Source organism: Bradyrhizobium sp. AT1, assembly GCF_001590795.1.
Taxonomy (GTDB): Bacteria; Pseudomonadota; Alphaproteobacteria; order Rhizobiales; family Xanthobacteraceae; genus Bradyrhizobium.
This window is the reverse complement of record NZ_JXDL01000001.1, coordinates 2,755,937-2,813,607: the sequence shown is the minus strand read 5'-3', so window position 1 is coordinate 2,813,607 and position 57,671 is coordinate 2,755,937. Positions and strand designations below refer to the sequence as shown.

Here is a 57,671-nt window from a genome sequence, read left to right as displayed (position 1 = left end):
GCGGCCTTGGCCATGAAGCGATAGGCCTGGCCCGTGTCGATGCATTCGAGCACCGCGATGTCGTCGGCATTGTCCTCGATGGCATCGGCGACACGATGCAGCAGCTTCTTGCGCATCGCCGGCCCCATGTCGCGCCAGGACTTGAAGGCCAGCGCGGCCGACGTCGCGGCGCTGTCGATGTCCTCGGCGGTGCCGCGCGCGACGCTCGCGAGCGTCGTGCCGTCGACCGGTGATTTCGTCTCGAACGTCTCGCCCGAGATCGAGGCGACGGTCTTGCCGTCGATGAAATGGCCGATGCCGTCGGCGCGCAGCTTCTTCAGGAGCGGCGCGACGCGGTCGCGATTGGCCTGGAACACATCGGCTTTGGGCGTGGGCTTATCCATGGGTGGCTTCCGCTTTGAGGGCGTCGTGGATGTTGTTGCGCTTCCAGCTGGTGTCCTTGTCGTTGATCTGCATGTCGAACGACAAGGCGAACTTGCTGGCGGCGAAGACGGGATCGAGATGCTTCGAGAGTGCCTGGAAGACGTACTCGCCGGCTTTTTGGCGGGTGGGCAGATCGCGGCCTTCGCCGATGCGTAGCACCATGTCGAGGAAGCCGTAGTCGTTGCGTGCGTCCGCGATCGCATAGTCCTCGCAGCGGATGGCGCGCACGCGGATGCCGCCGAGCGGGAAGATGCCGGTCTCGACCGCCGCCTTGCGCACGACCTCGCACACCAGCTTCATGTCGAGACGGCTGTCGAGATTGGCCGAATATTCGATCGTGAAATGCGGCATCGCGGTTTCACTCCCTGTGTCGTCTTGTTGCTTTACGCGAAGTAGCAGCTCACCGAGCCGTAGGCGCCATAGTCGGCCTGAATTGTGTCGCCCTTGCGGGTCTCGATCGGACGGATGAAAGAGCCCGCGAGCACGACCTGTCCCGGTTCGAGCGCAAGGCCGAGCGGTGCGATCTTGTTGGCGAGCCAGGCAACGGCAGTGGCGGGATGATTGAGCACGCCGGCGGCGAGGCCGGTCTCTTCGAGCTGACCGTTCTTGAAGCACAGCGCGCCGATCCAGCGCAGATCTGCATCGAGCGGACGGATCGGCCGGCCGCCGAGCACGATGCCGGCATTGGCGGCGTTGTCGGCGATGGTGTCGAAAATCTTGCGGGTCGCCTTGGTCGTGGCATCGACGCGCTCGATCCGCGTATCCAAAATCTCCAGCGCCGGCACCACGAAGTCGGTGGCGTTGAGGACGTCGAACAGCGTGCAGTCGGGCCCTGAAAGGCGCTTGCTCATGACGAAGGCAAGCTCGGCCTCGACACGCGTCGCGATGAAACGCTCGGTCGGCACCAGCCCGCCATCGGCGAAGAACATGTCGTCGAGCAGCACGCCGGAATCCGGCTCATTGATATCGAGCGCGCTCTGCATCGCCTTCGAGGTCAGGCCGATCTTGTGGCCCCTAACGATGCGTCCCTCGGCGATCTTGACGTCGACCCAGGCCTTCTGAATCGCGTAGGCATCGGCAATGGTGATGCCGGGGAAATCCTGCGAGAGCTGCCGGATCTGCGTGCGGGTCTTCTCCGCCTGGTGCAGACGCCGCGCGCAAGCTTGGATATCGTCGTTGGAAAGCGCCATTTGTGATCTTACAAACTGGGGTGCCGGGAGATATTTAACATGTTAAGTGAATGCGTCAAACACAATTTCGGCTTGCTGCACTGCAAACGTTTTGCGGCTTGAAAGGGCGTCATGACGAAGAAACCCGCTGATGCCGCCAACGCAACCGCGCCGGCCGCAGGATCTGCCGCAAGGCAGGTACCGATGCGCGATTTCTCGCGCTCGCTGCCGATGTCGCTGCTGCGGGCCCGCGAAGCGGTGATGCGGCAGTTTCGTCCCTCGCTGCGCGAGCACGGCTTGACCGAGCAGCAATGGCGCATCCTGCGCGCGCTGGCAGCGATCGAGGCGATCGAGGTCACGGAACTGGCGCGCACCGCGTTCCTGCTTGGACCGAGCCTGTCGCGCATCCTGCGCGATCTCGAGGCGCGCAACCTGATCGAGCGCAGGACAGCGAAAGCGGACCAGCGCCGCAGCATGGTCTCGATCTCGAAAGAGGGGGTGAAGCTGATGGCCTCGGTGGCGCCGAATTCCGAGGCGATCTATGCCGAGATCACGCGGCGCTTTGGCGCACGCAAGCTCGCCGAATTGCAGGAGATGCTGGGTGAGCTCGAACAGAGCCTCGCCGGGCTCGGAAACGTGGATGACACCCTCGCGGAGGGATGAACCCAGATATGCGTGCGCGCGCGGCGAGAGCCATGGACATTCACGCTTTTTTTCGCTCAAAGTGCGGCCCAACCCGATCCGCGGCGAGTGAGAGCAACAGGGAAGGAAAGGCAACGTGGCGAACAAAGTCAAAGAGATCTGGAAGTCGGGCAAGGCCGTGGTCAATGCGTGGCTCGCGATACCCTCCGGCTTCTCGGCCGAGATGATCGCGCAATGCGGCTTCGACAGCGTCACCGTCGACATGCAGCACGGCGTGCAGGACTATCTGTCGATGGTCCAATGCTTCCAGGCCATGGACAAGCATCCGGTCACCCCGATGGTCCGCGTGCCCTGGAACGAGCCCGGCATCATCGGCAAGGTGCTCGACGGCGGCGCCTATGGCGTGATCTGCCCGATGGTCAACACGCCGCAGGAAGCCAGGAACCTGGTCTCCTATTCGAAGTATCCGCCGCAGGGCGTCCGCTCCAACGGCCCGATCCGCGCCGGCATGTACGGCACCGCCGGCTCCTATCAGAAGACCGCGAATGCCGACACCATCCTGCTGCCGATGATGGAGACCAAGACCGCGGTCGAGAACATGGAAGCGATCCTCGATGTCGAGGGCATCGACGGCGTCTATATCGGCCCGTCCGATCTCGGCTTCTCCTACGGCCTCGAACCCAAGCTCGACCGCAGCGAGCCCGAGATCCTCGCGATCTACGAGAAGATCATCAAGGAGTGCGGCAAGCGCGGCCTCAACCCGGGCATCCATTGCAGCGGCGCCGAGGGCGCGGCGCGCGCCATCAACATGGGCTTCAAGCTGGTGACGCTGTCGAACGAGGTCGGCCTCATGACGACCTACGCCAAGATGCAGGTCAACGCGACCCGCAAGGATTCCGGCGGCAAGGCTTGAGCCCTCTCTTTTCCCTCTCCCCGTTCTAACGGGGAGAGGGTTAGGGTGAGGGGCCTCTCTCAACACGCACTACATTAACGATCGAACGCGCGGCTTGCCCCTCACCCGGATCGCTGCGCGATCCGACCTCTCCCCGTAAGAACGGGGAGAGGTGAAGCAAGACCCAAGGAGACCTCCCATGACCATCAGCCCCGTCATCCGCCTGCATCCCGATGATGGCGTGCTGATCGCGCGCGCCAGCCTGCCGCCGGGGACATTGGTGGCCGAGGGCGTGACCACGGTCGAGCGCATTCCCTCCGGCCACAAGGTCGCGATCAAGCCGATCGCGGTGGGCGAGCCCGTGATCCGCTATGGCCAGATCATCGGCTTTGCGACGATCCCGATCGCGCCGGGCCAGCACGTGCACGTGCAGAACATCGGCATGGGCGATTTTTCCAAGGACTACGCCTATTGCGCCGACGTCAAGCCGACGCCGAATTTCGACCTGCCGGCGACCTTCGAAGGCATTCGCCGCCCGGACGGCCGCGTCGCCACGCGCAACTATATCGGCATCCTCACCTCGGTAAATTGCAGCGCCCATGTCGCAAGCCTCGTCGCCGACGTCTTCAAGAAGAATCCTTTCACCGGCGATAATCCACTCGCCGATTTCCCCAATGTCGACGGCGTGGTCGCGCTGACCCACAAGACCGGCTGCGGCATGACGCAGAACGAGCCGCTGGCGCTGCTTCGCCGCACGCTCGGCGGCTATGCGCGGCACGTCAATTTCTCGCACGTCATCGTGCTCGGCCTCGGCTGCGAGGTGAACCAGATCGGCGGGCTGATGGAGGAGCAGAAGCTCGCCGGCCGCCTGCGCGCGATGGACATCCAGGAGGTCGGCGGCACCCGCAAGACCGTCGAAGCCGGCATCGCCTTCGTGCGCGAGGCGCTGGCAGATTCCAACAAGGTCAGGCGCGAAACCGTGCCGGCGAGCGAGCTCACGGTCGCCCTGCAATGCGGCGGCTCCGACGGCTATTCCGGCGTGTCCGCCAACCCCGCGCTTGGTGCCGCCAGCGATCTCATCGTGCGCCACGGCGGCACCGTCATTCTCTCCGAGACCCCGGAAACCTACGGCGCCGAGCATCTGCTCACACGCCGCGCCGTCAGCCGCGAGGTCGGCGAGAAGCTGGTCGACCTGATGCGCTGGTGGGACGAATACACCGCGCGTGAAGGCGCCGAGATGAACGCCAATCCGAGCCCTGGCAACAAGGCAGGCGGCCTCACCACCATTCTGGAGAAGTCGCTCGGCGCGATGGCGAAGGCCGGCACCACCAATCTCGTCGAGGTGCTGCGTTACGCCGAGCCCGTCACCAAGAAGGGGTTCGTGTTCATGGACACGCCCGGCTACGACCCAGTCGCCGCGACCGGCCAGGTGGCGGGCGGTGCCAATCTCGTCTGCTTCACCACGGGCCGCGGCAGCGTGTTCGGCTGCAAGCCCGCGCCCTCGATCAAGCTCGCCACCAACACGGCCATGTACAAGCGCATGGAAGAGGACATGGACGTCAATTGCGGCACCATCCTCGAAGGCGAGGAGAGCGTCGAAGAGTGCGGTCAGCGCATCTTCGATCTGATCCTGAAGACCGCTTCGGGCCAGCCGACCAAGAGCGAGAGTTTCGATTTCGGCGGCGCCGAATTCGCGCCCTGGGTGCTCGGCGCGACGATGTAGTGGCGCGGGGGACGGTGCAATCGCAACGCAGTCGCAATTGAATCAAGTGATAGACGATGCGTGTGGTTGCGCCGGCTGCAACGGTCTCTCGCTAAGTAATGATACGGAGGCACGTATCTCGCCCCGAGGTTCCCAAACTTACACCTGATTAACTACTGTTGCCGTAGACAAGGGGGTGATGCGGCTCCACGGCGTGGTGGCGCCGGCCTTTGTTTAGGGATCAGACGATGCAAGCGATACGTCCCACTGGGGTGGAAAATCTCCTCGGTGAGGAGGAGCTGATCGTATCGAAGACCGATCTCAAAGGCCGCATCACTTACGCCAACGACGTCTTTCTCCGCATGGCGAAATATCCCTGGAAGCAGCTGATGGGCGCGCCCCACAGCCTGATCCGCCATCCCGACATGCCACGCTGCGTCTTCAAGCTGCTGTGGGACACGCTCCAGGCCAAGCAGGAGATCTTCGCCTACGTCGTCAACCTCGCCGGCGACGGCAGCCATTATTGGGTGTTCGCCCATGTCACCCCGACGCTGGACGATCGCGGCAACATCATCGGCTATCATTCCAATCGACGCAGGCCCGATCCGGCGCCGGTCGAGAAAATCAAGCCGATCTACAAGGCGCTCTGCGCGGAAGAGGCGCGGCACGCCAATGCCAAGGAGGGCATGCGTGCGAGCTTCGACGTGATGGTCGCACTGCTCAAGCAAAACGGTGTCGGTTACGATGAATTTGTGCTCTCTCTCTAAGGCGCAGGGAGCGACCGCGCTCGCGTGTGTTGTTGCCACCGTTGCTTTCGTTCTCTCAGCTTTCGGTGTGACCGGCATCGCCGGCACGGCTTTGCTCGGTGCGACGATCGTGCTGCTCGGCTACGGCCTCTGGAGCCAGCATCGCACGGCGGTGGCCGTCGATGAGGTTGCCGATGTCTGCCGCAAGGCGGCGCGCGGCGATCTCGAAGCGCGGATCCTGAGCGAGCGGCAGGCCGGGCGGATCGGCGCCATCCAGAAGTCGGTCAACGACATGCTCGACATCACCGATGCATTCGTTCGCGAAGCTTCGGCGTCGATGGACTATGCCAGCCGCGGCAAGTATTTCCGCAAGATCCTCGCGCGCGGATTGCCGGGCTCGTTCCGCCGCTCGGCAACCGTCATCAATGCCGGCACCGACAGCCTCGGCCGCCGCGTGGTCGAGATCGCGGGCCTCGCACAGCAATTCGGCACGCATCTCGACGAAGTCGCGGGCAGTCTCATGAACGCCGCCACGGATCTCGAATCCGACGCCGGCCAGATGGCGGCGGCGGCGGAGATGACCAACCGCCAGACCTCCGGCATGCGCAGCGCGTCCGATCAGGCCTCGAGCAACGTCGCGACGGTGGCGAGCGCGGCGGAGCAGCTCGCATCCTCGATCGCGGAGATCAGCCGCCAGGTGGCGGGCTCGACCACGAGTACCGGGCGCGCCGTCAACGAGGCCAATCGTGCCGGCAGCGAGATTCGCAGCCTTGCCGAGGCGGCGTTGCGGATCGGCGACGTCGTCAAGCTGATCAGCGAGATCGCTTCGCAGACCAACCTCTTGGCGCTCAACGCCACGATCGAGGCGGCGCGGGCCGGCGATGCCGGCCGCGGCTTCGCGGTGGTGGCCTCCGAGGTCAAGAGCCTCGCCAACCAGACCGCGAAGGCGACCGAGGAGATCAGCGCCAAGGTCGGCGAGATGCAGCAATCGACGACCAATTCGGTCGCGGCGGTCGAGGCCATCGCACAGACCATCGCCGAGATCGACGGCATCACCGCGAGCATTGCAGCCTCGATCGAGCAGCAGGGCTCCGCGACACGCGAGATCGCCCGCAACGTTCACGAAGCCTCCGCCGGCACCTCGCAGGTCTCCTCCAACGTGTCAGGCATCAGCGAAGCCGCCGCCGACACCGGCCGCGTCGCGAGCCGCGTCAACAGCGCCTCCGAACGCGTCCACGGCGAAGTCGAGACACTCCGCCGCGAGGTGACGCAGTTCCTGCAGCGGCTGACCTCGGCGGCGTAGGCCCTTTCGTCGATCGCACGCTGCCTTTCCTTCTCCCCTTGTGGGAGAAGGTGGCGCGAAGCGCCGGATGAGGGGTATCTCTCCGCGCGTCCAATTCCAGTTGAGTTCGCCGAGAGAACCCTCACCCGTCTCGCCGCTGTGCGGCGAGCCACAAGGGGAGAGGGGAGACAGCGCTGCACGCGCAAAACTCGCCACAAACACTCGCCCGCACCTTCCCTAGGCACCCTCTGCCCGTTGTTAGTGCTTGATTGCACCCACATCAGGTGTTCTGCTCAAAAAAGCTGCTGGAGCACCGCACCCCGTGTCGATCTACGTCGCATTGCATCACGTTACGCACTACAAATACGACCGTCCGATCGACCTGGGCCCGCAGACCATCCGGCTGCGGCCGGCGCCGCATACGCGCACGCCGATCCTGAGCTATTCGCTCAAGGTCACGCCATCCAACCATTTCGTGAACTGGCAGCAGGATCCGCAAGGCAACTGGCTCGCCCGCTACGTCTTCCCGGAGAAGACGACCGAATTGAAGATCGAGGTCGACTTCACCGCGCAGATGACGGTGGTCAATCCGTTCGACTTCTTCGTCGAGCCCTATGCCGACAGCTTCCCATTCGAGTACCCGAAGGACCTGAAGACGGAACTCGCGCCGTATCTCGAGACCGTCAAGCCCGATCGTCTGTTCGCGAAATTTCTCGACACGATCCCGCATGAAGCGCCGAACACCGTCAACTTCCTGGTCGACCTCAATCGCGAGCTTCAGAAGCACGTCCGTTACATCATCCGCATGGAGCCGGGCGTGCAGACTCCGGAGGAGACGCTCTCCTCCGGCGCCGGATCGTGCCGCGACTCCGCCTGGCTGCTGATCCAGACGCTGCGTCATCTCGGGCTCGCCGCGCGTTTCGTGTCCGGCTACCTGATCCAGATCCGTCCCGATATCGATCCGATCGAGGGACCACCTGAGGTCGAGAACGACTTCACCGATTTGCACGCCTGGGCCGAGGTCTATCTGCCCGGCGCGGGATGGATCGGGTTCGATGCGACCTCCGGCATGCTGGCGGGCGAGGGGCACATCCCGGTCGCCGCCACGCCGCATTATCGCTCGGCGGCGCCGATCTCCGGCGGCGCCGGCTTTGCAGAGGTCGAGTTCTCTTTCGACATGAGCGTCAAGCGCATCCGCGAGGCGCCGCGCATCACAAAACCGTTCTCGGACGAATCCTGGGCGCGGCTCAACGATCTCGGCGAGCAGGTCGATGGCGATCTCGCGAGCGCCGACGTGCGGCTCACCATGGGCGGCGAGCCGACCTTCGTCTCGGTCGACGATCTCGAAGCGGCGGAGTGGAATACCGAAGCCGTCGGCCCGACCAAGCGCGCGCTTGGCGACGATCTGATCCGCCGCCTGCGCGATCGCTTCGCGCCCGGCGGCCTGCTGCATTACGGCCAGGGCAAATGGTATCCCGGCGAGAGCCTGCCGCGCTGGGCCTTCGGCCTGTACTGGCGCAAGGACGGCGTGCCGATCTGGAAGAACGCCGATCTCATCGCCAGGATCGAGAATCCGCGGCGCGCCGAGACTAGGGATGCCGAGGCCTTCATGGAGGGCACGGTGGCACGGCTCGGGCTCGATCCCGGCTACATCATCCCGGCTTACGAGGACACTGCCTACTGGCTCCAGAAGGAAGCCGAGCTTCCCGTCAACGTCGATCCCACCGATTCCAAATTGGCCGATCCGGAAGCGCGCGCGCGCATGGCGCGCGTGTTCGACGAGGGCCTCAATACGCCGCGCGGCTTCGTGCTGCCGGTGCAGCGCTGGAACGCGCCGCCGCGCTGGCGCAGCGAGCGCTGGGCTCTTCGGCGCAATCATCTGTTCCTGATGCCCGGCGATTCACCGCTCGGTTTGCGTTTGCCGCTCGGCTCGCTCGGCCACGTCCCGCCGAACCAATATCCCTACATCGTCGAACAGGACCCGATGGAGGCGCGCGGCAAGCTGCCGGTGTTCACGCTTCCCGCGCGCCCGGAATCGCCGCCCCGGGCCGCCCCTGAAAATCTCAACACCTCCGTCCCGGTGCGTACTGCGCTGTCGATCGAGGTCCGTGACGACGTGCTCTGCGCCTTCATGCCGCCGGTCGAGCGCATCGAGGATTATCTCGAGCTGGTCACGGTGCTCGAAGCCACCGCCGAGGAGATGCAGCTCCCCGTCCATGTCGAGGGCTATCCGCCGCCGTTCGATCCGCGCATCGACGTCATCAAGGTGACGCCCGACCCTGGGGTCATCGAGATCAACATTCAGCCGGCCAGGAGCTGGCGCGAGGCGGTCGACATCACCACCGGCCTCTATGAGGACGCCGGCAAGGTTCGCCTCGGCGCCAACCGTTTCCTGGTCGACGGCCGCCACACCGGCACCGGCGGCGGCAATCACGTCGTGATCGGCGGCTCGAGCCCGCAGGATTCGCCGTTCCTGCGCCGGCCGGATCTGCTCAAGAGCCTCGTGCTGTATTGGCAGCGGCATCCCTCGCTGTCCTATTTCTTCTCCGGCCTGTTCATCGGCCCGACCAGCCAGGCGCCGCGCATCGACGAAGCCCGCCACGACAGCATCTACGAGCTCGAGATCGCGCTCTCGCACGTGCCGCCGCCGGGCTACCAGACGCCGCTGTGGCTTGTGGACCGGCTGTTCCGGCATCTGCTCGTCGACATCACCGGCAACACCCATCGCGCCGAGATCTGCATCGACAAGCTCTATTCGCCGGAGGGGCCGACGGGCCGGCTCGGCCTCGTCGAATTCCGCGCGCTCGAAATGCCGCCGGACCCGCGCATGTCGCTGGCGCAACAGCTGTTGATCCGGGCGCTGATCGCGAAGATGTGGCGCGAGCCGCAGGCCGGCAAGTTCGTGCGCTGGGGCACTGCGCTGCACGACCGCTTCATGCTGCCGCATTTCATCTGGGAAGATTTTCTGGACGTGCTCGGCGAGCTCAAGGCGTTCGGTTACCCCTTCGAACCGGAATGGTATCTGGCCCAACTCGAATTCCGCTTTCCCGCCTTCGGCCGCGTCCACCATGGCGGCGTCACGCTGGAGCTGCGTCAGGCGCTGGAGCCCTGGCACGTGCTGGGCGAGGAGGGCTCGGCCGGCGGCACGGTGCGCTATGTCGACTCCTCGGTCGAACGGCTCCAGGTCAAGGCCGAGGGCTTCGTCGAGGGCCGCCACATCGTCACCTGCAACGGCCGCCGCCTGCCGATGACTTCCACTGGCCGCTCGGCCGAAGCCGTGGCCGGCGTCCGCTTCAAGGCCTGGCAACCGGCCTCCGGCCTGCACCCGAGCATCCCGGTCCATGCGCCGCTGACCTTTGACCTCATCGATACCTGGAACGGCCGCTCGCTCGGCGGCTGCGTCTATCACGTCGCCCATCCGGGCGGGCGAAGCTACGACACCAAGCCGGTCAACACCTACGAGGCCGAGGCGCGGCGGCTGGCGCGCTTCCAGGACCACGGCCATACGCCGGGGCCGGTCCAGCCGCCGCCCGAGGAACGCACAAATGAGTTCCCGCTGACCCTCGACTTGCGGACCCCGCTCCTGCAATGAGTATGATGGTGGGGCAGGGAGAGGCGCATGGGCGCGGCCGAACAGGACGACAAGGCGGGCAGAACGCAAGGCCAACGTGAAGGCCAGCGTGAAGGCCAGCGCCGCCTCGCGCAATGGGTCCGCGACTATCGCCGCCTGCCCGGCATTCCCGACGAGTTCCTGGGGTCCGACGGCGCCCCGCGCGGGGTCTGGCGCCGCTTCTTCGACGCCTTCGGCGCGCTCGCGCCCGACGAGGTCGAGCGCCGGTTCGGCATGGCCGATCGCCACCTCCGCGAGGCCGGCGTCACCTACCGTGCCCCCGGCGACAGCGCCGACCGGCCGTGGTCAATCAGCCATTTGCCGCTTCTGATCGACGAGGCCGACTGGCAGCAGCTTTGCGCCGGCATCACCCAGCGCGCCGAGCTGCTCGAACGCGTGCTGGCCGATATCTATGGTGAGGGTCGGCTGGTCACCGAGGGCGCGTTGCCCGCGGCCGCGATCGCCGGCAGCCCCGAATATCTTCGCCCCGTCTGCGGCGTGCCGCCGCCAGGCGGGCGTTATCTCTCGCTCTATGCCGCCGATGTCGGCCGCGGTCCCGACGGCCGCTGGTGGGTGCTGGGCGACCGTACCCAGGCGCCGTCAGGCGCCGGCTATGCGCTGGAGAACCGCCTGGTGCTCTCGCGCGCCTTCTCCGATCTCTACAAGTCGATGAACGTGCCCCGCGTCGCGCCGTTCTTCGAGGCCTTCCGCGACAGTCTTCGCGCACGGGCCGATCGCGACGAGCCGCGCATCGGCGTGCTCACCCCCGGCAGCTTCAGCGAGACCTATTTCGAGCACGCCACGCTGGCGCGTTATCTCGGCTTCCTCCTGGTCGAGGGCGACGATCTCGCCGTCAGCGACAACCGCATTCACATCCGCACCGTCGCGGGGTTGAAGCGGCTCGACGTGCTCTTGCGCCGGGTCGATTCCAACTCGCTCGATCCGCTCGAGCTCGATGCCTCCTCGCATCTCGGGGTTCCCGGCCTGATCGACGTGCTGCGCAAGGACGGCGTCGTCGTCGCCAACATGCCGGGCTCGGGCGTGCTGGAGGCGCGGGCGCTGCTCGGCTTCCTGCCGGCGCTCAGCCGCCGCCTGCTCGGCGAAGAGCTGAAGATGCCGCATATCGCGACCTGGTGGTGCGGCCAGCGCAGCGCGCGCGAGGAGGTGCTGGCGCGGCTCGACGAGGTCGCGATCGAAGGCGCCTACCGGCGCGGCGTGCCCGGCTTCGACTCGAGCGGCCCGGTGCTCGCGAGCGAGCTGGCTGCGAGCGACCGCCAGCGACTGGTCGAGGCCATCAATGCGCGCGGCATGGATTATGTCGGCCAGGAGGTGGTGCGGCTTTCGACCATGCCGGTGTGGGAGCAAGGCCAGATCACGCCGCGCCCCTTCGTGCTGCGCGTGTTCGCCGCGGCGACGCCCGACGGCTGGGCGATCATGCCCGGCGGCTTCTGCCGCATCGCCGAACAGCCGGACGCGCGCGCGGTGTCGATGGGCGACGGCGCGCGCGCCGCCGACGTCTGGGTCGTCTCCGACAAGCAGGTCGCGACCGCGACCTTGTTGCCGGCGACCGACAAGGTGCGCATCCGCCGCATCGCCGGCGTGCTGCCGAGCCGCGCCGCCGACAATCTGTTCTGGCTCGGCCGCTATCTCGAACGCGCCGAGGCGACGCTGCGCCTCGTGCGTGCGCTGGGCTCGCCGAGCGGCCCCAACAAGGGCACCGCGGCCTCGCTGCAATCGGCCGAACGGATCCAGCGCCTGCTGGTGGCCTGGGGCGCGATCTCGCAAACCTCGCGCACGGCCGCGGGGCGCATCGTGGCTGAAGCCCTGCAAAGCCCGGAGCGTTTCGGCTCGGCGCTGTCGCTGGTCCGCGCCGCGCAGCGCACCGCGACCTCCTTGCGCGAACGGCTGTCGCCCGATGCCTGGCAGGTCATCACCGAGATGGCCGAGCGTCTCGCCTTCGAGGTCGAGGACGACGACAGCGTGGTGAGCGCGGCCGAGCTCACCCTGCAGGAGCTGGCGAGCCTGGCCGGCCTCGCGCAGGAGAACATGAACCGCGCCGCCGGCTGGCGCTTCCTCGACATCGGACGCCGCACCGAGCGCGCCATCAACACCACGCGCTTCACGCGCCAATTCGCCTATGACGAGGCCGGCGACGAAGATCTCGACATCCTGCTGACGCTGGTGGATTGCCAGATCACCTACCGCTCGCGTTATCTCTTGGCGCCGATCCTGGCGCCGGTGCGCGACCTCGCGGTGCTCGATCCCTACAATCCGCGTTCGGTCGCGTTCCAGGTGGCGACGCTGAACGAGCACATCGCCGCGCTGCCGAGCCTGAAGGAGCACGGCCTGATCGAGAAGCCGCAGCGGCTCGCAGTGGCGACCCAGGCGATGCTCGCAACCGCAGAGGCCGAGAAGCTCGAGGTCAAGACTCTGTTCGCGCTGGAGCAGGACCTGCTCAGCCTTGCCGAGGCGATCGGGCAGCACTACTTCCCGCACGGTCCCAATGCCAGCCGGCCGGAAAAGCTGACGGGGCTGGCGTGATCTACGACATCCGTCACGTCACGACTTACGAATACGAGAGTCCGGTCAGCTTCGCCCGCTGCACGCTGCGGCTGGAGCCGCGCAGCGGCGGTGGCCAGGAGTTGATCTCGCACCGTGTCGAGATCCGTCCGCGTCCCGCCGAGCGGACCGTGCGGCGCGATTTCTTCGGCGCGCTCACCGAGAGCGTGGTGATCGAGGCCGCGCATCGCAATTTGCGCATCGACTCGCGCTCGCGTGTGTCGGTGTCGCGCCAGCCGCCGGCACGCGATGCCGCGAGCCCGCCCTGGGAGAGCGTGCGCGATATCGCCTTCGAGGCGACCAGCCTCGGACCGTCCTCGCCGGTCGGCTATGTCTTCGCGAGCCCGCTGGTGCCGGTGCTGCGTCCGGTCAGCGCCTATGCCGCCGAGAGCTTTCCGCCCGGCGCCGGCATCATCGCAGGCGCGGTCGATCTGATGCATCGGATCCGCGACCAGTTTCGCTACGATCCCAAGGCGACGGTGATCTCGACGCCGCTCGGCGAAGTCTTCGACAAGCGCCACGGCGTCTGCCAGGACTTTGCCCATGTGATGATCGCGGGTCTGCGCGGGCTCGGTCTGCCGGCGGCCTATGTCAGCGGCTATTTGCGCACCATTCCGCCGCCGGGTCAGCCGCGCCTGCAAGGCGCCGACGCCACCCATGCCTGGGTGTCGCTGTGGTGCGGGGCCGAGCTTGGCTGGGTCGATTTCGACCCGACCAACGATCTCCTGATCGGCAACGACCATATCGTGCTGGCGGTCGGGCGCGATTTCTCCGACGTCTCGCCGGTCGACGGCATCATCGTCGGCTCGCCGAAGCAGAAGCTTGGCGTCGCCGTCGATGTGCTGCTGGTGGAGTAGGGCATGTCCTCATAAGGCGTTGGCTTATCAACGCTCAGCGGAGGTCCGCCATTCCAAATATGATCGGCCGGTTGTGACGCGAAGCTCAAGTCGCGCGGCCGCCCTGTTCACGCAGAGCGGCCGCACTATTCGCATCTTTAAGTCGATCTGACTCCATTCAACGCGATGCCCCTTTTGCGGACAGGTATCCCGCCATGTTGTTAGCTGAAAATGGCAGGTGGTCGCCCATCAATTGGGCGTGCGCCCCGCCGGTCGGCGACGCCCAGGAGCCCAGGAGTTCGGCGCCGACCGCGACCCAGGTGATCGGCACGATCCCGGCCTGCACCATGCGGGCGACTGCAGCGTCCTCGACGAGCTTGCTCCAGGTGCCGGAGGCGTCGATCACGGCGTAGACGTCGTAACCGAGTTGCTTCGCAGACAGGGCGGCGAAGGCGACGCAGACCTCCGTCGAGATGCCGGCGATCAGAAGTTTCTTGCGCCCCGTCTTCTTGACGGCCGCTGCGAAGTCATCGTTGTCGAAAGCGTTGATTTGGCCGGGACGGTGTACAATCGCTGCATCCGGAAGGCCCTGTTGGACGACCGGCATGATAGGGCCGTTCGGACCGTCGTGGGCGCTGGTGGTAACGACCGTCGGCAACTTGTAGATCTGTGCGATGGTGACGAGCGCCTTCACATTGTTGATGAACTCGGGCGGGCTCTGGGTCTGTACGCCGTTCGCGAGGCCGGTCTGGTGGTCGACGAAGAGGACGGCGGTGTTGTCTGCGGTCAAGCGATCGTAAGACATGGTCTATTCCTTTCGGGGTTGGGTCGATTGCTTTCAACACATCCAACATGCCGTTGCGGATGTCGGCTCACTAGCCAGCAGGTTCGACACCCCGCGTCTCGAAATGAGGAACGCCAGGTGGGCTGTATGGGCGCAAACGGCGGAAGCCGGAGCGTCCCTATGGAAGCCCCGGCCCTTTGTCTTGAATGTAATTGGTTCAGGCGTGGACGCGTAGGTTTCCGCTGAACATACCGCCCTTGAACACAGGTGCGCTCGAGTCGGTCGCGACCAGCACCAGATCGCTATCGGACCTCGCCTCGACCGAGGTCTCGTCATTGGCGAGGAACGCACCTTCACCTGTTTGCAGGGTTAGGCCGCCGACGCGGGCTTCACCGGAGAAGACGTAGAGCAGCCGGACAGGAGCGTGTGCCGGGAAATTCGGAAGCGCCAGTGTCGTGCCGGCGGTGAGACGGGTATCGTGCACCCAGGCTTGCGACCGGACTTCGAATGGAGCGCCTTCGGGAGCTGAGAGGAGCCGCCAGGCATCGCGGCTCTCGGCCTCGCCGAAGTCGTGGAATTGCACTCTCGGATCCAACGAGGGTGCGCGCGGGCGCAGGAAGATCTGCAAAGCTTCCTGCGGTTCGCTGCCGAGGATCGTCTCTTCATGTTGGAAGGTGTGCCCGGCGTTCATCATCATCAGGCGAGCCGGCCGGATCTCCTCTCGGTGGCCGACAGTGTCCTTGTGGAACATCGATCCGACTCGAACGTATGTCAGGATCTCATCGTCGCGATGGGGATGCATTGCGATGGTGTCGCCGGGATGAATGCGCGCGCGGTCGAGGCGGCCGATCGCGCCGATCCCGCTGTCGTCCTCACCGAAGGTCAGGCCAGGGTACAGGATCTCCAGGGAGAAACCTCGGCTCGGGTCGCCGCGCCTGATCCCGCGTTTCATCTTGATCGTCTTCATGGTCTTGATCCCTTCCTGCTTTGGCGGCGGCATCGCCGCGTTAACCAGAACCAGGCTATCGTTGTGGAATCGGGCACAGTAGTCGCGCCATGTGGTATGCCGTGTAACGTTAACCGGAACGCCGTCATGGAATTGGAAGACCTTCGGACCTTCGTGGAAGTCGCGGATGCCGGCGGCGTCTCGTCCGCCGCGCGTCGGCTCGGCTTGGCCAAGTCGATCATCAGCCGCCGGCTATTCCGCCTTGAGGACGAACTCGGCAGCCAGCTTCTGTCCCGAAATACGCGGGGCGCCGTTCTGACCGAAGCCGGCGTATCGTTCCGCGAGCATGCGGTTCGGATCTGCGGCGAAATCGACGCGGCACGCGAGGAACTCTCGCCGGACGGCGACCTCAGGGGGCTCTTGCGCGTGGCGGGACCGGCATCGTTCGGCCAGCACTTCGCTCCTGCGATAGCAGCGTTCGCCGCGCAACATCCGCTCTTGCAGGTCCACACCCGCTACAGCGACCGCTACGTCGACCTGGTAGCCGAGGGCTTCGATTGCGGGATCCGCGTTGGCTACCTTCCGGATTCCAACCTGGTTGCACGCCGCATCGGCTCTTTCTCCGTCAGTCTGTACGCGAGTCCGCACTACCTCGCGGCGCACGGCGCTCCGGAGAAGCCGGAAGACGTGGTCGGCCACCAGGCCGTCATGATCGGCACCGAGAGCTGGAAGTTCTCCGAAGGCAGGAAGACGATCACGGTCAACCCGCAAGGCCGATTCAAGTCGGACAGCGCGCTAGCCATCGCGGAAGCAATTGCGGCCGGCGTAGGGATCGGCGCGCTTCCGGATGTTATCGCCGCCACCTATGCCGAGGCAGGCAGAATCACGCCAATCATGACCCGGTACCAACTGCCCAAGGTGGGCATCTTCCTTGTACGTTCGCCCGGACAACATCTCGCGCGCAAGGTCAGGGCTTTCATCGAGTTGCTCGTCAACCGGTTCGCTAGAGCGGCGTAGCTTCGATCTCCTCTTTGCACAACCCTCGCAGAGTTTGCCTTCTGGCCCGCGGTTGATGTTCACGAAAATGCCGACTCAGGGCCGCTTGTGGCCCATCTCCGACCTAAGGTGAGGGACGCCAACGCGCCGGAGCGGACCCTGCAAGAAGTGCAGCGCGGGTTTATGAGGAGACGCCCTGCGAACGGCGGGCGCTCGCCGGTCACCGCACCATGGTCTCGCGATCCCAGGCCTGATAGTCGGGCGAACCTTCGATGCGGATCGGACCGTCGTAGCCGTATTCCACCATATGCACGGTCACATAGTCGTCTCCGAAGAACACGACGCCATAGGATTGCGGCAGGTCGGACGCGCTCAGTAGCCTGGTCTCTGAGAACAGCGGATAGCTCGCATGGTTGGTGCCGCGCAGCGAGGAGACGGGAACGCCCGCGACCGATCCGGCCAGCGGCAAGTGACAATGCCCGAAGAAGACGTGGCGGATCTTCGATCGGTTGCGGCCAACGAGCTGCCGGAACGGCGCCTCGTCGAGCAGGCGGATCTGGTCGAGCGGGGCGAGGTGCACCGGCATGGGGTTATGATGCATGAACAGCAAGAACGGCCCGTCATGCTCGGCAAGCCGTGCCTCGAGCCAGCCGAGACGATCGTCGCAATAGCGGCCGGCATGGGTTTCCGGATGGGCGGTGTCGAGGAACAGGCAGCGGCCTGCGGCGGTATCGTGCATGCCCTGGACGAAGCCGTTCTCGTCGGCGAGGTCGGGGAAGACGCTCAGGAAGGCGGCGCGCCGGTCGTGGTTGCCGATGCACAGCCGGACCGGTAGCGGATATTCGTCGATGCGCTGCTTGAGCCATTGATAGTCGGCGGCGTCGCCCCAGTCCGAGAGATCGCCCGTGATCACCATCAGCTCGGCGTCGTGATGATCCTTCAGGGCATGCGCCAGCGCGCGCTCGAAATTGGCGCGCGGATCGCGGCCGCCGATCGTGGAGCCGGCCGCCGTCAGGTGAATGTCGCTCAGATGCAGCAGCTTCATAGTTCCCTCCGTTCGTACGGCACGGGGCGCCGGTGGCGCCCCGTGTTTGGCGAATGTGTCGCGATGATCAGCGCGCGGCGCCGGTCGTCTTCGGCAGCAGCTTCTGCACGTCCGCCGTCATGTCGGCGAGGACGGCTTCGGGTTCTTTGGCGCGGGCCCCCGAGATGATCGAGTTGAGATGATCCTTGATCACGTCGGTGATCTTCAGGCCGTTGTCGCCGGGGAAGGCGTACCATTTGGTGAGCAGCGGGAGCTGGCCGACCGCGGTGTAGTTGTTGGGGTTCTTGACGTAGAAGTCCTTCAGGTAGACGTCGTTCGCGACCTTGTTGGGCGGCATGTAGCCGGTGGTCTCCGCCATGATGGCGGCGCCCTTGGGGCCGGTCCAGAACTTCACCGCTTCCCAGGCGGCGTCGCGCTTGGCCTTGTCCTTGGCGAGGATCAGGACGACGTTGCCGCCAGCCGGCAGCCGGCCGTTCGGGGTGGCGACGTCCGGGAACGGGATCGTTTTCAACGCGAACTTGCCGCCGGTCATCTGCGTGACCTTGTTGAGGTCCGAGGTCGAGGTGACGTGGAAGCCGGTCTTGCCGGCGGCGAACGCCGCGCGCATCGAGGGCTGGTCGAGATTCGGCATGCCGCCCTCGTTGACGAGCCGCGCGATCACGTTGATGGCGAATTTGCCTTCCGCACCGTCAAAGGCGACCTTGGTCTCGTCGGCATTGAGCATGGTGCCGCCGCGCGCGAACACCGGGGCTTGCCACAGCCAGTTGCCGGTGATGTCCCACGCATAGGTGATGCCGTTGGTGTCGTTGCCGAGCGCCTTGATCTTCCTGGCGAGCGCGATCAGCTCGTCCCAGCTCTTCGGCAGGTTGTTCACGTCGCCACCGGCCTGCTTCACGAGGTCGAGATTGACGTAGACGATGGGCAGGGAGATCGCGAAGGGAAGGGCGTAGACTTTGCCGCCGGCGGTCCCGATGTCGTACATCGCCTGGTGAAAGCCCTGCTTGTCGAAGTCCTTTTCGGCGGCGATGTAGCCGCCGAGCTCGGCCGGGATGTTCTTGTCGACCAGGACGCGGATGCGGTTCAAGCCCTGGAACGACACGTCCGGCATCTGATTGGTAACGGCCTCGCGCAGCACTTTCTGGGTGGCGTCCTCGTAGGATTCGTAAGGCGCCCGCATCGTGACCTTGATCTCCGGGTGCACCTTGGCGAACTCGTCGGCGATGCGCTTGTGCGTTTCGGTGAACAGCTCCGGATAGGGATACTGCATCACGATCTCGGTCTTGGTCTGCGCGAGCGCAGAGCCGGCCGCAAGCGACAGAGCCGCCGCGGCGATGATGGACTTCAGCATGGATAGACTCCTGTTTGAGGTGACGTGGTTACTTGATCCCGGTGAGGGTGATGCCCTCGATGAAGCGGCGTTGGGCAAAGAGGAAAGCGATGACGAGCGGGGCGATGATCACCATCGCCGCGGCCATCAGCGGGCCGTAGCTGGTGCCGGCCTCGTTGTTGCGGAAATGCGCGACCGCAAGCGGCGGCGTACGCAGTTGCTCGCTGTTGAGCACGATCAGCGGCCAGAAATAGTCGTTCCAATGCGCGACCACGGAGAAGATGCCGAAAGCCGTGACCGCCGGGATCGCGGCCGGCAGCATCACCCGCCAGACGATGCCGAATTCGGAGATGCCGTCCATGCGCGCGGCATCGACGAGATCGTCCGGCACGGTTTTGAAGAACTGCCGCATCAGGAAGATGCCGAACACCGAGATCGTGAAGGGCAGGACGAGCGCGGCATAGCTGTCGAGCAGGCCGACCTTGTGCAGCAGGAGGAAGACCGGGATCGCGGTCGCCTGCGGCGGGATCAGGATCCCGAACAGGACCAGTGCGAACAGCGTCTGGCGGCCGACGAAGCGAAGCTTTGCCAGCGCGTAGGCCGCCGGCAGCGCCACCATGATTTGCAGCACGAAGATCGAGATCGTGACGATGACGCCGTTGAGCAGGAAGCGCAGCAGATTGGCCTTGGCGAAGGCCTCGCGCAAATTCTCCGCCAGCGCGAAATGGTGCGGGATCAAATGCAGCTCGCTGGAGAAGACCTCGGTCTGCGGCTTGGACGCGGTCGAGATCATCCAGATGAAAGGCGCCAGCATGATCGCGGCGCCCGCGATCAGGAGCACATGGCGGAGGATCGCCCGGAGCGTGAGGGAGTGTGTGCGGCTCATGTGTAGTGCACGCCGCGATCGGCGAGCCTCGATTTGATCAGCGTGAGCGCGAGAACGAACACCAGGAAGACGACGGTGATGGCCGCGGCGTAGCCCGAGCGGAAGAACTCGAACCCTTCCGTGTACATGGTGTGGATCAGGACCTCGGTGGATTTCGACGGGCCGCCCTTGGTCAGCACGTGCACCGTGTCGAACACCTGGAAGGAACGGATGCCGGAGATGACGACGACGAAGGTCGTCACCGGCCCGAGCATCGGCCAGGTGACGAGGCGGAAGCGTGCCCAGCCGCTCGACGCGCCGTCGATTTCGGCCGCTTCGTAAAGCTGCTTGGGGATGGAGACGAGGCCGGCGAGAAACAGCACCATGTTGAAGCCGACCGCCTGCCAGATGCCGATCGCGCACAGCGCGTACAGCGCCGTGTTGCGGTCCTGCAGCCAGGCGAAGGCCGGCAGGCCCGCGCCGCGCAACAGCCCGTTCACCAGGCCGAATTGCGGATGCAGCATGAATTCCCACACCACCGCCATGGCGATCAGGGTCGCCATCACAGGGAGGAAATAGATCGTCCGATAAAGGCTGCGCAGGCTGGTGCCGCTCTGGATCAGCAGCGCGATTGCAAGGCCCGCGATCACGGCGCCGGGCACCACGACCACGACATAGGTCAGCGTGTTGCGCAGCGCGGTCCAGAACACCTTGTCGGCGAAGAGGTCCTGGTAGTTGGCGAGCCCGATCCAGGAGAAATGCGGCGCGCCGAGCTGATAATCGGTGAAGGAGAGGGCGATTACGCCGGCGAGCGGGCCGAGCAGCATGACCAGCATGAGCGCGGCGGCCGGCGTCACCAGCGCATAGGCGGCGTATGCGCGTCGGCTGCCATGCGCCGGCAACGGCCGCCGCGCGGCAGCGGCCGGGACGATCGCGGCGTCAATGGTCATCGAGCCGTCAGACATGGGCGGGCTCGCGGATGCGCTCGGCCTGCTCGGCTCTCAGCTCGATCCGTTTCCCGGCCGGATCGAACACCCGCACGGCGTCGGACGCGAAGCCGAACGCGAGTGTGCTTCCCATCGCGGGCAGGTGCCTGACGTCGGCGAGCCGCGCGATCAGGCGCAAGCCGGCGCCTTCGATCGCAAGATGCACGAAGGCCTCGGCGCCGAGGTTCTCCAGATGGACGACGCTTCCGGAGAACGGCCCGGCGCCCAGCTCGATCCGCTCCGGGCGCACGCCGACACGACAGTCGCCGGCGGTAGCGTTGCACGCGAGCCTCAAGGCGGTCCCCAGCACGTCGATGCCGCCGTCCTTCCGGATCCGGCCGGGCAGGATGTTGATCTTCGGGCTGCCGATGAATTCGGCGACACGGATGTCGCCGGGATCGTTGTAGATCTGCGCGGGCGTGCCGGCCTGAATCAGTTCGCCGCCCATCATCACGGCGATCCGGCTCGACATGGTCATCGCCTCGGCCTGGTCGTGCGTGACGTAGACGAACGTCGCCTCGAGGCGGCGATGCAGCTCGGCGAGCTCGGCGCGCATGTGGACGCGCAGCTTGGCGTCGAGATTGGAGAGCGGCTCGTCGAACAGGAAGGCGCGGGGCTCGCGCACCATGGCGCGTCCGACTGCGACGCGTTGCCGCTGTCCGCCGGACAATTGCCCGGGCTTGCGCCGCAGCAATGGCGCGATGTCGAGCTGCTCGGCGATGGCCGTGATGTCGGCGCGGATGGCCCGTTCCTTGGCGCGCCGGCCCGGCAGCAACGGGCCGAGCAGCGGCAGCCGCTCGATCGCGGAGAGGCGCCGCATCCGCAGCGGCACGGCGATGTTGTCGAAGGTACTCAAATGCGGATAGAGCGCATAGGATTGGAAAACCATCGCCAGGTTGCGCGCGCTCGGACGAACGGCGTCCACGGAGTGGCCGTCGATGCGGACCTCGCCGGAATTCTGCGGCTCGAGCCCGGCGATGATGCGGAGCAGGGTCGACTTGCCGCAGCCGGAAGGACCGACCAGCGAGATGAACTCGCCGTCCTCGATCCGGAAATCGATGCCTTTGAGGACGTCGGTCCCGTCGAAGGATTTGCGGATTGCGGAAAGCTCGATTTGCGCCATTCGCGCTGGTCCCCTGCTGCCTGTTGCGGCGCATGAGGAGTAGGGACGGCATCTGACAGTCACATAACGGTCAATGGCATTGCTTATGCTGATCCCAGGTTTTGCTTTTGCCGGCCCCTGAGGCCGAGATATCGGTCGTGGAGTCGTTGTCGTGGCGTTGACGTCGTCGCGTATTCGGGCGGTCAATGCGGTGTTCGATACCGGCAGCTTCGCCGCCGCAGCGAGGAAACTGGGTGTGTCGCAGCCGGCGGTCGCGCAGCTGGTGCGAGATCTGGAGGCCGAGTTTGCCGTTGCGCTGTTCGACCGGCACGGACAGAGCCTGATCGCGACGCCGCTCTGCCGGCGCCTCTATGCGGCGACGAACCGGATGCAGGCGCTCGAGACGGATGCGCTCTCCATTCTGGAGCAGCGCGACGAGCTGGCCGGAGGCGAGATTCGCATCGGGCTCGGCAACGCGATGCCGGGCATGGCTCTGATCGCGGCCTTTCGCAATCTGTATCCGAAGATCCAGATCAACATCGAGATCGGGAGCTGGTCCACGATCATGGCGGCCGTGGTCGACCAGCGCGTGGACGTCGCCGTGCTGCCGGAAGTGCCGCAGGACAATCGCTTCCGCCGCGAGCCCTGCGTGCAGCAGCGTGTCGTCGCGATCTGCCATCCCGTTCACGACCTCAGCCGGGAATCGCGCGTGTCGGCCGTCAGCCTGACGCAATATCCGCTGGTATTTCGGACCCGGGATTCCGCGACCCAGCGCGCCGTGGACAGGGCGTTTCGCGCCGTCAATCTGCGCGCAAGTCCGGCGATCGTCGTCAACACGCGCGAGGGAATGCTGGAGGCGGTCGCCAATCGGCTCGGTGTCGGCTTCGTCTGGGAGCACGGCTCGAGCCGTATCGATCGCATCGCCAAGGTGGCGATCGCGGAAATCGAGGCGGAATCGCCCGAATATATCTTCTCGCTGGCCGGCAAACGCGGCAAGCTGGTCGAGCTGTTCTATCTGGCCAGAAGCCTTTCGCGCGCGGCTGATGGCGCCGACATCCTGTCCGCCCCCTAACGCGAAGGGGGTGCGGGCACCTTCCGCCAAATCTCCTTCAGGATGTAGCGAAGCGCAACCACAACTGAAATGTTGCGCAGCGGCAATGTAACATATTTGCGAATTTTTGCTGCGGAATTTGGTCAGGCGGCCAAAGATGGGCTATGCTGGTCCTTGCGTCGAGACCAAGAGAGACGTCGGGAGAGAGCGTGGGACACCAGCGGCGGACGGGGCTGCATCCATGATAACCTTACCGAGACTGGCGGCTGAATCCCTCGAGGACTTCCTCGGTAAGTTCATGCGTCGGCGGTACGATGAGGCGTCTGCCGGCATTATCGCGAGCGCCACCCGCACCGCGATGGAATGCATCGGCAACAGCGATGCGCTCTATCACAATATCGAGCATACGATGCTGGTGACGTTGGCGGCCCAGGCCATCCTGCGCGGCCGAAGCCTTCATACCCATCTATCGGGTGACGACTACGTCCATATCCTGATCGCCTGCCTGGCGCATGACATCGGCTATGTGCGCGGACTGTTCGAGGAGGACGATGCCGACGGCTTCGTGATCGACGCGGCCAACAACAAGATCTCGTTGCCGCGCGGCGCGTCGGACGCGAGCCTGATGATGTATCACGTCGATCGCTCGAAGCTCTACGTGACGCGGCGGCTGCGGCATATTCCGGGCGTCGATCCCGAGCGCGTGGCCCGCGCCATCGAGGGTACGCGCTTTCCGGCCCGCCAGGGCCAGGAATACGACGACGAGGCCTCGATCCTGCGCGCCGCCGACTTCATCGGTCAGCTCGGCGACCCCAATTATCTGCGCAAGGCCAACGCGCTGTATTACGAGTTCGAAGAGGTCGGCATGAATCGCCAGCTCGGCTACGATTCGCCGGCCGACATCGTGAACCGCTATCCACAATTCTATTGGAACAGCGTCGCGCCCCACATCCAGACCGAGATCGGCTATCTCAACAAGACCGAGATCGGCCGGCAATGGATCGCCAATCTCTACAGCAACGTGTTCCGCGCCGAGCGCGACATCTCACTGTCCGGGCCGCAGAAGTAAGTCGGCTCTCGTAGCCCGGATGGAGCGAAGCGGAATGCGGGGCCTCTGCATCCGCAAATCCCGGATTACGCTTCCGCTCCATCCGGGCTACGGCTGCCCAACTCCGTGAGAAGACCATGCAACAAAAAACCGTCACCACGGATATCCTCGACATCGCCTATCGCGAATACGGCGCGCCCGACGGCTGGCCCTGCATCATGGGCCACGGCTTTCCCTACGACGTGAACGCCTATGCCGAGACCGCGCCTGTTATCGCCGAGGCCGGCGCACGCGTGCTGGTGCCCTGGCTGCGCGGCTACGGGCCGACGCGTTTCCGCATCGCGTCGACCTTGCGCTCCGGCGAGCAGGCTGCGCTCGGCGCCGACCTCCTGGCCTTCATGGATGCGCTTCATATCGAGCGTGCGGTCGTCGGCGGTTATGACTGGGGCGGACGCGCGGCCTGCGTGGTCGCGGCGCTCCATCCCGAGCGCGTGATCGGCCTCGTCTCCGGCAATTCCTACAACATCCAGAATATCGCGAAATCCATGGAGCCGGCCTCGCCGCCGGAGGAAGCCGCGCTGTGGTATCAATATCTCTTCCACAACGAGCGTGGCCGCCGCGCGCTGGAGCGCGACCGCCGCGGCTTTGCCCGCCAGCTCTGGGCGATGTGGTCGCCGAAATGGAAATTCGACGACGCGACGTTCGAAACAAGCGCGGTGTCGTTCGACAATCCGGACTTCGTCGATGTCGTGATCCATTCCTATCGCCACCGTTATGCGCTGGTCGCGGGCGATCCCGCCTATGCGGGAATCGAGGCCAAGCTCGCCGAGCAGCCTCCGATCCGTGTCCCCACCATCGCGATCGACGGCGACAGCGACGGCGTCAATCCCGGCACCGCCCATCATGCGCGCAAGTTCGAGAGTGCCTTCGAGCGGCGCGTCTTCATCGATGCCGGTCACAATCTGCCGCAGGAGCGGCCGGCCGAATGGGCGCAGGCCGTGATCGACGTGCACGAGGCGGTGCGGCGATCGGGCTGAACGGCCGCAACGCCATCAGCAACTCGACGCAAGACCATCTTGCGGAACTCCGCTGATCTGACGCGCTGACAAAAAGCAGCGCGCCGCGCGACACCTCGCGCGGTGATGATCCCCAGGGAGAAACCATGAAAGCCGCTTTGGTCCTGGCCGCAGCACTGGCTGCCGCCTGCCTGCCGACGTCAGTCTCCGCGCAAAAATCCTACGGTCCTGGCGTCACCGACACCGAGATCAAGATCGGCAACACCATGCCCTATAGCGGGCCGGCCTCGCCGCTCAGCATCACCGGCAAGGTGATCTCCGCTTATTTCGACGATGTGAACGAGAAGGGCGGCGTCAACGGCCGCAAGCTCAACCTGATTTCCCTGGACGATGCGTTCTCGCCGCCGAAGACCATGGAGGCGGCGCGACGCCTCGTCGAAGGCGACGGCGTCGCCTTCATCTTCGCGACCATGGGCACCGCGCCGAGCTCGGCGATCGCAAAATATCTCAACAGCAACAAGGTGCCGCAGCTGTTCCTGATCAGCTCGGCCTCCAAGTGGAACGATCCCGTCAACATGCCCTGGTCGATGGCGCTGCCCTGGGCGCCGAACTACACCAGCGAGGCCGCGATCGACGTCGCCTATGCCCGCGCCAAGAACCCGAATGCGCGCTTTGCGGTGCTCTACCAGAACGACGACGCCGGCAAGGAATACTTACGCGGCGTCAAGGAAGCGCTCGGCGCCGATGCCGACAAGGCGATCGCGATGGCCTCGAGCTTCGAGGTCGCTGACCCCACCGTCGATTCCCAGGTGCTGACGCTGGCCAACACCAAGGCGGATGTCTTCATGATCTATTCGGTGACGCCGCGCGCCTGCGCGCAGGCGATCCGGAAAGCGCACGAGGTCGGCTGGCAGCCGATGCGGTTCCTCGCCAGCGGCTGCGCCAACAAGGCGACCGTGATGGTGCCGGCGGGCCTCGACGCCGGCAAGGGCGTGCTGTCGCTCGGCTCGCTGAAACCCTTCGTCGAGCAGCCGAAGAACGATCCGGCGATGGCGGCCTATATCGACTTGATGAAGAAGCGCCTGCCCAACGCCGACATCAACAACGTCGCCGGCCTCTACGGCTACACCGTTGCCGAGGCGCTGGTGGTGCTGCTGAAGCAGTGCAAGGACAATCTGACGCGCGAGAACATCATGGCGCAGGCCGCGAATTTGAAGAACGTGCCGCTCTCGCTGCTGATGCCCGGCATCACGCTGAACACCACGCCGCAGGATTTCCGCCCGATCAAGGACGGCTATATGCTGCAGTTCGACGGCAACGACTGGGTGGTGGCGAGCGAGCTCTTGAAGGGGACGTGAGGGATCTCTCTCCGCGAATTCGGATTCGTAGGGTGGGCAAAGGCGCCCTTGCGCCGTGCCCACCATCTCTCTCGGTCGCATAGAAATGCGTGGGCACGCTCCGCTTTGCCCACCCTACGACAGCGGCGCACGGCGTAGCGAACAGGAGACACCCATGGACTTTCACCACTCCGCCCGTTCGCTGGAGCTGCAGGACCGCGTCCGGCAATTCATGCGCACCCATGTCGAGCCGGTCGAGGAGCTCTATTACGAGCAGGTGAAGCCGGAAGCCGCGCGCTACAGGACGCCGCCGATACTGCAGGATCTGAAGAAGATGGCGCGCGAGCAGGGGCTGTGGAACCTGTTCCTGTCAGGCGAGCACGGACCGGGCCTCACCAATCTCGACTATGCGCCCGTGAAGGAGATCATGGGCCGCATTCTCTGGGCGCCCGAAATCTTCAACTGCTCGGCCCCCGATGTCGGCAACATGGAGGTGCTCGCGAATTACGGCACCAAGGCGCAGCAGGAGCGCTGGCTGAAGCCGCTGCTGGAAGGGCGCATCCGCTCCGGCTTCTCGATGACGGAGCCGCAGGTCGCCTCCAGCGACGCCACCAATATCCAGTGCGCCATCACGCGTGACGGCAACGACTATGTCATCAACGGCCGCAAATGGTTCACCTCGGGCGCGATGAACGAGGATTGCGAGATCCTGATCGTGATGGGGAAGACCGCCCCTGATGATCCCGACCGCCACCGGCAGCAATCCATGATTCTGGTACCCAGGAACACGCCCGGCGTCCGCATCGTCCGCGACATGCTGACCTACGGCTACGACGATGCCCCGGCCGGCCACCCCGAGATCGTCTACGACAACGTCCGTGTGCCCGCCGAGAACATTTTGCTCGGCGAAGGGCGCGGCTTCGAGATCGCGCAGGGGCGGCTCGGCCCCGGTCGCATCCATCATTGCATGCGCCTGATCGGCTGCGCCCAGCGCGCGCTGGAATTGATGTGTCAGCGCGCGGTGTCCCGTACGGCCTTCGGCAAGCCGCTGGCCGAGCAGGGCTCGGTGCGCGAGGACATCGCGCATTCCTTCTGCGAGATCGCGCAGGCGCGGCTGCTGACGCTGCAAGCCGCCGACAAGATGGACCGCGAGGGCAACAAGGCCGCGCGCGACCTGATCGCCGCGGCCAAGATCGTAGTGCCCGGCATGGCCGCCCGCGTCATCGACCGCGCCATCCAGATCCACGGCGCCGCCGGCGTCTCGCAAGACACCTTCCTCGCGCGCGCCTATGTCTACGCCCGCTTCATCCGCATCGGCGATGGGCCCGATCAGGTGCACCTCGCCGCGGTCGGGAAAGAGCTGATCAAGCGCGGCGGGGTGATGGGATAGGCGGATGGCTGCTTCACGAATGGCCCGAATGCGCGGACGTATCTGGCCATAAGGTAGTATGGTGTGCTTTGATGGATTGCACTACTTGATGAGTGCACTGCCGACGTTGTTGCGCTCGGCACATCAGCGAGCAGGTCAACAATGCGCAGTTTCGCCCCGAGCAGCCGGACCTCCGGCGCGCGATCGATCGCGGCTATTTTCGCCTTCCTCCTGGCGATCCTGACCATCTGTGGCAGTCCATCGGCTGTTGCAGCGGTCGAACCCTTTCCCGCTTCTTTCAAAATCGAACGAATTTCGATCAACGGCGTCACGCTGCATGTCCGCGTGGGTGGGCACGGACCGGCGGTCGTGCTCTTGCACGGCTTCGCCGACACCGGCGACATGTGGGCGCCGCTCGCCAAGGCGCTCTACAAGGACCACACCGTGATCGTTCCGGACCTGCGCGGGATGGGGCTGTCGTCCCAGGCCGCCGGCGGCTACGACAAGAAGAACCAGGGCGTCGACATCGCCATGCTCATGGACAAGCTCAACGTCCAGAAAGCCGATCTGGTGACGCACGACATCGGCAACATGGTAGGCTATGCACTCGCGGCGCAATACCCTGACCGCATCACCAAATGGGTCGTCATCGACGCGCCGCTGCCCGGCATCGGGCCCTGGGACGAAATCCTCAAGAGCCCCATGCTGTGGCATTTCAATTTCCGCGGTCCCGATGTCGATCGCCTGGTCAAGGGCCGCGAGCGCATCTATCTCGACCGCTTCTACAACGAGCTGTCGGCCGATCCCAAGGCCATCGACGAGGCGACGCGCAACCATTATGCGAAACTGTACGCCCGGCCCGGCAACATGCATTACGCCTTCGAGCAGTTCGCGGCGTTCGGCAAGGACGCCACGGACAACAAGGCCTTTGCCGCGACCAAGCTGAACATGCCGATCCTCGCCCTTGGCGCCGAAAAGTCTTTTGGCAATCAGCAGGCCGCGATCATGCGCGAGGTCGGCACCAAGGTCGAGGGCGGCATCATCACCGGCTCCGGACATTGGATCATGGAAGAGCAGCCGGCGCAGACCGTGAGCAAGGTGCGCGCCTTCCTCGACGGGAAATGAGGGGCATGGTGATGGGCGTGGGTCGACGCCTCACGCCTGGCCGCGTCGTCTTCGCGCCTCGTGATGACGTAGCGCCTCGACGATCACCTTGAACGCCGCCGAATTCTGCCGGGACGTCGGGTAATAGAGGTAGTAGCCGTCGAATTTCGGCGACCAGTCGTCGAGCACGACGACGAGCTCGCCGGAGCGGACCTGCCGCGCCACCATGTCTTCGGGGAGATAGGCGATGCCGAAGCCTTTCACGGCGGCGTCGATCATCGCGTGCGAGTCGTTGAAGGCCAGTTGCCCCTCGACGCGCACCCTGAGGTCAGAACCGCCCTTGGCGAACTCCCAGACGTAATGGCCGCCGGCCGCCGCGCGGCGCTTGATGCAGACGTGCTTCAGCAGGTCTTGCGGGTGCTTCGGTTTCGGATGCTCCCTAAGATAGGCCGGCGAGGCGACCGCCACGAGCCGCCAGTCCGGGCCGACGCGCACCGCGATCATGTCCTTCTCGACGCTCTCGCCGAGGCGCACGCCTGCATCGAAGCCGTCCTCGACGATGTTGCGGAAGGCCGTGTCGAGGCTGAATTCGACCTTGATGTCGGGATAGGTCTTCAGGACCGGCGCGAGCTTCGGCCAGACGGCTGTGTTCAGGGCATGGTCCGAAAGCGTGATCCGGATGGTGCCGGACGGCTTGTCGCGCAGCGACATCAGCGCGGCGATGTCGCGCTCGATCTCCTCGATGCGGGGGGCAACGGATTGCAGCAGCCGCTCGCCGGCCTCGGTCAGCCCGACGCTGCGCGTCGTGCGCGTCAGCAGGCGCAGGCCCATCTGCGATTCCAGGCGCTTGATCGTATGGCTGAGCGTCGACTGCACGATGCCGAGTTTCGCGGCGGCCCTGGTGAAGCTGCGCTCGCGGGCGACCGCCACGAACGCCAGCAGGTCGTTGAAATCCTGGTTTGCCATGGCCTCGATTATTCATGGCCCAGGTCGATCAATGCAAGCGAATTGCCGTGGCTAATCGAATGCCGCCGGCGGGCCTATGTGTGGCCGCGGACGGCGCTGGCCATCGCTGCAGACAACATCAAGGAGGCTCAGATGCAAATTCGGCAAGCAGGCTCTCAACCGTCGGCCAAGGCGCCCGCGGAGTATTTCACCGGCACGGTCCGTATCGACCCGCTGTTTCCGGCCATCGAGCCTTCGCGCGTCGCCGGCAATCACGTCACTTTCGAGCCCGGCGCGCGCACGGCCTGGCACACGCATCCGTTCGGCCAGACGCTCGTCGTCACCTCCGGCCTCGGCCTCGTGCAGCGTTGGGGCGGTCCGATCGAGGAGATCCGTCCCGGCGACGTGGTCTCGTTCGAACCCGGTGAGAAGCACTGGCACGGCGCGTCGCCAAAGGCGGCCATGAGCCATATCGCGATCCAGGAGGCGCTCAACGGCAATCCGGTCGAATGGCTGGAGAAGGTGACGGATCAGCAGTACGACGATCGCGCCGGCAAAGGAGAATGACCATGAAAGCAACTGTGCTCCATGGACCCGGCGATGTCCGCTATGAAGCCGTCGACGATCCCAAGATCGTCAAGCCGACCGACGCCATCATCAAGCTGTCGGCGACCTGCATCTGCGGCTCCGATCTCTGGCCCTATCGCGGTCTCCAGCCGAACGAAGGCCCCGCGCATATGGGCCACGAATATTGCGGCGTCGTCGTCGAAATCGGCAGCGCGGTGCGGACGATCAAGCCCGGCCAGTTCGTGGTTGGCTCGTTCTGCCTGTCGGACAACACCTGTCCGCATTGCAAGTTCGGTTTCCAGTCCTCGTGCGAGCAGCGCGAGTTCATGTCGGGCGCGCAGGCGCCCTACGCGCGCGTCCCCCTAGCGGACGGCACGCTGGTCGCGACCCGCGAGATGCCGGGACGCGATCTCATCCCGCATCTGCTCGCAACCTCCGACGTGCTCGGCACCGGCTGGTACGCGGCCGACGCCGCCAACGTGAAGCAAGGCTCGGTGGTCGCGGTGGTCGGCGATGGCGCGGTCGGCCTGATGGGCGTGCTCGCGGCGAAGGAGATGGGTGCGGAGCGCATCATTGCCATGAGCCGCCACGCGACGCGGCAGGCGCTCGCCAAAGAGTTCGGCGCGACCGATATCGTGGTCGAGCGCGGCGCGGAAGGCATCGCGCGCGTCAAGGAGCTGACGCGCGGCGTCGGCGCGGACTCGGTGCTCGAATGCGTCGGAACGCAGGAGGCGATGTCGCAGGCGCTCGAATGCGCACGCCCAGGCGGCACGATCGGCTATGTCGGCGTTCCCCATGGCGTGACCTTCGACGGCCAGGCCTTGTTCTTCGGCCAGCGGCGTATGATGGGCGGTCCTGCCCCGGTGCGCCGCTTCCTGCCTGACCTGATGGACCGGGTGCTTCAGGGCCGGATCCAGCCGGGCAAGGTGTTCGATCTCACGCTGCCGATCGACCAGGTCTCCGAAGGCTACAAGGCGATGGATGAGCGCCGCGCGATCAAGACGCTGTTGACGGTGTGACGACAGGGGAGGGCATCGATCTCCTCTGAAGCGACATCTTGTCGATGCCATCCCGTCATCATCCGTTCAAAATCCATCGCTATGGTGCCACTCGACGATTGGCTTGCCGGATGTACGCGAGCTGTGTCGCAAACCTCGGCCGTCGTGCCGAGGTTTTTCGCTTTGCGCGGTGTCCAAGAACCCATGCCAAGATGGACCGCGACAGCAACAAGGCCGGCGATTTGGTCGCCGCAGCCAAGATCGTGGTGTCCAGCATGGCGCCGTGCCATCCAAATCCATGGCGCGGCCGGCATCTCCCAGGGCACCTTCCTTGCCCGTGCCTACGTCTACGCGCGCTCCCGCGCCGCGCATCATCGCGCCAAATCGATGAGTGGCTTACAGGCAATCCAAGCTTCAGCTATCAAGTCGAGAGCATCGGCCTCCCGCAATTGAGGGCAGCGGTCATAGCGGAATAGCACCCCCATTTGCATCTGATAGTTAGAACCAGCCTTGTGTACAAACGAGTTATAAGCGGCGGATAACCATCTAGGCTGCACCTTTGGAGTACCGCTCCGAGGAACAGCAGTTCGCAAGTCAAAATCTATTCGGGCATCGATATACGGCGTAGCTCTCTGAGAGGGGTAACGCCGTTGTACACCGCGCCCCCACGGGGCCGCACCCGGGCATTTGCGCAAAATTGGCTTCAGATTCTTGACGACGCCACTTGTTAGCGATTGAAAGCCTGCCTCACCTAGCTCGATCAAATTGCGCCGCATGGTGCTGTTGACCGAATTGGGCACCGTTACCATCGCCTCAACGGCTTGTGCCACAATACCAAGGGTTAGGTGGGGATAGTTGGTGAAGGTCTCAGCTTCCCCCGCCCGGGTGAGCGACAGGAAATCCCACACTGCATCGCTGCGGCGTCCGGTGATCGCGGAACGGCCTGGTGCTTTAGGATTCATTCGGAGCTTTTCGCGGAGATCACTGCGATGTCTCAAATCCTCCATCGATAGCTTAAGCACGCGCTTACCCTCAAGGTAGGTGAAGGGACGATCGTGTCCAAACGGGAAACCGGAAAACATCGTCAACGTGCCCTCCACAAACCGTTCGCTGTCAATCAGCTTTGCCTCAGCGATTTCCAAATAGTCCGCCGTGCTTGCAGCCCATTCGCTACTGGGGGCGTGTCGACGTAACCAAGCGTAGATGTCACGCCATTCCAGCAGTATGGTATCAGCGGGTAAGATAGACGGCAGCCGTGCGGCAATAGCAACTGCAGTGATCTGATTGAAGCCCCGACGCTCGGCAGTGCTGCGGTGACGCTTGATCTGATCGATGCCCAGCTTGGCGGTCACCTTGCTTTCGATGAAAACGCACCAGCCTGTATCATCAAAGATCCATCCGTCAGGAATGCCGCGCCTCTCCAACTCTTCCTCGCTGGGCTCCTCTTCGTCTGGGTATTGCTGTTCAAGGACAGTGAGTTTGTCGGGACGACATGGCGGTGTTACTCCCAGAAGCTCACGCAAAAATAGTCTGAGGAGCCTCCTATCTCGTTGAAGGGAGGTCATCAATGCGTGGGTGACGCGATTCTCAGGTTGTGTGTACTGATCGAAGATGTTGCGCACAACCGCCCCTCGCGTTTGGTCCGCTGCCTACAATTCATTCTGGCGCGTTTGCTCGACAACCAGCTCGCAGTCCATTTATCTATAGACAAGTTGTCAAGTCGAAACGAGGCGGACTGCTGCTTGCGCGCCTCGCGCAAGAGTCCGCGCGTCGCGTCACGGGACGAGCCGAACCACCAATCGAAGCGCGGCCGATAGGCTCAACCCGGCACGATCTCGTCGAGCGGCCAGATCGGACGGCGGACCTTTCGGTACGTGAGCTTGCTGTGATCGAAGGTGGCAAGGCCGCCGCTGTCGGCCAGGATCACCTGCTTGGCCATCGGCCCGAAGGCGGCCCGGAAGTGGTGCGCTGACTTGACGGCAACGATGCGGAATCGAGCCGGTTCTGCGCCGAGAATTCGGAACATCTCCTGATCGTAGGTCTGCAGCGTGTTGGTCGAGATCGCGATCGAGATGCCGTTGACCTCGAGCAGGGCGCTCTCGCCCAGCGTCATGGGCTGACCGGCATTCATCGGCCCCTCGCAGACAAAGGCACCGTCCGACAGGCCGGTCACCCGCCCGGTCAGCGTCAGCGGAGGTCCGTAGCTTTCGGGATGGCGCTTGGCGCCGAGAACGACATCCAGGCTCGCTCCAAGGCCCGCTTCATGGCAGCGGGAAGCGGCATCGGGATCGCCGAGGACGCCGAACAGCACGCCGCGGATTTCGGCCTGCAGGAGCGCCTCGAGCAGGCGGATGCCATCGCCGTAGGCGCCCGAGCCCGGATTGTCGCTGAAGTCGGCGATCACGAGGGGGCGGGTGTCGGCGACATCGGCCGCGGCTTCGGCGGCAAGCTTGGTCGCGGCCGGCAGGTCGAGCGCCGTGACAGTGACTTCGGCGCGGCGGCGGACCATCTCGTCCTCGAGCGCGGCCGCGGCCTGCCGCGCGGCGGTCTCGGCGGCGTTGTGGGAGGCATCGTAGGTGACCTGAACGCTGGGGCCGACCTCGGCGATATCCGAGCGGCTGAAGCCTGCGCAGACGTCGACGGACAACAGGCCGGGCGTTTGCGCCTGCATCTCCGCGGCGCGCGCCAAGAGGTCGCTCATCACGCCGCCCTGGGTGCGTCCGTGATTGCAGCCGTCGAGCAGAGCCGGCTGCGAGCGGAAGACTTTCGGGCGGGTCGTGCCGTCCATCGCCGACTGCAGCAGCTCGGCGGCGCGGTACGCCGTCTCGTACTGGTCGATGTGCGGGTAGGTACGGTAGGGCAGCATGATGCTGGCCAGCCGGCCCATACGCTCGGTGACGTTGGCATGCAGATCGAGCGTCACCGCGATCGGAATGGTTTCGCCCAGACGCTTGCGCAATCCTTCGAGCAGCGCGCCTTCGGCGTCGTCGTCGGTCTCGGTCACCATGGCGCCGTGCAAGGCCAGGATGACGCCGTCGAGCGGCCCGGCTTCGCAGGCTGCAAAGACCAGGCGCTGCAACTCGGCCCAGCACTCGGCCGTCACCTTCCCGGATGGGGTGGCCGCAGCGGCGACCGGCTGCACCAAGGTCCAGCCGTAACGTTCGGCCGCGGCCAGATGCGCGGCGATCTCCATTCTCGTGTCGGCCAGCGCCGCGGCGATTTCGCCGTCACGCAGGAACAGCCGTTTGCGATAGTCGTCAAGTGTCGTCGGAATGATCGAGAAAGTGTTGGTCTCGTGGGCGACCTGCGCCGAGAGAACGCGCCGCGTCTGGCTCATGGGATTCCTTTGTTTTTCTTTTGCAATCTCACAAGTCAACCGCGCCGGCACGCGCCGTCTCGTTCAGCACTGCATGACCGCATCGTGCCCCTGTTTTGCCCGACGAGTCAAAATCAATACGGTAACGAGGGCAGGTTTCGCGGGGGGCCATCAAGTCATTGAAAGACTTGACCCCGTCTACTGTGCATGGGGTTGTTTTGCAGTTTTTTTGTTGGGAGGGCGCGCTGCCGCCTGGCGGCGACGTCCGCGCCGTCATCCCGCCTTGGCGATGCGGCCGTCCGCCGACCCCGCGCGCAGGTTCTGGAAGAAGGTCTCGACTTCCCGCGACAGCGTGTCCGCCGTCTTCGTCAGGCTGCTCGCGGCCGTCAGCACCGAGGCTGCCGCAGTATCGGTCTCGCCGATGGCATCGCGCAGCGAGGTGATGTTGGCGACCAGCGTCTCGTTGCCTTGCGCGGCGCTTTGCGCGTTGGACGAGATCTCGCGCGTGGCGGCGTCCTGCTGACCGATGGCGCCGGCGATCGCCGAGGTGACCTCGTTGATCTCGCGCACCGCGCCGCCGATTTCGCGCACAGCGTCGACCGCGTTGCGGGTCGAGGCCTGGATCATCGCGACGTTCTCGCCGATCTCTGCGGTCGCCTTGGCGGTCTGGCCCGCGAGCGCCTTGACCTCATGAGCGACCACGGCAAAGCCGCGGCCGGCATCGCCGGCGCGGGCGGCTTCGATGGTGGCGTTGAGCGCCAGCAGATTGGTCTGCTCGGCGATCGCCTGGATCAGGCTGAGCACGCCGTCGATGCGCTGCGTGGCCGCGGCAAGGCTCTCGATCTCGGAGATCGACTTCTCGGTGCGCTGGCCGGTCTGCTCGACCGCGCCGGCGCTCTGCTGCACCTGGCGGCCGATCTCGACCACCGACGCCGACAGCTCCTCGGCGGCGCCCGCCACCGCGGTGACGTTGTGCGAGGCCTGCTCGGTGGCGTTCGCCGCCGTGCCGGCGCGGCTGTTGGCGTCCGCGGTGACGCGGGTGATGGTCTGCGCGGTCTCGCGCATGGTGGCGGCGTTGTCGCTAAGGCCACGCATGATGGCGCCGATCGCCTCGCCAAACGCCTCGACGGATCGCTCGATGTGGCGGGCGCGCTGCTCGCGGGCGGCGGAATCCTGCGAGACCTGCGAGGCGAGGTTGCGGTTGCGGCCCATGGCCTCCTGGAACACCTGGATCGCGCGGGCGAGCGCGCCGATCTCGTCGGCACGGTGGGAGTGCGGCACCACCACGTTCTCGGCGCCGTCGGCGACCTGCTTGATGGCGGCGGTGATCGCGGCGAGCGGCCGGGCGACCGAGCGGGCGATGATGACGATGCCGATCACGACGAGAGCCAGCGCCACGCCGCCGAGGCAGGTCAGCACGAAGGAGAGGGTGCGGTTGGTCTCGGTCTCGCGCGCGATCTGCCTGGCGCGCTCGGCATAGACCTTGGACAGCGCCTCGAGATCCTTGTTCAGCGCCGAGCGCACGGCGCGGTTGGCGTCGTTGTCGCCCCATTCGCGGCCAGCGGCCGCGTTGACCTCGACGCCGCGGCGCACCAGCTCCTTGCGGAACTCGACGAACTGCTCGATGCGCTTCTTGAAGGTGGCGAACTGCTCGGCATCGTCGGCCCTGACGATGGTCTCCCAGCGCTTCACGACGTCGAGAATCTGGGCGTTGAACTTGAGCAGGCCTTCGCCGTATTTCTTCACCACGGCCGGCTCGGCCGACATGTAGACGCCGCGCGATTCCATCACGACCGCATAGACCAGCGAATTGACCCGCTCGACATTCAGCGCGGCGGCGTTGGCGGTCTCGATCGCATTGGTGAGGTCGGCGCCGCGGCGGCTGTTGTAGTCGGACAGCATCGCGATCGCCGCCGTCAGCAGCGCGAACAGCGCGAAAACCGCATAGAGCTTGGTGGCAAGCGTGAAGCGGCCGGCCAGCTTGGCGGCATTCCCAGATCGGTCTGATGTCATGGTACTCAGGGGCCCGGATTGGCCTGAAGCGGCCGGTGAACGGGGGCGTTCAAAATTGATGCAAAACTATGCAGAACGAAGATGGATGCGGCGTTAACGCGCCGCTCCGCCGCCTCCGTCCTTGGTCGAAGGAAAGGTAAGTTATTTCAGCGTCTTGATCCGAATGTAGAGTTTCTTGTAGTCCTTGAGTCGGCCGTTGGCCGACCACCCCCCGGAGAGACCCTTGGTCTACCGCCACAGCATCGACGCCACGACCCACATTTTCCCGGATCTGCGCGATCTTCTCGCCAAGGCGACGCCGCCGCGCTCCGGCGACCGGCTGGCCGGGATCTCCGCCGATACGGCCGAGCAGATGATCGCGGCGCGGATGGCGCTCGCCGACGTTCCGCTCGCCCAATTCCTGCAAGAAGCCGTCATCCCCTACGAGGCGGACGAGGTCACCCGCCTCGTCATCGACAGCCATGACGCCAAGGCTTTTGCGCCGGTGGCATCCCTGACGGTGGGGGCTTTCCGCGACTGGCTGCTGTCGGACGCCGCAACGCCGGAGGTCCTCAAGGGGCTGGCCCCCGGCATCACCCCGGAGATGGCCGCCGCAGTCTCAAAACTGATGCGCAACCAGGATCTGATCCTGGCGGCACGGAAATGCGAGGTCACGACCGCCTTCCGCAACACCATCGGCCTGAAGGGCCGGATGAGCACGCGGCTGCAGCCCAACCATCCGTTCGACGATGCCAGGGGCATCACCGCCTCGATCCTCGACGGCATCCTGCTCGGGGCCGGCGATGCCTGCATCGGCATCAATCCCGCGAGCGACGATCCGGCCGTGATCGCGCAATTGCTGCGGCTGCTCGATGAGATCATCTCCCGTCTGAAGATCCCGACACAGGCTTGCGTGCTGACCCATGTCACGACGACGCTGTCGCTGATCGGGCAGGGCGTGCCGGTCGACCTCGTCTTCCAGTCGGTCTCCGGCACCGAGGCCGCCAACCGCAGTTTCGGCATCGACCTTGCGCTTCTCAAGGAGGCGCAGGAGGCCGGGCTGTCGCAGAAGCGCGGCACGGTCGGCCAGAACGTGATGTATTTCGAGACCGGGCAGGGCTCGGCGCTGTCCGCCAATGCCCATCACGGCGTCGACCAGCAGACCTGCGAGGCGCGCGCCTATGCGGTGGCCCGCGCCTTCGCCCCGCTCCTGGTCAACAGCGTGGTCGGCTTCATCGGCCCGGAATATCTCTACGACGGCAAGGAAATCATCCGCGCCGGGCTGGAGGATCATTTCTGCGGCAAGCTGCTCGGCCTGCCGCTCGGGATCGACATCTGCTACACCAACCATGCGGAAGCGGACCAGGACGACATGGACAATCTGCTGACGCTGCTCGCGGCTGCCGGCGTCACCTTCATCATGGGCGTGCCTGGCGCCGACGACGTCATGCTGAACTACCAATCAACGTCTTTTCACGACGCGCTCTATGTCCGTGACGTCTTCGGTCTGCGCCGCGCGCCGGAATTCGACGACTGGCTGGCGCGGTCGGGCATTACAGGCGCCGATTTCCGGCTTGCCGGCGATGCAGGCCTGCTGCCCGATTTTGCCTCGCGGCTGATCGCCTGAGCGAGGAGGCTTTCCTCAGGAAACCATTTGCCGCCCTCGGGATTATGCTTGCGCCACAATATTGAGAAATTCCGGCGGCAGCATTACGCTATGTGTCTGGCTGGCAATTTCCGCAACCAGGTCGAGTGTGGCGGGGGAGCTTAGATGCGAGCTGCAAGTAACGGAACGTCCCGGCGGATTCTCTGCGTGTTTCCGCGCTATACATCCTCGTTCGGGACCTTCGAGCATTCCTATCCCCTGACCGACGGTGTCAGCGCCTTCATGCCGCCGCAGGGCCTGCTGCTGATCTCCGCCTATCTGCCGCAGGATTGGCAGGTCAAATTCGTCGACGAGAATTTGCGCCGCGCGACCAGGGAAGAGTTCGAGTGGGCCGAGGCGGTCTTCGTCAGCGGCATGCACATCCAGCGCCAGCAGATGAACGACATCTGCCGCCGCGCGCATGAGTTCGATCTGCCGGTCGCGCTCGGTGGCCCCTCGGTCAGCGCCTGTCCCGACTATTATCCCTCGTTCGACTATCTCCATGTCGGAGAGCTCGGCGATGCCACCAACCAGCTGATCGAGATTCTTTCGCGCGATACGGCGCGTCCTGACGAACAGGTGGTCCTCACCACCAAGGACCGCGTGCCGATGACGGAGTTTCCGATCCCGGCCTACGAGCTTGCCGACGTGAAGAAATACTTTCTCGGCAGCATCCAGTATTCCAGCGGCTGTCCCTATCAGTGCGAGTTCTGCGACATCCCCGGCCTCTACGGCCGCAACCCGCGCATCAAGTCGCCGCAGCAGATCATCGCCGAGCTGGATCGTCTGCGCGAATGCGGCATGACCGACACGGTCTATTTCGTCGACGACAATTTCATCGGCAACCGCAAGGCGGCGATGGATTTGTTGCCGCACCTGATCGAATGGCAGAAGCGGACCGGCTATGTGGTGCGGCTCGCCTGCGAGGCGACGCTCAACATCGCCAAGCGGCCCGAGATTCTCGAAAAGATGCGCGAGGCCTATTTCATCACCATCTTCTGCGGCATCGAAACGCCGGATCCCGACGCGCTGAAGGCGATGCAGAAGGACCACAACATGATGGTCCCGATCCTGGAGGGCGTGCGCACCATCAACTCCTATGGCATGGAGGTCGTCTCGGGCATCATCATGGGGCTCGACACCGACAAGCCGAACACGTCCGAGGCGCTGCTCGACTTCGTCGAGGAATCCCGGATTCCGCTGCTCACGATCAATTTGCTTCAGGCGCTGCCGAAGACGCCGTTGTGGGACCGGCTGGAGCGCGAGGGGCGCCTCGTCCACGACGACGGCCGCGATTCCAACGTGGATTTCCTGTTGCCCTATGACGAGGTGGTCGCATCCTGGAAGCACGCCATGGGCGTCGCCTACGAGCCCGAGAAGGTCTACGCGCGCTTCCAGTATCAGTGCGACCACGTCTATGTGCACCGCCTGAAGATGCCGACCCCGGACGAGATGAAGACCTGGCCCAACATCCGGCGCGGTCTCGTCATGCTGCGCAACATCTTCTGGAAGGTCGGTGTGCTCGGCGACTACAAGCGCGTGTTCTGGAAGTTCGCGCTGGGGCGCATCAAGCGCGGCGATCTCGAAGGCCTGATCGGCTGCACCCTGATCGCGCACCATCTCATCACCTTTGCGCGCGCGGCCTCCAGCGGCAGGCAGAACGCCTCGAATTACTCGATCCGGCTGCGCGAGGCCGCCGTTCCCGCCGAATGAGTGACAAGTCCATTCCTTCTCGCCCGACCATCGACCTCAGGGCGTTCACGCCCGCGCGCGTCGCGCTCGGGCGCAGCGGCGCAAGCGTACCGACCAGGGCGCTGCTCGATTTCACCCTCGACCATGCCCGCGCCCGCGATGCCGTGCACGCGGCCTTCGACGCGCCGCGTCTGCTCGCCGATCTCGGCGCGCTCGGACTTGCCGTCACCGCGGTGAGAAGCCAGGCGGTCGACCGCGCCGACTATCTGCGACGGCCGGATCTGGGACGACGGCTCGAGGCCGGCTCGGTCGAGGTCCTGGCGCAAGCGGCCGTGGCGCCGTGCCAGCTCGCGCTCGTGATCGGCGATGGCCTGTCCGCGGCCGCGGTCCATGCCCATGCGGCGGCCCTGGTGAGGTGCCTGCTGCCGTTGCTCGCGGAAGGGGACGACGTCGCGGTCGGCCATGTCGTCGTCGCCTCAGGCGCGCGCGTTGCGCTTGGCGACGAGATCGGCGCCATTCTCGGTGCGCGCATGGTGGCGACGCTGATCGGCGAGCGGCCCGGCCTGTCCGCGCCCGACAGTCTCGGCGCCTATCTGACCTTCGCGCCGAAGCCCGGCCGCACCGATGCCGAGCGCAATTGCGTGTCCAACATCCACCACGCCGGGTTGAGTTACGACGAGGCCGCCTTCAAGATCGCCTGGCTGGTTCGCGAGGGGTTGGCGCGGCAGGTCAGTGGCGTGGCGCTGAAGGACGAGAGTGCCGACCGCGCGCCGCGTCGAATTGGCACATTCTCGCCGGGATGACCGGCGCCGAGGGCCCAGATCGCCGCTTCTTGATCGATTCGGCCACACTTCGCCTGCTTGCGAAAAGACCGGTTGACCTGCTAAACCCCCCACGGCGATTTTCCGCGCATTTTCAAAGGGCAAGCCTCCCATTGGTATGGCGTTTTCAAGCCGTTCGCGGGGCGCGACAAGCTCTCAAGACCGAGCCGACAGGAACTGGATAAGGCATGCTCGAAAAGCACAGCGAGAATGAGGTTCATGTCGACAAGGTCGAGCAGGGACCGACGTCCTCGATCGCCTTCGGGCTGGAGCGTCTCGGGCTGATCGCGGTCCGGGCGCCGATCGTTTCCTGCATCGTCCTGCTCGTCCTGATCGTCGGCGCGGTGTTCGGCATCCACCGGATCAAGATCGACGATTCGCTGTCGCAGCTCTTCCGCTCCGACAGCCGTGAATTCCGCCAGTATGAAGAGGTCACGAAGAAGTTCCCAGCCGAGGAGTTCGACGTCCTCGTCGTGGTCGAAGGCAAGAACCTCCTGGCGCGGAATAATCTCGAGAAGCTGCGCGACTTCGTCACCGACATGCAGTTGGTCGAAGGTACGCGCGGGCTGGTCTCGCTGTTCTCCGCGCGCCAGGCGCCGGCGCCGGGCAAATTGCCGGCGGCACTATTCCCGGCCGAGCTGCCCGAGGGCGCCGACTACGACAAGTTCATCGAGACCGTCAAAAACAACGAGATCATCCGCGGCAAGCTGTTGTCGGAAGACGGCACTTTGGCGCTGATCGTGCTGTCGCTCGATCCGGAAGTGGTCGCCTCCAGCAAGCTGACCAAGACCGTCGCCGACATCCGCGCGCTGATGAAGGAGGATCTCGGCGACACCGGGCTCAACGTGCAGCTTTCCGGCGTGCCCGTGATGCAGCTCGAGATCCGCAATGCCGTCGAACGCGACGGCCTCACCTACAACATCCTCGGCATCCTCGCCGGCTGCGTCATCGCCATCATCTTCTTCCGCAAGATCTCCTTCATGGTCGCCGCGGCGTTCCCGCCGATGATCGCGATCCTGCTGGCGCTCGGCGCGCTCGGCTGGGCCAATTTCAATCTCAACATGTTCCTGAACGTGATGACGCCGCTCATCATGGTGATCAGTTTCTCGGACTCGATGCAGCTCACCTTTGCCGCGCGTGACCGGCTGATCGCGGGGCAGGACAAGTTCACCGCGTTCAAGAACGCCGTCCTGGTGGTGGGACCGGCCTGCGTGCTGACGCACGGCACCGCCGGCATTTCCTTCATCGCGCTGCAGTTCTCCAACTCCGACCTGATCCGCAAGTTCGGCGAGGCGGGTCTGGCCGCCACCATCATCGCGCTGGTCGCGGTGCTGTCGCTGGTGCCGGTGTTCGGCGTGCTGCTCGTGCGCAACGAGAAGACGTTCGCGGTCAAGTTCCAGGGCGCGGATGCCGGCGTCCAGGCGCTGCGCAATTTCTGCTACTGGATCGCGGTGCGCATGGTCGGCCGGCCCGGCCTGTTCAGCCTGATCGCGGTGCTGTTCGTCGGCGGCCTCGGCGTCATCTACGCCAATCTGGAGCCGCGCTACCGGCTCGCCGATCAGGTGCCGGACAAGCGCCAGGCGGTTGCCGCCAGCGACCGGCTGGATGCAAAGCTCACCGGCGCCAATCCGGTCAACGTGCTGATTGCATTCCCGAAGGGCGAAACGCTCTATTCGCCGGAGACGCTCCAGACCATAGCGGACGTGCATGCGACCGTGGAGAAGTCTGCCGGCGTCGGCAACGTCTGGTCGCTGGAGACGCTGCGCCGCTGGCTCGCGGAAAAGGCCGGCAGCGCCGACGTCGCCACGCTGAAGGAATATGTCAACGTCATCCCCGAGCATCTGGTGCGGCGCTTCATCGACGCCGAGCAGGACGCCGTCGTGGTGGCCGGCCGCGTGCCCGACAAGGATTCCAGCCAGCTCCTGCCGATCGTCGACAAGCTCGATTCCGAGCTCGACGCGATCCGCAAGAAGCATCCGGGCTATGAGATCGCTGTGACGGGTCTGGCCGCCATTGCGGCGCGCAACTCGGCCAGCATGATCGAGAAGCTGAACCGCGGCCTCACCGTCGAATTCGCACTGGTTGCGATCTTCATCGGCCTTGCCTTCCGTTCCTGGGTGGTGATGTTCGCCTGCATCCTGCCGGGCATCTTCCCGGTGGTGATGTCGGGAACGGTGCTGTGGGCGATGGGCGAGGGGCTGCAATTCGCCAGTGTCGTCGCGCTCACCGTCTCGTTCGGGCTGGGCTTAAGCGCCACCATCCACTTCCTCAATCGCCTCCGCCTGGAGAGCAAGCCGGGCGTCGGCTCCGCGCTCGCGGTGGAGCGGGCGACGGTGCTGGTTGGACCTGCGCTGATCCTGACCACGGTGGTGCTGGCCTGCGGCCTCGTCGTCACCGTGTTCTCCGACCTGCCGTCGCTGCGGCTGTTCGGCTGGCTCAGTGCCTTCTCGATGGTGATGGCGCTGGTCGCCGACCTCTTCATCCTCAGGCCGACGGCGATGTGGCTGATCAATTTGCACGGCAAGCTGCAGGGGCCGGACAAGCCGGCGATCTAGAGAGAGGGCGGCAGATGCCGCCCCGCTCTTACGCCTCGACGCGAACGATTCCGTACGGGTTGAACTTGAAATCGCTCTGCGCGTAATCCTGCTCGTGCGACAGCGTGAGCTTGCGCTCGCGCAGCGCCGCCTCAACGCCGCGCTCCGCCATGGCGTCGGCGATCTCGTCCATCAGCATCACCGCGGACCGATCGGTGCCGCGCGATTTTGCGACATAGACGTCCGGCAGGCCGACGAGGTGGTAGCCGACGCTCTCGAAGTAGCGATCGCCGGCGAGCGGGCGTTTGGCAAAGGCAAGGCGGCAGGCCTTGGTCACGGCAGGAGCCATACGCAGGCCCTGGTCAGTCTTCGCGCCGTTGCGCGCCTGATCAGCGAGACTGCGCCACCGTGCGACGCCATGCGCGATGCCGGCGCTTTCGCCTTTTGCGGCAACCGCCCCCGCGTCGAACATTTCGTCCACGATCTGCAGCGCGGCGGCCGACCCGGCGGCTGTCTTCTCCTGATCCATCCGCGGGCTCAGCACGTAGAGCACCGCCTTGTGGTTGGCGACCGCCGCCTCGTCCGCGGCGGACCATGCCTTCGGGAAGACGCGGTCCCAGCACACGCCGAACGATCGTGCCATGTTCGCATCGGGTTTTGCTTGCGAATAGGTGCGGTCGATCTCGAAACCGAAATCGGCGATGGTCTTGGCCACCGCCTTCGGAGGCTGCAGCAGGCTTTCATTCTTGCCGAGGAAGCAGAGCACGTGACGCGGCTTCACCGGTGAAGGCTGCATGCTCGCTCCCTGCTGATCATCGGCGAAGGCCCGGGTGGCCACGAAGAGCCCGGCGGCCTTGAGCAGATGTCTGCGGATCGGGTCCATCTCGGCAAGTCCGCCTCGATTGAGTTCGTGCCAGCAAAAAGCCCCCGGCTCGCGAGAACCGGGGGCATGATTCCCATCGATGCGAGATGAGATCAGCTCTTCGTCATGGTGATATTGACGCCGCGAATCTCGCCCTTGGACGAGATCTGCACCGTCTGCTTGCTGCCGTTGGTGCGCAGCGAGAGGTTGGCGGCAAAACCGTTGGCCTCGACGAACACGTCGATCTGACCGCCGCCGGCGGTGCCCTGGAGATTGCCGAAGATGTTGCGGCTGGACTCGCTCCAATTGCCGGAGATGCGCTCGCCCTGGCTCGTCACGTCGCTGGTGAGGTCGAACTTGTAGCTGTCGGAGGCACAGTGCAGCGCCTGCTTCAGGTTCAGGCCGCTGCCGGCGACCTTATAGTCGGCCTTGCAGCGAATGCGCTCGGTGGAGCCGTCGGACAGCGACACCGTGCCGGTGCCGGTCCACGCGCCGTCGAAACCGGCAAACGGTCCGGATGACTGAGCGTGGCCTGTCGAAGCCGAGAAAAGCAGCGCCGCGCCGATGCCGGCCGCCTTGATTGCCAGTCCAGATCGCCCAAAGAATGTCATCTTAAATATCCCGTTTTGGAACGACGTCCTCTTCCGCATGAGAACGTCTCGCCACATCGAAAGTTTAGTGCTCCGAGCCCGTGTCAGGTTCAAAGCGAGGCTGCCAGAGATGGCGGTTCACAACGCCTCGCACCCGGCCTGGATCCGCTGATTTGCCTTGTTTCGGCATGTTTCTGGCGGGAAATGCGGGGTGGACAGATGCAGCTCTGCAACAGGTCTGCAGTAAAACGCAGAGCTTCCGAATTATGACGTAGTATCAACCTCTTACATCTGCCAAGGAAGGCGCGGGGAAGACCTGATTTGGTGGACGCGGCGCCAATTTGGCCGCATTTGCCAGTGCTTGTGCCTTCTCTGAGGCCGCACCTCCCGCGGCGACTTGCCATCAGAACAATCCGTTCCGGTCGTCCGCCCTGTGCAGTCCGGGTCCGGTGCGATTCTGCCGTCAGAATGAAGGAATACAATGCGTAAGCTTCTCGTCGCTCTCACCCTGCTGTCGGCTTCCCTTTCGACCGCGGCATTCGCCCAGGCAGGACGCGGCACGGATTCCGAGCAGAAGGCCTGCACCCGCGACGTGCAGAAGTTCTGCCGCCCGGTCATCGACCAGGGCGATTTCACCATCCTGGCCTGCCTCAAGGAGAACCGGGCCAAGATCTCCCAGGCCTGCGACCAGGTCCTGAAGAACCACAACCAGTAAGCCACTGGCCCACAAAGGCGGCCTTTGGGGCCGCCTTTTCGGGCCGGATCCGCGAAAGGGCAGCCATCGCCCGACAGGATTGGTTTTGCGGCATTATTCCCCTATATGGGGGCCGCGGCGGATCGCCGGCATGAGCCCGCGAGCGAAGAAGCCCTTCTGTCCAAACGATTGTAAACCAGCCCTCGATGACCTCTGCGAGCGAATTGCGATCCGGCAAGGGTGACCGCGACGAGAATTTTCCCGTCGCGTCCTGGATCATTCATCCGCGTCATCGCGCCCTGATCCTGGCGTATTACAATTTCGTCCGCACCGCCGACGACATCGCCGACCACGCGAGCCTGCCGGCCGACCAGAAGCTCGCCTATCTCGACCTGCTCGAGGCGGAGCTGCTCGGCAAGGGCGAGACCCAGGCCGAAGCCGTGACTCTGCGCCGCGCGCTCGCCGAGCGCGGCATGGCGCCGCGTCATGCGCTCGACGTGCTCATCGCCTTCCGCATGGACGTCACCAAGCTGCGCTACGAGAATTGGGACGAGGTCATTCACTATTGCCGTTACTCGGCGATGCCGGTTGGCCGTTTCATGCTCGACGTCCACGGCGAGAGCACCTCGACCTGGGCCGCATCGGATGCGCTCTGCGCCGGCCTGCAGATCAACAACCACCTGCAGGATTGCGGCAAGGATTTCCGCGAGCTCAACCGCGTCTACCTGCCGCGCGATGCGCTGGCGGCACACGGCGCCTCGGTCGAGCAGCTCGGGCTGTCGCAGTCGCCGCCGGCGATGCTGGCCTGCCTGCAGGCGCTCGCCGTCCGCAACGAAGCGCTGCTCGACGAGGGCAGGTCGCTGGCTGCGGAGATCCGGGATTTCCGTCTCGGCATCGACGTCGCGGTGATCCAGGCCTATGCCGACCGCATCGTGCGCCTCTTGAAGGTGCGCGATCCCCTGCGCGAGCGGGTGCATCTGAACAAGTTCGAGCTGCTGGTCTTCAGCCTCGCCGGAATGCTCGGTGAGACCGGCCGCCGCGCGATTGGACGCAAGGCCATTTCCAGACCGGGGACTGCCCATGACGCTTGAGGCGACAGCGCCCGGCGCCAACTACGGCTCGACCGCATCCGGCAGCTCCTTCTACGCCGCGATGCGCATCCTGCCGCATGACCAGCGCGAAGCGATGTTCCAGATCTACAGCTTCTGCCGCCAGGTCGACGACATCGCCGATTCCGACGGCCCGCGCGAGGAGCGGCTCGCCGCGCTCCAAGCGTGGCGCAACGACATCGACGCGCTCTATCAGGGCAATCCGCCGCCGAGGCTGAAGGACTATGTCGCCTCGGTGAAGACCTTCGGCCTCAAGCGCGAGGATTTCCTCGCGATCGTCGACGGCATGGAGATGGACGTGCCGCAGGACATCCGCGCGCCCGACATGGCGACGCTGGACCTGTATTGCGATCGCGTCGCCAGTGCTGTGGGTCGGCTGTCGGTGCGGGTGTTCGGCCTGCCGGAAGAGGACGGCATCCAGCTTGCCTATCACCTCGGCCGCGCGCTTCAGCTCACCAACATCCTGCGCGACATCGACGAGGACGCAGGTCTCGGCCGGCTCTATTTGCCGCGCGAGGCGCTGCTGCATGCCGGCATCACCTCTGATGATCCGAACCGCGTCATCGCCGAGCGCGCGCTGCCGAAGGTCTGCATGCCGCTGACGCAGCGCGCGAAAGCGCATTTCGAGAAGTCGGACGAGATCATGAACCGCAACAAGCGCCGGCTAGTGCGCGCGCCGCGGATCATGTCGAAATACTATCATTCCATTCTGGATCTGCTGATTGCGCGCGGTTTCAACGCGCCGCGCCAGCCGGTGCGTGTGTCGAAGATCACACGCATCCTGATCCTGCTCCGCTACGCTTTCATCTGATGCAAAAGACAGCTCACATCATCGGTGCCGGAATTTCCGGCCTCTCCGCCGCCGTGCGGCTCGCCAATTCCGGCTTCAAGGTCGCCGTGCACGAGGCGACGCAGCAGGCCGGCGGCCGCTGCCGCTCCTATTTCGACGGCGCCACCAATCTCACCATCGACAACGGCAATCATCTGCTGCTGTCGGGCAACAGCCACGCGCGCGCCTATGCGCGTTCGATCGGCACCGAGGCCGGCCTGGTCGGCCCGGAGAGGGCGCAGTTTCCCTTCGTCGACATCAAGACCGGGCAGCGCTGGCAGATCGATCTCGGCGCGGGCCGGTTGCCGACCTGGGTGCTCGACGAGAGCCGCCGTGTGCCCGACACCGGCCTTGTCGACTACCTGAAGTTGGCCCCGCTGATCTGGGCGTCGGAAGAGACATTGGTCGGCAAGTCGATCCCGTGCGAAGGCGTGCTCTATCAGCGCCTGGTGCAGCCGCTGCTGCTGGCCGCGCTCAACGTCGATCCGCCCGAGGGCTCGGCCGGGCTTGCCGGTGCGATCGTGCGCGAGACGCTGCTTGCGGGCGGGCAGGCCTGCCGTCCGCTGATCGCGCGCGACGGCCTCAGCGCCGTGCTGATCGAGCCCGCCGTGAAGTTTTTGGCTGAACGTGGCCACACCGTTCAGCTCGGCCATGAGCTGCGCGCATTTGCGACCAGCGACGGCAAGGCAGTCGCGCTGAATTTCGGCGGCGAGGATTTGATCCAGCTCGCCGACGACGACGTCGTGGTGATGGCGGTGCCGCCGCGCGCGGCCGCCAGCCTGCTGCCGGGCCTGAAGACGCCGACCGAATTCCGCGCCATCGTCAATGCGCATTTCCGCATTGAGCCGCCGCCGGGCTCGGCCCCGATCCTCGGCGTGATCGGCGGCGTGGTGGAGTGGCTGTTCGCGTTCCCGAACCGGCTCTCCGTGACCATCAGCAACGGCGACCGCCTGGTCGACATGCCGCGCGAGGAACTGGCGCAGGCGGTCTGGAACGACGTCTGCAAGGCCGGCGGCGTATCCGGCGAGCTGCCGCCTTGGCAGATCGTGCGCGAGCGCCGCGCCACTTTTGCGGCCACGCCCGCCCAGAATGCCCTGCGTCCAGGGCCGGTCACGGCGCTGAAAAACCTGTTCCTTGCCGGCGACTGGACTGCTACGGGATTGCCAGCAACCATCGAGGGATCGGTGCGATCCGGCGATCGCGCCGCTGATCTGGTTCTGGCCGCCAAAGGATCCTGAGGAGCGGCCCTGACGGGCAAGTGTCCCGGTCAACTTTCAATCGACTATCGGAGCAATCGAGCGACATGGATTCCGTGAACGCGACCAGCCGCGAAGCTTTGGAATCGAGCATTGCGTCGGCCACCCAGGGCCTCCTCGGCTTCCAGCAATCCGACGGCCATTGGGTGTTCGAGCTGGAGGCCGACTGCACGATCCCGGCCGAATACGTTCTGCTGCGCCATTATCTCGCCGAGCCGGTCGACACCGTGCTCGAGGCCAAGATCGGCAATTATCTGCGGCGTATCCAGGGCGCCCATGGCGGCTGGCCGCTGGTGCATGACGGCGAGTTCGACATGAGCGCCAGCGTGAAGGCCTACTTCGCACTGAAGATGATCGGCGATTCCGTCGATGCCCCGCACATGGTGCGCGCGCGCGAGGCGATCCATGCGCGCGGCGGCGCCATCAACAGCAACGTCTTCACGCGCTTCCTGCTTGCGATGTACGGCGTGGTGACCTGGCGCGCGGTGCCGGTGCTGCCGATCGAGATCGTGCTGCTGCCGTTCTGGTCGCCGTTCCACCTCAACAAGATCTCCTATTGGGCGCGCACCACCATGGTGCCGTTGATGGTGCTCGCAGCGCTGAAGCCGCGCGCGAAGAACCCGAAGGGCGTCGGCATCGACGAACTGTTCCTGCAGGACCCGCGCTCGATCGGCATGACCGCCAAGGCGCCGCACCAGAGCATGGCCTGGTTCCTGCTGTTCCGTTCGCTCGATGCGATCTTGCGCGTGGTCGAGCCGCTGTTTCCGAAGAGTTTGCGCAAGCGCGCGATCGATGCCGCGCTCGCCTTCACCGAAGAGCGGCTCAACGGCGAGGACGGCATGGGCGCGATCTATCCGCCGATGGCCAACATCGTCATGATGTACGACGCGCTCGGCAAGGACGAGAATTTCCCGCCGCGCGCGATCACCCGCCGCGGCATCGACAAGCTGCTTGTCATCAATGGCGAGGAGGCCTATTGCCAGCCCTGCGTCTCGCCGGTGTGGGACACGACGCTGACCGCGCATGCGCTGCTGGAAGCCGGCGGCGACACGGCGGTGCCGGCGGCCAAGCAGGGCCTCGACTGGCTGATCCCGCGGCAGGAGCTTCAGGTGAAGGGCGACTGGGCGGTGAAGCGGCCCGACGTGCGTCCGGGCGGCTGGGCCTTCCAGTACAACAACGCCCATTACCCCGATCTCGACGACACCGCGGTGGTGGTGATGTCGATGGACCGCATGCGCCGCGAGCACGGCGCCACCGGCTATGACGACGCGATCGCCCGCGGCCGGGAGTGGATCGAGGGCATGCAGAGCGACGATGGCGGCTGGGCCGCCTTCGACGTCAACAATCTCGAATATTATCTCAACAACATCCCGTTCTCCGACCATGGCGCGCTGCTCGATCCGCCGACCGAGGACGTCACCGCGCGCTGCATCTCGATGCTGGCCCAGCTCGGCGAGACCGCGAAGACCAGCAAGCACGTGGCCGACGGCGTCGCCTACCTCCGGAAGACCCAGCACCCCGAGGGGTCCTGGTACGGCCGCTGGGGCATGAACTTCATCTATGGAACCTGGTCGGTGCTTTGCGCCCTGAACATGGCCGGCGTCCGACATGACGACCCCATGATCCGGAAGGCCGCCGACTGGCTGGCCTCGATCCAGAATCAGGACGGCGGTTGGGGGGAGGATGCCGTCAGCTACCGGCTGGATTACCGGGGCTGGGAGGCCGCCCCCTCGACGGCCTCGCAAACGGCATGGGCCTTGCTTGCCCTGATGGCGGCAGGCGAGGTTGATCACCCCGCCGTCGCCCGGGGGGTGGAGTACCTGATTGCAACACAGAACGAAAAAGGACTGTGGGACGAGCAGCGGTATACCGCCACAGGCTTCCCCCGGGTGTTCTATCTACGTTATCATGGTTACCCGAAGTTCTTTCCGCTGTGGGCGTTGGCGCGGTATCGGAACTTGCGGAACACCAACAGCAGGGTGGTAGGGGTCGGAATGTGACTTTGGGGACGGGGGACTATCTCAACGCGGGCAATGCCATTGATCCGCGGCCGATACTGATCGTGACTGGATTGGTTCAGGAGGCCCGCATCGCAGCCGGGCCCGGAATGGCGGTCATCTGTTCATCCAGCAGCCCGACCCAGTTGCGGGCGCTTCTGACGGTGGTGGACCCCAATACGATTCGCGGCGTGATCTCCTTCGGCGTGGCCGGCGGGCTCGACCCGAGCTTGCGCTCCGGCGATGTCGTGCTGGCGACCGAAGTGCTGTCCGGCGACACCCGCTGGGCCGCAGGGCTTTCGCTCGGCGACGATCTGATCGACCGCCTGACCTCGGGCCGCCGCCGCGTGGTGCGCGGCAGCCTCGCCGGTGCCGAGGAAGTGGTCACCAAGCGCGCCTGCAAGGCGGCGCTGCACTCCGAGACGGGCGCATCGGCCGTCGACATGGAAAGCCACATCGCCGCCGCCTACGCCACCGAGGCCGGGCTGCCCTTTGCCGCGGTGCGCGTCATCAGCGACCCCGCCCACCGCGCGCTGCCGGCGCTCGCCCGCGCCGCCATCAAGCCGAACGGCCAGATCGACCTCGCCGCCGTGCTGCGCGGCATCGTGCGCAATCCCGCCGCGCTGCATGGCCTGGTCTCGACCGGCATCGACTTCAACCGCGCCCTGCGCTCCCTGCGCGGCTGCCGGGATTATCTGATCGGCACGGAGCTGATTGAGAGCGAAGTGCTGGTGTCGAAGGCGGCGTGAGCGGGACGTCGATCCCTAGAATAAGGCCCGGTCGCGCGACCGGGCCTTTTTGTTGTGTCCCTGATCCGGATGTAACTCGCTGACAGTACTGGACTGGTGCCAGCGAGAGGCGTCGGGCAAAACACCCCAAAACCCGTCAACCCCTTCCCGCAAAAATATTCCGCTTTCCCGAATTTCGGATTTGTGGCATAGAACCTCCATCCCGGCCCTGCCAGAGGGGCGCTTCGCGATCGTCACGAGATGCGGGTCGGGGTGCGGTGGACGCGGTAGCGCCGGCGCGACAGGCGGTGACAGGGACGGGCGACCGTTGAGTCATGCGCGGCGCGCTACGACACGGCGCGGTCACAGCGGTCTTGTTGATGGTCGGGGGCGCGCACATCGGGCCCCGGATGCTGAGGTGGGATCGTCCGCGGACGGAGAAGTCGTGTGGTCCCGACGCCCGCGGTTCTGGCGTCAAACCTCGCGGTGATGTGGCGGCCAACCGGCGCGCGCATCGAACAGCTGCGAGGCGACGGGGGCAATAGTGCAACGCTCCCCGAGGAGAGCGCGAAGGACACCGTTAAAACCATCCGCGCAGGGAAGGCCGGGCGACCGGCAACACCTGTGATCCACCCCGTGTGCATTTTTGTTGCGCACGGATTGCGGGTGCCGCCGGCGCCCGGCCTTCCCTGCGTCCTCTGGTCTTTCGAGGGCGAAACGAACAGCAAAACCCGGGCGAAATAAGCCGCGGGAATGCGGAGGTGTGTCTGCAATTGCGAGAGCTGATGAAGTGCGATCCAGTTGCCACTTGCTCGCAATGACGTGGAGAGAGCGAGCGATACATTCGCGCCTCGTGCCCCGGACGCAGCGCAGCGCGCACTTGCGCGGTGCGCTGCAGAGCCGGGGCCCATGCATCGACGCGGCACGCGGCGCGTGGGTCCCGGCTCTGCGCAGCAGCGCAAGGGCGCTGCAGCGCGTCCGGGACACGAACCGTCGGCACAACGGCCCGCAAAAGAAAAAGCCCGGTCGCGATTGCGGCCGGGCCTTCGTCGTGAGAGTTGATGGCGTCCGCTTACGCCGCGGTCGAGGCCTTCTGCGACGCCTTCTCCGCGGCGGCGGCGGCTTCGTCCTTGCGGATCTCCGACAGGCGCTTCTGCACTTCCGCCGAGAAGATGTACTGCGCCGGACGCTGCTTGCTCATGTCGATCTCCGGCGCCATCGGGCCGGTGGTCCTGATGCCGCGCAGCGACACCCACATCGCCTTCAGCGGGTTGTTGAGCGCGGCGGTCGCAGCCGTCGGCTCGTAGCCGCAATGGGCCATACAGTCGGCGCACTTCTCGTACTTGCCGGTGCCGTAGGTTTCCCAATCGGTGGTGTCCATCAGCTCCTTGAAGGTTTTCGCGTAGCCTTCACCGAGCAGGTAGCAGGGCTTCTGCCAGCCGAAGATGTTGCGCGCGGGCATGCCCCAGGGCGTGCACTCGTATTCCTGGTTGCCGGCGAGGAAGTCGAGGAACAGGCCGGAATGCATGAAGTTCCACTTCTTGCCCTTGCCCATCGCGAAGACGTCGCGGAACAGCTTCTTGGTCTTGGTGCGGTTGAGGAAGTGCTCCTGGTCCGGCGCGCGCTCATAGGCGTAGCCCGGCGACATCGAGACGCCGACACCGAGCTCGACCGTGAGATCGAGGAACTTGGCGATCTCCTCGGCCGGATGGCCGTCGAAGATGGTGGCGTTGACGTTGACGGTGAAGCCTCGGGCCTTGGCCGCCTTGATCGCGGACACCGCGCGGTCGAACACGCCCTTCTGCGACACAGCCTTGTCGTGATGGTCACGCAGGCCGTCGAGATGCACGGAGAAGAACAGATACGGGGAGGGCTCGAACAGATCGAGCTTCTTCTCGAGCAGCAGCGCATTGGTGCAGAGCGAGACGAACTTCTTGCGCGCGACGAGGCCGCGCACGATCTCGCCGATCTCCTTGTGGATCAGCGGCTCGCCGCCGGGAATGGCGACCATCGGCGCGCCGCACTCGTCGGCCGCGTCCCAGCACTCCTGCGCGGTCATGCGGCGGTTGAGGATCGCATCGGGATAATCGATCTTGCCGCAGCCGACGCAGGCGAGGTTGCAGCGGAACAGCGGCTCCAGCATCAGCACGAGCGGATAGCGTTTGCGGCCAAGCAGTTTCTGCTTGAGCAAATAGCCGCCGATACGCATTTCCTTGAAGAAGGGGATGGCCATTACAAGTTTCTTTCTGGGCTTTTCAATTCGGGTGGGTCAGCTCGCAGCCAGTTGGGCCGGAAGCCGGAATTCGATGTTTTCCTCGCGGCCCGGCAGCACCTGGACCTTGACCGGTCCGATCCGCCGCATCGCTTCGATCACGTCATCCACGAGTACCTCAGGCGCCGAAGCGCCGGCCGTGATGCCGACGGTCCTGGCATTCTCCAACCATTCCGGATTGAGCTCGCTGCCGTCGGCAATCAAATAACTCGCGACGCCGGCCTCGGTGCCGATTTCGCGAAGCCGGTTCGAATTCGAGCTGTTGGCAGCGCTCACCACCAAGATCACGTCGACCAGCTTGCTCAAGTCCCTTACCGCAGATTGGCGGTTCTGTGTCGCATAGCAGATATCCCGGATATCCGGGCCTTGAATATCTGTAAAGCGGGCCTGAAGAGCCGTGATGATATCCTTGGTGTCGTCGACCGACAGGGTGGTCTGGGTGATGTAGGCCACTGGCGTATCCGCCGGCAGTGTCAGCGCGTTAACCTCTTGAATGCTTTGAACAAGCAGCACCGGGCCGGGAACCTGGCCCATCGTGCCTTCGACCTCGGGGTGACCGGCATGGCCGATCAGGATCAGGGTGCGGCCCCGGCCGATATAGCGCTTCCCCTGATTGTGAACTTTCGTGACCAGCGGGCAGGTGGCATTGAGCACCGGAAGGTCGCGCGCGGCGGCCTCTTCCTCGACGCTGCGGGCGACGCCATGGGCGCTGAAGACGGTGACCGATTTCGGCGGGACCTCGGACAGCTCCTCGACGAAGATGGCGCCTTTGTTCTTCAGGCTCTCGACGACGTATTTGTTGTGCACGATCTCGTGGCGCACGTAGACGGGCGGGCCGTACTTCTCCAGCGCCCGTTCCACGATTTCGATCGCACGCACCACGCCCGCGCAGAAGCCGCGCGGTTGCGCCAGATAAACTTCCATTGGACGCCCATCACGCAAGTTGCACCAATCCGCTTTCCGCAAGTCCCCGGCGGCACCCCGATACTGACCAATGAGTTGCAATATCCGCACCATTGGTTCGCGCACGCGGTAGCCACCCACCCCCGTTGGGGCTCCGGCGCATGGAGGCGCAATACTTTGTGTCAAAAAATCGGCAATAAGGAAAGGTCGAATGAAACTACCCGCCCCGCCGGGTCAGAACTGAGGTAATATAGTAGGGTGTTCGTTGCACGCAAGATGGGCAGCCTCCGTGCCTGGTGCTTCGTCACTTTCCCGCCTCAACTCCCCGGCTATACGAACGCCCCGCATGATTTTGCCCGGTCTCCCGCCGTTTACTTCGAACCTTGTTCCCGGGAGAACCACCCAAAACAGCAATAGGTTTCGTCCGGGAACTCCGATAAACAGCGGGCGTTTCCGGCAAGCTGTTAACTGCAGAAAGAAAAGAAGTGCTGCAAAGCGTCGTCGTTGCCATCGTCAGGGCCTGCACCCGGTTTGCCTCCCTCGTCGTCGTTCTCGGGCTCCTGCTGGCGGTGGGCGCGGGCTATTACGCGTCCCAGCATTTCGCCATCAACACCGACATCAATTCGCTGATTGCCCAGAATTTGGACTGGCGCCAGCGCGACCAGCAGTTCGACAAGGCCTTCGACCGCGATGCGACCATCACGGCTGTCGTCGAGGCCAAGACCCCCGAAATGGCGAGCGCTGCGGCGGACGCGCTGTTTGCCAAGCTGAAGGACGACAAGACCAACTTCCAGTCGATGCAGCAGCTCGGCAGCGGCGAGTTCTTCGAGAAGAACGGCCTGTTGTTCCTGCCGACCGAGGAGGTCGCCAAGATCACCGGCCAGTTCGAATCGGCCGCTCCCCTGATCGAGATCATGGCCGGCGATCCCTCGATCCGCGGCCTGACCGGCGCGCTGGAGACGGGCCTTGCCGGCGTCAAGCGCGGCCAGGTCAAGCTCGACAACACCGCGCGGCCTTTCAACCTGATCGCGCAGACCGTCGAGACCGTGCTCAACAAGGGCAATGCGAGCTTCTCATGGCGCGAGCTTGTCAGCGACGAGCCGCTGTCGGATAGCGACAAGCGCGCCTTCATCGAATTCAAGCCGATTCTCGACTACAACGCGCTGGAGCCCGGCAAGGATGCCACCAACGCGATCCGCAAGGCCGCAGCCGACCTGGAGTTTCCGACCAAGTACCAGGCGCGGGTGCGCCTGACCGGTCCGGTCCCGATCGCCAACGAGGAATACGCCACCGTCCAGGAAGGCGCCGTCGTCAACGGCGTCGGCACCGTCCTCGTCGTGCTGCTCATCCTGTGGCTGGCGCTGCATTCGGCGAAGATCATCTTCGCGGTGTTCGTCAATCTCTTCGTCGGCCTCGCGCTGACGACCGCGGCCGGCCTGATGATGGTCGGATCGTTCAATCTGCTGTCGATCGCGTTCGCGGTGCTGTTCGTCGGCCTCGGCGTCGATTTCGGGATCCAGTACAGCGTCCGCTACCGTTCGGAGCGCTACAAGCACAACGATCTCACGGGCGCGCTGGTGCTCGCGGCCAAGCGCTCGGCGGTGCCGCTGTCGCTCGCGGCGATGGCGACCGCCGCCGGCTTCCTCTGCTTCATGCCGACCGATTACAAGGGCATCGCAGAGCTCGGCCAGATCGCCGGCGTCGGCATGCTGGTGGCGTTCCTCTCCTCGATCACCATTCTGCCGGCCATGCTGAAGCTGCTCAACCCGCCCGGCGAAAAGGAGCCGGTCGGCTACGCCTTCCTGGCGCCGGTCGATCACTTCCTGGAGAAGCACCGCGTGCTCGTCGTGGGCGGCACGCTGCTGCTCGCGCTCGCCGGCCTGCCGCTGCTCTACTTCATGAAGTTCGACTTCAACCCGATGAACCTGCGCAACCCGCACGCCGAGTCCATCGCCACCTTCCTCGACCTGCGCAAGGACCCCAACACCGGCGCCAATGCCATCAACGTGATGACCTCCTCGGAAGAGCAGGCGAGGGCGGTCGAGGCGAAGCTGGAGAAGGTGCCCGAGGTGCTGCGGGTGATGTCGCTCAATAGCTTCGTGCCGCAGGACCAGCCGCCGAAGCTGAAGCTGCTCGCGCAGGGCGCCAAAGTGCTGAACCCCGCGCTCAACCCCGACCAGATCGACGCGGCGCCGTCGGATCAGGAAAACGTCGAGGCGCTGAAGTCCTCGGTGGGCAATCTGCGCCGGACCGCGGGCGAGGAGAAGGGCCCGGGTGCGGTCGCCTCGCGGCGTCTCGCCGACGCGCTCGAAAAGCTCGCCAATGGCGACGAGGCCACGCGCAACAAGGCGCAGGACGTCTTCGTCACGCCGATGAAGATCGCGTTGGACCAGCTCAGAAACGCGATGCAGGCCGGACCTGTCACGCTGAGCTCGTTGCCGCCCGATCTCGTCAGCGCCTGGAAGAGCAAGGACGGCATCATCCGCGTCGAGGCGCTGCCCAAGGGCGATCCCAACGACAACGACACGCTGCGCAAATTTGCGGCGGCGGTGCTCGTCGCCGAGCCGACCGCGATCGGCGGGCCGGTCTCGATCCTGAAATCCGGCGACACCGTGGTGCGGGCGTTCATCCACGCCGGCATCTATGCGCTGCTGGTAATCGGCCAGTTGCTGTGGATCACGCTGCGCCGGTTCGTCGACGTCCTGATGACGCTGGTGCCGCTCCTGGTTGCAGGGGCGGTGACGCTCGAGATCTGCGTGTTGATCGGGCTGCCGCTCAACTTCGCCAACATCGTCGCGTTCCCGCTGCTGCTCGGCGTCGGCGTCGCCTTCAAGATCTACTACGTCGTGGCCTGGCGCTCGGGCAGGACAAACCTGCTTCAGACCAGCCTGACGCGAGCGATCTTCTTCAGCGCGCTGACGACCGCGACCGCGTTCGGCAGCCTGTGGCTGTCGAGCCATCCCGGCACGTCCAGCATGGGCAAGCTGCTCGCCCTCTCGCTGGTGACAACGCTCGCGGCCGTGCTGCTGTTTCAGCCGGCCCTAATGGGCAAACCCCGCAATCTCAGGGAGTAGGCAGATGTCG

Annotated in this window: 46 protein-coding genes and 1 pseudogene (1 of these 47 cut by a window edge); 29 read left to right on the top strand and 18 right to left on the bottom strand. The window is 65.0% G+C overall.

The annotated features are described in order from the left end of the window. The 3 genes in view from hpaE to hpaH are tightly spaced (at most 32 nt apart) and all read right to left on the bottom strand, a layout consistent with a single transcriptional unit that may run on beyond the window. Positions 1-383 carry the 5' end (the start) of a 5-carboxymethyl-2-hydroxymuconate semialdehyde dehydrogenase gene (gene hpaE, locus SE92_RS13315; RefSeq protein ID WP_063196116.1) on the bottom strand. It extends 1,156 nt beyond the left edge of the window, so only the first 383 of its 1,539 coding nucleotides appear in the window; it begins with the start codon at positions 381-383; its stop codon lies beyond the left edge, outside the window. Beyond that, on the bottom strand, positions 376-774 hold the full coding sequence (locus SE92_RS13310) for a 5-carboxymethyl-2-hydroxymuconate Delta-isomerase (protein ID WP_063196115.1): 399 nt from the start codon (positions 772-774) through the stop codon (positions 376-378). Before SE92_RS13310 ends, hpaE begins: the two co-directional genes overlap by 8 nt. Before the next feature lie 32 nt (positions 775-806). Further along, positions 807-1,613 carry a 2-oxo-hept-4-ene-1,7-dioate hydratase gene (hpaH, locus tag SE92_RS13305; protein ID WP_063196114.1) on the bottom strand — a complete coding sequence of 269 codons (807 nt, stop codon included), beginning with the start codon at positions 1,611-1,613 and terminating at the stop codon, positions 807-809. A 111-nt stretch (positions 1,614-1,724) separates the two neighbouring features. Here hpaH and hpaR point away from each other — a divergent pair, with 111 nt between their 5' ends. The 8 genes from hpaR (at position 1,725) to SE92_RS13265 (ending at position 13,882) form a co-directional block, all read left to right on the top strand. Continuing rightward, positions 1,725-2,255 carry a homoprotocatechuate degradation operon regulator HpaR gene (gene hpaR / locus SE92_RS13300; protein WP_063196113.1) on the top strand — a complete coding sequence of 177 codons (531 nt, stop codon included), beginning with the start codon at positions 1,725-1,727 and terminating at the stop codon, positions 2,253-2,255. 115 nt (positions 2,256-2,370) lie between these two features. Continuing rightward, complete coding sequence (locus SE92_RS13295) at positions 2,371-3,147, top strand: HpcH/HpaI aldolase family protein (protein WP_008549964.1); 777 nt, start codon at positions 2,371-2,373, stop codon at positions 3,145-3,147. Positions 3,148-3,325: 178 nt separating this feature from the next. Continuing rightward, positions 3,326-4,849, top strand: coding sequence for a UxaA family hydrolase (locus SE92_RS13290; RefSeq protein ID WP_063196112.1), 1,524 nt, complete (start codon positions 3,326-3,328; stop codon positions 4,847-4,849). A 227-nt stretch (positions 4,850-5,076) separates the two neighbouring features. Then, positions 5,077-5,595 carry a PAS domain-containing protein gene (locus tag SE92_RS13285; protein ID WP_063196111.1) on the top strand — a complete coding sequence of 173 codons (519 nt, stop codon included), beginning with the start codon at positions 5,077-5,079 and terminating at the stop codon, positions 5,593-5,595. Continuing rightward, positions 5,573-6,877, top strand: a complete 1,305-nt coding sequence (locus SE92_RS13280; RefSeq protein ID WP_063196110.1) for a methyl-accepting chemotaxis protein — start codon at positions 5,573-5,575, stop codon at positions 6,875-6,877. The genes SE92_RS13285 and SE92_RS13280 overlap by 23 nt, the downstream gene beginning before the upstream one ends. 301 nt (positions 6,878-7,178) lie before the next feature. Beyond that, positions 7,179-10,448, top strand: coding sequence for a transglutaminase family protein (locus tag SE92_RS13275; RefSeq protein ID WP_063196109.1), 3,270 nt, complete (start codon positions 7,179-7,181; stop codon positions 10,446-10,448). A gap of 27 nt (positions 10,449-10,475) precedes the next feature. Next, entirely contained in the window at positions 10,476-13,007 is a 2,532-nt protein-coding gene (locus SE92_RS13270; protein ID WP_063196108.1) for a circularly permuted type 2 ATP-grasp protein, read from the top strand. Next, a complete protein-coding gene (locus tag SE92_RS13265) occupies positions 13,004-13,882 on the top strand; it encodes a transglutaminase family protein (protein ID WP_063196107.1) in 879 nt (292 codons plus the stop codon). Before SE92_RS13270 ends, SE92_RS13265 begins: the two co-directional genes overlap by 4 nt. 157 nt (positions 13,883-14,039) lie before the next feature. On the opposite strand, the gene SE92_RS13260 is transcribed toward SE92_RS13265, so the two are convergent. Then, entirely contained in the window at positions 14,040-14,651 is a 612-nt protein-coding gene (locus tag SE92_RS13260) for an isochorismatase family protein (protein ID WP_245324573.1), read from the bottom strand. 211 nt (positions 14,652-14,862) lie between these two features. Further along, a complete protein-coding gene (locus SE92_RS13255) occupies positions 14,863-15,612 on the bottom strand; it encodes a pirin family protein (protein WP_063203502.1) in 750 nt (249 codons plus the stop codon). 126 nt (positions 15,613-15,738) lie between these two features. Between SE92_RS13255 and SE92_RS13250 the strand changes: the two genes are divergently transcribed. After that, positions 15,739-16,608: a LysR family transcriptional regulator gene (locus SE92_RS13250; protein ID WP_063196105.1), complete on the top strand. Its 870-nt coding sequence runs from the start codon at positions 15,739-15,741 to the stop codon at positions 16,606-16,608. A gap of 199 nt (positions 16,609-16,807) precedes the next feature. Here the strand turns inward: SE92_RS13250 and SE92_RS13245 are convergent, their stop codons facing one another. The 5 genes from SE92_RS13245 to SE92_RS13225 form a co-directional block, all read right to left on the bottom strand. Then, complete coding sequence (locus tag SE92_RS13245; RefSeq protein WP_063196104.1) at positions 16,808-17,632, bottom strand: phosphodiesterase; 825 nt, start codon at positions 17,630-17,632, stop codon at positions 16,808-16,810. Between the two features lie 67 nt (positions 17,633-17,699). Next, positions 17,700-18,980: an ABC transporter substrate-binding protein gene (locus SE92_RS13240; RefSeq protein WP_063196103.1), complete on the bottom strand. Its 1,281-nt coding sequence runs from the start codon at positions 18,978-18,980 to the stop codon at positions 17,700-17,702. Positions 18,981-19,008: 28 nt separating this feature from the next. Beyond that, positions 19,009-19,845: a carbohydrate ABC transporter permease gene (locus SE92_RS13235; RefSeq protein WP_063196102.1), complete on the bottom strand. Its 837-nt coding sequence runs from the start codon at positions 19,843-19,845 to the stop codon at positions 19,009-19,011. Then, positions 19,842-20,789 (bottom strand): carbohydrate ABC transporter permease, encoded by a 948-nt coding sequence (locus tag SE92_RS13230; RefSeq protein WP_063196101.1) that lies wholly within the window; start codon positions 20,787-20,789, stop codon positions 19,842-19,844. The genes SE92_RS13235 and SE92_RS13230 overlap by 4 nt, the downstream gene beginning before the upstream one ends. Further along, positions 20,782-21,933 carry an ABC transporter ATP-binding protein gene (locus SE92_RS13225; RefSeq protein ID WP_063196100.1) on the bottom strand — a complete coding sequence of 384 codons (1,152 nt, stop codon included), beginning with the start codon at positions 21,931-21,933 and terminating at the stop codon, positions 20,782-20,784. The genes SE92_RS13230 and SE92_RS13225 overlap by 8 nt, the downstream gene beginning before the upstream one ends. A gap of 151 nt (positions 21,934-22,084) precedes the next feature. On the opposite strand from SE92_RS13225, the gene SE92_RS13220 reads away from it, so the two are divergent. From SE92_RS13220 to SE92_RS13195, 6 genes are all read left to right on the top strand, one after another. Next, the gene (locus SE92_RS13220) at positions 22,085-22,984 is read left to right on the top strand and encodes a LysR family transcriptional regulator (protein WP_063196099.1); all 900 of its coding nucleotides are present in this window, start codon (positions 22,085-22,087) and stop codon (positions 22,982-22,984) included. Positions 22,985-23,204: 220 nt separating this feature from the next. Then, on the top strand, positions 23,205-24,032 hold the full coding sequence (locus tag SE92_RS13215) for an HD domain-containing protein (RefSeq protein ID WP_063196098.1): 828 nt from the start codon (positions 23,205-23,207) through the stop codon (positions 24,030-24,032). Positions 24,033-24,148: 116 nt separating this feature from the next. Continuing rightward, on the top strand, positions 24,149-25,048 hold the full coding sequence (locus SE92_RS13210; RefSeq protein ID WP_063196097.1) for an alpha/beta fold hydrolase: 900 nt from the start codon (positions 24,149-24,151) through the stop codon (positions 25,046-25,048). A 125-nt stretch (positions 25,049-25,173) separates the two neighbouring features. Then, positions 25,174-26,385 carry an ABC transporter substrate-binding protein gene (locus SE92_RS13205; RefSeq protein ID WP_063196096.1) on the top strand — a complete coding sequence of 404 codons (1,212 nt, stop codon included), beginning with the start codon at positions 25,174-25,176 and terminating at the stop codon, positions 26,383-26,385. Positions 26,386-26,539: 154 nt separating this feature from the next. Beyond that, positions 26,540-27,754, top strand: coding sequence for an acyl-CoA dehydrogenase family protein (locus tag SE92_RS13200; RefSeq protein WP_063196095.1), 1,215 nt, complete (start codon positions 26,540-26,542; stop codon positions 27,752-27,754). A gap of 141 nt (positions 27,755-27,895) precedes the next feature. After that, the gene (locus SE92_RS13195; protein ID WP_063196094.1) at positions 27,896-28,858 is read left to right on the top strand and encodes an alpha/beta fold hydrolase; all 963 of its coding nucleotides are present in this window, start codon (positions 27,896-27,898) and stop codon (positions 28,856-28,858) included. A gap of 30 nt (positions 28,859-28,888) precedes the next feature. On the opposite strand, the gene SE92_RS13190 is transcribed toward SE92_RS13195, so the two are convergent. After that, a complete protein-coding gene (locus tag SE92_RS13190) occupies positions 28,889-29,803 on the bottom strand; it encodes a LysR family transcriptional regulator (RefSeq protein WP_063196093.1) in 915 nt (304 codons plus the stop codon). 132 nt (positions 29,804-29,935) lie between these two features. Here SE92_RS13190 and SE92_RS13185 point away from each other — a divergent pair, with 132 nt between their 5' ends. The 3 genes and pseudogenes from SE92_RS13185 to SE92_RS37460 all read left to right on the top strand — a co-directional run. Then, positions 29,936-30,349 (top strand): (R)-mandelonitrile lyase, encoded by a 414-nt coding sequence (locus SE92_RS13185; protein WP_063203501.1) that lies wholly within the window; start codon positions 29,936-29,938, stop codon positions 30,347-30,349. A gap of 2 nt (positions 30,350-30,351) precedes the next feature. Continuing rightward, a complete protein-coding gene (locus SE92_RS13180) occupies positions 30,352-31,368 on the top strand; it encodes a zinc-dependent alcohol dehydrogenase family protein (protein WP_063203500.1) in 1,017 nt (338 codons plus the stop codon). Positions 31,369-31,556: 188 nt separating this feature from the next. Then, positions 31,557-31,704 (top strand): annotated as a pseudogene (locus tag SE92_RS37460) (acyl-CoA dehydrogenase family protein); the annotation flags it as partial. Between the two features lie 14 nt (positions 31,705-31,718). Here SE92_RS37460 and SE92_RS13175 read toward each other — a convergent pair. The 3 genes from SE92_RS13175 to SE92_RS13165 form a co-directional block, all read right to left on the bottom strand. Then, complete coding sequence (locus SE92_RS13175; RefSeq protein ID WP_063196092.1) at positions 31,719-32,969, bottom strand: hypothetical protein; 1,251 nt, start codon at positions 32,967-32,969, stop codon at positions 31,719-31,721. Between the two features lie 197 nt (positions 32,970-33,166). Beyond that, the gene (locus SE92_RS13170) at positions 33,167-34,684 is read right to left on the bottom strand and encodes a M81 family metallopeptidase (protein WP_063196091.1); all 1,518 of its coding nucleotides are present in this window, start codon (positions 34,682-34,684) and stop codon (positions 33,167-33,169) included. A 252-nt stretch (positions 34,685-34,936) separates the two neighbouring features. Continuing rightward, entirely contained in the window at positions 34,937-36,676 is a 1,740-nt protein-coding gene (locus SE92_RS13165; RefSeq protein WP_063196090.1) for a methyl-accepting chemotaxis protein, read from the bottom strand. 223 nt (positions 36,677-36,899) lie between these two features. On the opposite strand from SE92_RS13165, the gene SE92_RS13160 reads away from it, so the two are divergent. The 4 genes from SE92_RS13160 to SE92_RS13145 all read left to right on the top strand — a co-directional run bounded on the left by SE92_RS13160 (position 36,900) and on the right by SE92_RS13145 (position 43,368). Next, a complete protein-coding gene (locus SE92_RS13160) occupies positions 36,900-38,282 on the top strand; it encodes an ethanolamine ammonia-lyase subunit EutB (RefSeq protein WP_063196089.1) in 1,383 nt (460 codons plus the stop codon). A 144-nt stretch (positions 38,283-38,426) separates the two neighbouring features. Then, a complete protein-coding gene (locus SE92_RS13155) occupies positions 38,427-40,013 on the top strand; it encodes a B12-binding domain-containing radical SAM protein (RefSeq protein ID WP_063196088.1) in 1,587 nt (528 codons plus the stop codon). After that, complete coding sequence (gene eutC / locus SE92_RS13150; protein ID WP_063196087.1) at positions 40,010-40,795, top strand: ethanolamine ammonia-lyase subunit EutC; 786 nt, start codon at positions 40,010-40,012, stop codon at positions 40,793-40,795. Before SE92_RS13155 ends, eutC begins: the two co-directional genes overlap by 4 nt. 206 nt (positions 40,796-41,001) lie before the next feature. Then, on the top strand, positions 41,002-43,368 hold the full coding sequence (locus SE92_RS13145) for an efflux RND transporter permease subunit (RefSeq protein WP_063196086.1): 2,367 nt from the start codon (positions 41,002-41,004) through the stop codon (positions 43,366-43,368). Between the two features lie 28 nt (positions 43,369-43,396). Here SE92_RS13145 and SE92_RS13140 read toward each other — a convergent pair whose 3' ends face one another. Then, the gene (locus SE92_RS13140; RefSeq protein WP_063196085.1) at positions 43,397-44,230 is read right to left on the bottom strand and encodes a hypothetical protein; all 834 of its coding nucleotides are present in this window, start codon (positions 44,228-44,230) and stop codon (positions 43,397-43,399) included. Positions 44,231-44,322: 92 nt separating this feature from the next. Continuing rightward, a complete protein-coding gene (locus SE92_RS13135; RefSeq protein WP_063196084.1) occupies positions 44,323-44,820 on the bottom strand; it encodes a hypothetical protein in 498 nt (165 codons plus the stop codon). Between the two features lie 460 nt (positions 44,821-45,280). On the opposite strand from SE92_RS13135, the gene SE92_RS13130 reads away from it, so the two are divergent. From SE92_RS13130 to SE92_RS13105, 6 genes are all read left to right on the top strand, one after another. Then, entirely contained in the window at positions 45,281-45,514 is a 234-nt protein-coding gene (locus SE92_RS13130; RefSeq protein WP_008144014.1) for a hypothetical protein, read from the top strand. A gap of 185 nt (positions 45,515-45,699) precedes the next feature. Further along, positions 45,700-46,584, top strand: coding sequence for a squalene synthase HpnC (hpnC, locus tag SE92_RS13125; protein ID WP_063196083.1), 885 nt, complete (start codon positions 45,700-45,702; stop codon positions 46,582-46,584). Further along, positions 46,574-47,413 (top strand): presqualene diphosphate synthase HpnD, encoded by an 840-nt coding sequence (gene hpnD / locus SE92_RS13120; RefSeq protein WP_063196082.1) that lies wholly within the window; start codon positions 46,574-46,576, stop codon positions 47,411-47,413. The genes hpnC and hpnD overlap by 11 nt, the downstream gene beginning before the upstream one ends. After that, complete coding sequence (hpnE, locus tag SE92_RS13115) at positions 47,413-48,669, top strand: hydroxysqualene dehydroxylase HpnE (protein ID WP_063196081.1); 1,257 nt, start codon at positions 47,413-47,415, stop codon at positions 48,667-48,669. Before hpnD ends, hpnE begins: the two co-directional genes overlap by 1 nt. Positions 48,670-48,734: 65 nt before the next feature. Continuing rightward, a complete protein-coding gene (shc, locus tag SE92_RS13110; RefSeq protein WP_063196080.1) occupies positions 48,735-50,687 on the top strand; it encodes a squalene--hopene cyclase in 1,953 nt (650 codons plus the stop codon). Beyond that, positions 50,684-51,433 (top strand): phosphorylase, encoded by a 750-nt coding sequence (locus tag SE92_RS13105; RefSeq protein WP_063196079.1) that lies wholly within the window; start codon positions 50,684-50,686, stop codon positions 51,431-51,433. The genes shc and SE92_RS13105 overlap by 4 nt, the downstream gene beginning before the upstream one ends. A 1,051-nt stretch (positions 51,434-52,484) precedes the next feature. On the opposite strand, the gene hpnH is transcribed toward SE92_RS13105, so the two are convergent. After that, entirely contained in the window at positions 52,485-53,645 is a 1,161-nt protein-coding gene (gene hpnH / locus SE92_RS13100; protein ID WP_063196078.1) for an adenosyl-hopene transferase HpnH, read from the bottom strand. Positions 53,646-53,681: 36 nt separating this feature from the next. Further along, positions 53,682-54,608, bottom strand: coding sequence for a 4-hydroxy-3-methylbut-2-enyl diphosphate reductase (gene ispH / locus SE92_RS13095; protein WP_063196077.1), 927 nt, complete (start codon positions 54,606-54,608; stop codon positions 53,682-53,684). A 464-nt stretch (positions 54,609-55,072) separates the two neighbouring features. Between ispH and hpnN the strand changes: the two genes are divergently transcribed. After that, complete coding sequence (gene hpnN / locus SE92_RS13090; protein ID WP_063196076.1) at positions 55,073-57,661, top strand: hopanoid transporter HpnN; 2,589 nt, start codon at positions 55,073-55,075, stop codon at positions 57,659-57,661. Positions 57,662-57,671: the final 10 nt, after the last annotated feature.

Bases quoted from the DNA above. Each gene is read 5' to 3' on its own strand.
- SE92_RS13145 (WP_063196086.1), top strand. From the start codon at position 41,002: ATGCTCGAAAAGCACAGCGAGAATGAGGTTCATGTCGACAAGGTCGAG.
- SE92_RS13240 (WP_063196103.1), bottom strand. From the start codon at position 18,980: ATGCTGAAGTCCATCATCGCCGCGGCGGCTCTGTCGCTTGCGGCCGGC.
- SE92_RS13310 (WP_063196115.1), bottom strand. From the start codon at position 774: ATGCCGCATTTCACGATCGAATATTCGGCCAATCTCGACAGCCGTCTC.
- SE92_RS13210 (WP_063196097.1), top strand. From the start codon at position 24,149: ATGCAACAAAAAACCGTCACCACGGATATCCTCGACATCGCCTATCGC.
- hpaR (WP_063196113.1), top strand. From the start codon at position 1,725: ATGACGAAGAAACCCGCTGATGCCGCCAACGCAACCGCGCCGGCCGCA.
- ispH (WP_063196077.1), bottom strand. From the start codon at position 54,608: ATGGAAGTTTATCTGGCGCAACCGCGCGGCTTCTGCGCGGGCGTGGTG.
- SE92_RS13290 (WP_063196112.1), top strand. From the start codon at position 3,326: ATGACCATCAGCCCCGTCATCCGCCTGCATCCCGATGATGGCGTGCTG.
- SE92_RS13280 (WP_063196110.1), top strand. From the start codon at position 5,573: ATGAATTTGTGCTCTCTCTCTAAGGCGCAGGGAGCGACCGCGCTCGCG.
- SE92_RS13200 (WP_063196095.1), top strand. From the start codon at position 26,540: ATGGACTTTCACCACTCCGCCCGTTCGCTGGAGCTGCAGGACCGCGTC.
- SE92_RS13225 (WP_063196100.1), bottom strand. From the start codon at position 21,933: ATGGCGCAAATCGAGCTTTCCGCAATCCGCAAATCCTTCGACGGGACC.
- hpaH (WP_063196114.1), bottom strand. From the start codon at position 1,613: ATGGCGCTTTCCAACGACGATATCCAAGCTTGCGCGCGGCGTCTGCAC.
- SE92_RS13255 (WP_063203502.1), bottom strand. From the start codon at position 15,612: ATGAAGACGATCAAGATGAAACGCGGGATCAGGCGCGGCGACCCGAGC.
- shc (WP_063196080.1), top strand. From the start codon at position 48,735: ATGGATTCCGTGAACGCGACCAGCCGCGAAGCTTTGGAATCGAGCATT.
- SE92_RS13130 (WP_008144014.1), top strand. From the start codon at position 45,281: ATGCGTAAGCTTCTCGTCGCTCTCACCCTGCTGTCGGCTTCCCTTTCG.
- SE92_RS13270 (WP_063196108.1), top strand. From the start codon at position 10,476: ATGGGCGCGGCCGAACAGGACGACAAGGCGGGCAGAACGCAAGGCCAA.
- SE92_RS13215 (WP_063196098.1), top strand. From the start codon at position 23,205: ATGATAACCTTACCGAGACTGGCGGCTGAATCCCTCGAGGACTTCCTC.
- SE92_RS13170 (WP_063196091.1), bottom strand. From the start codon at position 34,684: ATGAGCCAGACGCGGCGCGTTCTCTCGGCGCAGGTCGCCCACGAGACC.
- SE92_RS13155 (WP_063196088.1), top strand. From the start codon at position 38,427: ATGCGAGCTGCAAGTAACGGAACGTCCCGGCGGATTCTCTGCGTGTTT.
- SE92_RS13230 (WP_063196101.1), bottom strand. From the start codon at position 20,789: ATGTCTGACGGCTCGATGACCATTGACGCCGCGATCGTCCCGGCCGCT.
- SE92_RS13180 (WP_063203500.1), top strand. From the start codon at position 30,352: ATGAAAGCAACTGTGCTCCATGGACCCGGCGATGTCCGCTATGAAGCC.
- SE92_RS13185 (WP_063203501.1), top strand. From the start codon at position 29,936: ATGCAAATTCGGCAAGCAGGCTCTCAACCGTCGGCCAAGGCGCCCGCG.
- SE92_RS13245 (WP_063196104.1), bottom strand. From the start codon at position 17,632: ATGAAGCTGCTGCATCTGAGCGACATTCACCTGACGGCGGCCGGCTCC.
- hpnH (WP_063196078.1), bottom strand. From the start codon at position 53,645: ATGGCCATCCCCTTCTTCAAGGAAATGCGTATCGGCGGCTATTTGCTC.
- SE92_RS13190 (WP_063196093.1), bottom strand. From the start codon at position 29,803: ATGGCAAACCAGGATTTCAACGACCTGCTGGCGTTCGTGGCGGTCGCC.
- SE92_RS13135 (WP_063196084.1), bottom strand. From the start codon at position 44,820: ATGACATTCTTTGGGCGATCTGGACTGGCAATCAAGGCGGCCGGCATC.
- hpnC (WP_063196083.1), top strand. From the start codon at position 45,700: ATGACCTCTGCGAGCGAATTGCGATCCGGCAAGGGTGACCGCGACGAG.
- SE92_RS13140 (WP_063196085.1), bottom strand. From the start codon at position 44,230: ATGGACCCGATCCGCAGACATCTGCTCAAGGCCGCCGGGCTCTTCGTG.
- SE92_RS13285 (WP_063196111.1), top strand. From the start codon at position 5,077: ATGCAAGCGATACGTCCCACTGGGGTGGAAAATCTCCTCGGTGAGGAG.
- eutC (WP_063196087.1), top strand. From the start codon at position 40,010: ATGAGTGACAAGTCCATTCCTTCTCGCCCGACCATCGACCTCAGGGCG.
- SE92_RS13235 (WP_063196102.1), bottom strand. From the start codon at position 19,845: ATGAGCCGCACACACTCCCTCACGCTCCGGGCGATCCTCCGCCATGTG.
- SE92_RS13165 (WP_063196090.1), bottom strand. From the start codon at position 36,676: ATGACATCAGACCGATCTGGGAATGCCGCCAAGCTGGCCGGCCGCTTC.
- hpnD (WP_063196082.1), top strand. From the start codon at position 46,574: ATGACGCTTGAGGCGACAGCGCCCGGCGCCAACTACGGCTCGACCGCA.
- SE92_RS13250 (WP_063196105.1), top strand. From the start codon at position 15,739: ATGGAATTGGAAGACCTTCGGACCTTCGTGGAAGTCGCGGATGCCGGC.
- hpnE (WP_063196081.1), top strand. From the start codon at position 47,413: ATGCAAAAGACAGCTCACATCATCGGTGCCGGAATTTCCGGCCTCTCC.
- SE92_RS13195 (WP_063196094.1), top strand. From the start codon at position 27,896: ATGCGCAGTTTCGCCCCGAGCAGCCGGACCTCCGGCGCGCGATCGATC.
- SE92_RS13205 (WP_063196096.1), top strand. From the start codon at position 25,174: ATGAAAGCCGCTTTGGTCCTGGCCGCAGCACTGGCTGCCGCCTGCCTG.